Genomic DNA, 56,312 nt, shown 5'->3' on the forward strand with positions numbered 1-56,312 from the left:
GTGCTGAAGCGCCTGACATGGATAGAGCTGCGCTCGGCGCTCATTCTGGCGGCGATGACAGCGATCGTGTTGCCGCTTCTGCCCAATCGCGCGCTCGATCCCTGGGGCGGCCTCAATCCATGGGAAATCTGGTTCTTCACCGTCCTCACGGCTGCTATTTCCTATCTTGGTTATGTCGCCACACGGATTTTCGGCACCACCCGCGGGCTGATCGTCAGCGCCGTCAGCGGTGCGGTGCTTTCGTCGACCGCCGTCACGCTTGCCCTTGCCCGCATGGCGAAATCAGGAGGCGATGCCTTTCCGCTGGCGGGGGCGGCTTCACTGGCGGCCATGGTCTCCATTGCGCGCGTATGCCTTGTCGTGAGCATCGTGGAGCCCCGCGTATTGGGCTCCATGGGCCCGGCGGCACTGGCCGCCGCAATCGGCTTCGGAGCCTGCGGCGCATTTCTGCTCAGCAGACCGCAAGGCGAAACGGGCGTCGAGATGCCGGCGCGAAGCCCCTTCGATCTCAGCGCGCTCCTCTTGTTTGCATTCCTGTTCGCGGTCGTGGCGACAGCCAATGCCGCTTTGGCGGGACAGGCCGGCGCCCGCGGCCTCATTGCGACCGCCGCCATTTCCGGCTCGTTCGACGTAGATGTCGCCGTGCTCAGCACATTGCGCCTGGTCGGCGCTTCCGCGACCGCGATCACCGCCGGCCAAGCCGTCCTTGCCGCCGTCGCCACCAACGCGCTTGTGCGGTTCGCACTGGCATTTGCCCTGTCTCCTCCCCGCTTCTGGCTCGCACTTTTCGGCGCGACGGCAGTTGCCCTCGCTATGGGCGCATCGATCTTCTTCTTTGTTCCTTCGTTCTGATGCAGGCCTTCCCATGCCGGGGACCCGGATCAGTTTCACCGCGCCTCTTTCACCAAGCCCTGAAGCGCTGCACGGGTTTCTTCCGGAATAGGGCACGGCCGGCGCGACTTCGCGTCCACATAGACGTGAACGAAAAAGCCTTCCGCCGCCGCAATATCCCCATCGTCGGCAAACAGGCCGATTTCATAACGCACCGACGACGCGCCGAGCCTTGAGACCTTGAGCCCGGACGTTATGACCTGAGGATAAGCCAATTCCGCGTGGTAGCGGCAACCGGTCTCCACCGCGAGGCCGATGGACGCGCTGTTCTTCACGTCGAGCAACCCGTTCCTGATCAGCCACTCGTTCACGGCACTGTCGAACAGAAGATAGTGCACGACATTGTTCAGATGGCCGTAGACATCATTGTCGTTCCAGCGCGTGGTGTGCTGGCGGAAATGCACGTAGTCGGCGCGAGTTCCGGGCGGCGCGCGCATTCACCAGGCTTCCGAATAGATGGCCAGAGCGTCGGCCTCGGTCACGGGACGGGGATTGTTCACCAGCAGACGCTGCTGCTTCATGGCCTCGGCCGCCATACGCGGCAAGGCTTCAGCAGGTATCTCGACGTCACGAAGGCGCGGCGGCATCTGCAACTTCCCGATCAGGCCCTGCAACGCCACAACGAAGGCCTCGGCGCGGCTTTCGTCCGGCACATCGGCCAGATGCGGAAAGGCATCGGCCGCGATCTCGGCATAAATGGGGGCCGCTGCCGGAAGGTTGAAGCGCAACACCGCGGTCAGCACCAAGGCATTCGAAAGTCCATGCGGAATATGGAAGATGCCCCCGACGGGATAGGCAAGCGCATGGACCGCAGCAACCGGCGAATTGGCAAAGGCCTGCCCGGCCAGCATGGAGCCAAGCAGCATCGCCTCGCGCGCCGCGACATTGCCGCCATCCGAAACCGCCGTCTCGATATTCGCGCCGAGCAGCCGAAGCGCCTCACGGGCCAGCATGCGCGAGAGCGGGTTGTTGTTGGCATTCGCCGAGGCATAAGCCTCAATGGCGTGCACCATGGCATCGACACCCGTCGCCGCCGTGATCGAAGGTGGCAGGCCGAGCGTCAGCTCGGCATCCAGAAGGGCGATGTCGGGAAGGATCACCGGGGAAGACACACCGCGTTTCTCCTCGCCACCGACCGTCAGAATGGCAACAGGCGTTACCTCCGATCCGGTACCGGCGGTGGTGGGTACCAGAACCAGCGGCAAACGCGGCCCGCGTGCATTGTTCACGCCCCAGGCATCATCCAGGGGCTGGTCGGACCCCAGAAGGAGCGCCGCCACTTTCGCTACATCCAGCGAAGACCCTCCACCGAAACCGAGCACCCCGGTCGCACCTGAGGCTCGGCCCAGTTCAACCGCCGCCATCAAAGTGGCGACGGAAGGATCCGCCTCGACCGCATCGAAAACGGCAACCTCGTGCCCGGCCTCCGCGAGTGCGGCGATTGCCGGTTCGGCCAGGCCCAGCCTTCGAAGACCGGGGTCGGTGACCAACAACACCCTCTCCCCCAGAAGGTTGCCTGCGTGCCGGTCGATCTCCCTTGCTGCGCCTGAACGGAAGAGGATGGATTTGGTCGTATTGAAAACGAAGGGGTTCATGTTTCCTCCCATGGCCTGCTCTGGAACGCCGGCAATTCCCCCGCATCTTACCCAATAGCTGCCGGGGAGAAACAAGACGTTTGGCGGGCGCGCATGGCTGCCTAAGCCGCCCCGCCCGCCTTTGCCCGCCTGCGGCGCGCCACTTCATAGGCAACCGCGCCCAGAATGGTGATTGAAATCATGATGAGGGCAAGCGCATTGACAGCCGGCGTCAGCCCGGTGCGCACCTTGGTGGCGATGAAGACGGTGAGCGGTGTGTCGAAGCCGCGCACGAACAGGGTGGTGTTGTAATTCTCGATCGACTGAAGAACGGTGAGAAACGCGGCCGCGATCAGCGCGGGCTTGAGGAAAGGCAGCAGGATGCGCCGGAACACCATGAACTTCGAGGCGCCGAGACCGAGTGCCGCCTCTTCCTGCGTGCGATCGAAACGCTGCAGACGTGCGGCAACCATGAGCATCACGTAGCAGATGATGAAACTCGCCTGGGCAACGACAATGAGAAACACACCGCCCCCAACCCCCAACTGCCGCCACAGGACGAGCGTGGCGATGCCGATGACCACACCCGGCGTGAGCAGCGGCGAGACCATGACGGCATAGAGGAAGCCCCGCGCACGCGCATGCAGGCTGGTGAGTATCAGCGCCGCGGCGGTCCCGACCGGCAGCGCGATGAGCACGACAAAGAAGGCGACAACGGCGGAAGTCCAGAGAGACTGCCACATGGCACCATCCGACCACAGTTCGGAGAACCATCGCAGCGTCGTGCCCTGCCACGGCGTCACCGTTGGGAACCGGCTCGTGTTGAAGGTTGCGGCCCCCATGATTGCAAGCGGCGCGAAAAGATAGACGAAGAACGCGATCAGGTAGAACCCGAAGAGGGCGCGCGAGATGCGGTCGGCAGCACTCATTTCGCCACATCCGTCAGGTTCACGCGCGCCAGTTTCAACGTCACCAGCACCACGGCCAGACAGAGCACCAGAAGCACCAGCGCATAAGCGGCGCCGCGGTTCCAGTCGCCGCCTTCGAAGAACCAGTTATAGATGATCTGGGTGAACCAGCGGCTGCCGGGCGCGCCGAGCAGCGCCGGGGCGACATAGGAGCCCGCTGCCAGCATGAAAGTAAAGACACAACCGGTGGCGATGCCTGCCTTGGCATGCGGCATCACCACGCGCCAGTGAATGCGCCAGGTCGAGGCCCCGAGATCGCGAGCGGCCTCGATCTGGGCTTTTTCCAGGCTTTCGACCGCATTGTAGATGGGAAACAGCATGAACAGGATGTAGGCATAGATCATGCCCGCCAGAACGCCGCCATTGCCATACCAGCGCACCGGCTCATCGATGAGGCCGATGCTCAATAAGAGTGCGTTGAGCGGCCCGCGGAACGCAAGCAGGATGTACCATGCGAGCGTGCGCAGAACCTCGTTGACCCAGAACGGTATGGTGAGCGCGATGAGTGCGACGGCCGTCTGGCCCGGCGTTGCATGCTGGGCAAGCCAGTAGGCCAGGGGATAACAGACGACGAAGGTCGCAAAGGCCACGAAAGCGCTTGCCCATATCGTCTTGAAGAAGATTGACCGGTGCACGGCCTCGTTGGCCAGATAGAGCACATTGTCCAGCGAGTAGACATCGTTCGGCCCGCCGATCTGAGCCGGGGGCAGGTTCGGCCGCAACGCGTAATCGATCATCATCACGTTGGGCGCGAGCACCATGCCCGCGATCCACAGCAGCACCAGCGCCAGGAAGATCGTGGCAAGACCGCCCCCGAACCTTCGGTAAAGCTCAGCCATCGGCGAGCACCACCGCATGACGCCGGTCGAAAGCAAAGGAAGCGCGTGCACCGATGGACGGCGCATCGGAGAGCTTCGTGCTCGATATCGACGCCACCAGTTCGGACCCGTCGTCGAGCCGTCCATGGGCAAGGGCGAAAGCCCCCTCGAAATCGATGCGCTCCACCGTGGCGTCGAGCCTGTTGTCGCCACCCTTGGCGGAAACGACCAGCGCTTCCGGCCGCACATAGAGCCGGGCCGCCTGCCCCGCCGCAACTCCGGGCCCCGCCTTGCCATGCATGGCGCCGAGACTGGTTTCGACGGTTGCGATGCCGGATGCGAGGCTCGTCACCTTTCCCGCAAGCGCATTGGTTTCACCGACAAAGCTCGCCACGAATGACGTGGCCGGATTGTCGTAAAGCTCTCGAGGCGCCCCGACCTGTTGCAGAACACCGGCGCTCATCACCGCGATGCGGTCGGACATTGCAAGCGCTTCCGACTGGTCATGGGTGATGTAGATGAAAGTGACGCCGGTGCGCTTCTGCAGGGCGCGCAGCTCCGCGCGCATATGCTGACGCAGTTTCAGATCGAGCGCGGAAAGCGGCTCGTCGAGCAAGAGCACCTGCGGCTCCACCGCAAGCGCGCGGGCTATCGCCACGCGCTGCCGCTGCCCGCCGGAAAGTTCGCCGGGCATTCGTTCGCCGAACCCCTCCAGCGCGATCAGTTTCAGCAGCTCATCCGCCCGTTTGCGGCGCTCGGCTTTTGAAACCCCACGTGCCTCCAGGCCGAAGGCGATGTTCTCCCACACCGTCATCAGCGGAAACAGCGCCAGCGATTGAAAGATCATGGCCGTCGGTCGCTGGTCGGGTCCAAGACCCGCCATATCGCGTCCGCCGATGACAATCTGTCCCTCGGAGGGTGTCAGGAAGCCTGCAATCATCCGCAGGATTGTGGTCTTGCCGCAACCGGATGGGCCAAGGATCGAGAAGAACTCGCCGCCTTCCACGGTGAACGAAACGTCGCCCACGGCGCGCGTCTGGCCGAAGGTCATGCCGACCTGATGCAGTTCGACGGAATGAGACATATGCCCTCTCGGAGGTGAGGAAGGGGCAACAGGCCGCCCCTTCCGGGAAGTGATCAGGCCGAGAGGAACCGATCCTGATATTCATTGCGCTTGGTGACGTACCAGCTTTCCTGGATCGGCCACCACCAAAGCTTGTCGAGCGCATCGCCCGGATAGGCGGCCGCGAAAAAGGCCTTCGCCTCGTCGGAAAGGAGATCCGACGCCCCCACCGCGGTCGAATTGATCGAGGTGGCGTTGGAATACATGGCGCCGGCTTCCGGCGTCAGGAACCAGTTGATGAACGCATAGGCCTGGTCGATGTTCTCCGCGCCCTTGGGTATGGAAACGCCTTCCATCCAGGCCAGCGCGCCTTCCTTCGGTGCGATGAAACCGATGGGCAGACCTTCCTTGGAAAGGGCAGCGCCAGTCGAATCCCAGGTCTGGCCGATGGCCGCGCCATTCACGCGGAAAGCGCCCTGCGCTTCATTCTCGTTCGACCAGAACTGAATGATGTTGCCCTTGCGCGCAATGGCCTCGGCGAGGATGACGTCGAAGATTTCGACCTGTGCTTCCGGGCTGCCGAACGCATCGAGCAGCGGACGGGGTAGCTTGCCTTCGGCTTCCAGCCACAGGCCGAGACCGACAAGGCTCGAGTGACCGCGCACGGTCGCCTTGCCCGCCATCTCCTTCTTCCAGATATCGCCATAGGAAGCGGTGCCATATTCGAGCGGCGCCTGCTGCTTGTCGAAGGCAATCGCCTCGGTGCCCCAGTCGGTCGGCACCTGATAGCGCTTTCCGTCAACCACAGCGCCGTATTTGGCAGAATTCGCCCAGGCGCTCGGCAAGCATTTCGCTACCTCGATCTTGGCTTCGTCGAGCGGCTGGACCAGACCGAATTCGACGTAATTGGGCACACGGTCAACCGTCGGCCAGATGATGTCGAAACCGGCGCCATTGTTGGCGCGGAGCTGGTTCAGCAATTCGTCATTGGTGCCGTAGGGCGTGTATTTCGCCTTGATGCCGGTCGCCTTTTCGAACGCAGCCAGCATCTCATCATTGATATAGCCGGCCCATGCAAAGATATTGACCGTGCCGGAGGAGCCCTGCGCAAAACTTGTGCGGGACACAAAGGGGGCAGCGAGCGAAAGCCCGGCCACACTTGCCGCGCCCTTGAGAAGCGCGCGTCGCTGGAACGTCATGAAGGATCTCCCTGTCAGATTGCGTATTGCCCGCGTTTATTTTCGCTATGATACAGTTCGATGACGATCCCGCAATTATATTGATGAACGATGCCTGGTCCGCAAGGAATGTGATTCGCCGGCTAATATACAGGCCGAGATGTTCTGGCGGGCGTCTTGCAGGGGGCGGGAATTCCGGTTTTGCAAAGGCGTTTACTCCGCCATACGGGCTTCAGGGCAAACCCGTATGGCGGGGAAATTTCCCTGGGATTGTTATTGCGTGATTTCGGGCTCTACCAGCTTGGCCAGTTTGCGCAGCGATTCCTGCCAGCCGAGATAGCATGCCTCCAACGGGATGATATCCGGCACGTTTTCCTGGACCACCGTCATCTCGGTGCCGACGGAGACCGCCTTAAGGGTGACCGTCACCTTCATCTCGCCCGGAAGGTTGGGGTCGTCGAACACATCGCTGTAGATGAGCAGTTCGCCGGGAACGAGCTTCAGATAGGTGCCGCCGAAGGAATGGCTCTGCCCGGTGGTGAAGTTCCGGAAAGACATTCTGTGCTTGCCGCCCTCCCTTGCCTCGAGCTCGTGGACCGTACAGGTGAACCCGAAAGGCGGAATCCAGCTTGCAATCGCATCGGGCTCCAGGAAGGCGCGGTAGACCTTTTCAGGCTTCGTGGCGAAAACCCGGTGCAGTTTGACCGTGTTCGGCATGATCGTCTCCATTCATTGTTTGTCGCGGTGCGATATCGCCGCGGATCGCGGTTATTCCGCCACGGCGGCTTCCAGCGCCGCTATGTCGATCTTCCTCATGGTCATCATCGCTTCCATTGCACGCTTGGCCTTGGCGCGATCCGAGCTCGTCGTCAGTTCCATCAGACGCCTTGGCGTGATCTGCCAGGAGAACCCCCACCGGTCCCTGCACCAGCCGCATGCATTCTCGGTGCCGCCGTTTTCGACGATGGCGCTCCAGTAGCGGTCGGTTTCTTCCTGATCTTCGGTAAGCACCATGAAGCTGACGGCTTCATTCGCCTTGAAATTGGGGCCACCGTTCAACCCTATGAAAGGCCGGCCCAGCACGGTGAACTCGACAGTCAGTTCGGTGTCTTTCGTGCCACCGGGAAAATCGGTCGGCGCCGCATTCACCCGGCTCACCCGGCTGTCGGGAAAGGTGGCGGCATAGAAGGCGGCAGCCTTGCTCGCCTCGCCATGATCGAACCACAGGCAGTTTACGATCTCAGTCATGTCTCGTCTCCTCGGTCTTCGATGTGTGTCCGGGTCTTCACAGCGACCCGGCTTTCACAGCTGATACCTCTAGGACGAAGCTGACGCACATTTGCCGACAGGCCAATCGCAAAGGTCGGAATTTTTTTGAAAGCCGGTCGTTCCTCCAGCTTTCACGCCTACGATTTTCGCTGTCGAATGCTTGCCTGAGAATGACTGACACCGCGAACCGCGGGCTATATGTGCCTGCCGGTTGCGGCCTGAAGCCGGGACCACACCAGCCACGCAATGGCCAGATCCGCAGTTGCGTGTCCCTGAAAAACGAAGAGTGCCCTTTGGGCTTCCGATACCCGACCCGGATGAACACCTCCGGCCAATTCCGACAGGTCGCAGTCTATCCTCATCCCCGGCTTCATCTCGATACCGTGATGAAGCCGGCTATCGGTCGCCATGCAATCGAAAACCTTGAAGCCACCCGGATGCCAGGAACGACCGATATCCACCGCCGCGACGAAGACGCCGGGCGCCAGATTCGACGCGTCCAGAAAGGGCTCGAAACCCGCGTTCATGGGAACCGTGGTGACGACGATATCGCTCTCGCTCAGAAGCCGCGCGGGGTCGGAACAGACCTTGCCTTCCAGCCCAAACGTGCCAGCAAGGTCGGCCAGTCGGCGGGCGGATTGCTCCGATCTGCTGTTGCAAAGCACCACCGCCAGACCTGGAAAGAGATCGTGCATTGCTTCGAGATGCATGCGGGCCTGAAGCCCGCAACCGACGAAGCCGATCGTCCTGCTGTTTTCCCGGGCGAGAAAACGTGCTGCCAATGCGGACATTGCCGCCGTGCGCAATCCCGTCATCGCATTCGCGTCCATGACGGCAAGCGGTGCGCCCGAATTGAAATCGTTCAGCACGGCCAGCGCGTGGATGCCGGGAGATGGGTCCCCCGCCCCGCGAGGCGCGACGCCGAGCCACTTTACGACCGCCAGATCAAGCTCCTCACAGGCCGCGCACATGGCCTGGAACTTGTGCCCCGGTGCAATGTCGAGAGACGTTTTCGGCTTAACCCGAACATGTCCCGCGTGCTGCAACCGATAAGCATGCGAGAGGGCATCCCGCGCCTCACCCGGCGTCAGGCCAAGCCGGCGAAGCTCTTCCTCGCCGATAAAGAGTGGCTGCGCGCCGATCACCGGAAGCGTTCCGCTTCATAGGGATTCGGGTCGATGGCAGGATGCCCGCCACCACAAAGATCGGCAATGAGCCTGCCCGTCATCGGCGCCATGGTGATGCCGCTATGGCCGTGTCCGAAACCATAGATGATATCGGGAGACAGGCGCGATGGACCGATGCAGGGAATGCCGTCAGGCGTCGAGGGACGATTGCCCATCCATCGATCGATGACACCTTCCTCCAGTCGATCCGCCATGGCGGGAAATGCCCGTTCGAGATGCTTCAGGAGGATGTCGGCGCGCCGCCAGTCAGGTTCGGCACCAAGGCTGGCCAGCTCCACCTGCCCTGCGATCCTGAGGCCTGCCTGCGTCCGCGTGAAAACCATCTTCCCATCCATCATCATGACGGGATGGCGCGGGCCGCCTTCGATATCCGGCACCACCACATGGTAGCCCCGCTCCGCTTCGAGCGGCACCCTGTCACCGCATTGCAGTGCAAGATCACGCGCATTTATGCCCGCCGTCAGGATGGCCCTGCCGCAATCGATGTCGCCCTGATCGGTTTTCACGGCGCGCAGCCGGTTCCCCTCGAACCGGAAGCCCGTCGCCCGCCCCCGTTGCAGAACCGCGCCTCGCCGGGCCGCGCCTTCGACCAGACCGGCAATAAAGGCCCCGGGATCGGAAAGATTTGCACCCGCACGAATGTAGACACCGAACCGGTGATGCGCTCCCAGCCCCGGCTCGAAGGCGTGCAGCGCCTCGCCTTCCAGCTCCTGCCACTCGATGCCGTAGCGCCGGCGCAGCCCCCAGGCGAGGCCGTCGGCCTCGTAGGTTGCTCTGTCGGGGTAAAGGAAAAGATGCCCGTCATGCCTGAAAAAGGAAGCGAGGCCGTTTGCCTCCGCGACCGCCTCGTAGCGCTGCAATGCCCCCTGCGTCAGCGCGTGGCGGAAACCGGCCGTCCGTTCGATCTTTCCGACACTTGACCCCGCCAGAAGGAACCGGGCGAGCCATGGCGTCAACGCGGGAAGATGAGACCAGCGAATGGCGAACGGACCAAGGGGGTCCATGAGATAGCCCGGAACCTGCCGCCACAGGCCCGGGACGGAAACCGGAAGCAGCGAGCTTTCCATGATCCACGCGCCATTGCCATAGCTGGCGCCCTGCCGCCCGCCCGGCTCTTCGGCATCCAGAATGATGACGTCATGACCATCCTCGAGCAGTTCCCATGCCGCAAACGCGCCGATGATGCCGGCACCGATGACAACCACCTTCCGTGCATCGCCCATGGCACCCCTCCAGTTCAGGCCGGCTGCCGGCTCAACGCATCGCGCAGAAGCGCGAGATCCCGATAGGCCTCCTCCAACCGGCCGATCTCGAAGCCGCCGGCATGGGCGAAGCCAACCCGTTCGAACGCCGCTTTCAGCCGGCCCGTGAAATGCGCATGCTGACCGTCCAGCACCAGACCGTTTTTCGCCTCGAAGGCGTGGTTCCACGAAATGGCTTCTTCCCGGGCGAGACCTTCGGGGAGATCCAGATGCAGCTTTCCCGCTTCGAGCCGCACCGGATATCCGCCGGGCAGGCCGCCCGGTCCCGGCACATGCCCTGCCCAGGGCCGGCCCGCCGCGTAGGCGCAGATCAAAGTCACACCCGAGGCCCCGGAGACCTCGATCGCCGGTTCGGCGGTCAGCTTGATCGAGGCAAATGCCTCGAACACATCCGCAACCTCCCGGCCGTCCAGAAACACGCGCGGTGGCGTGGCCCCCGCCCTGCGCTCGCGCGGCAAGCGCCATGCGGCAAGGTTCTGATAATGGGCAAGCACGCGCAGGCGCTCCGGGGCGTCAGCCCCCCGGGCGCCCGCAAAAACATTGGAAAGGATTGCCACATTGCCTGTGCCGCAAAGCACGTCATGCCCAAGCGCCTGGATCATGGCATTCACCACGTCTGGAAAGCAGCAATTGATCAGGGCACTCCTGGGGGAGTGTTCGCTGATCGCCTTGCCGACCCGGCTCGTCAGCAACGCCTGAAAAATGGCCGTTGCGCTCAAGCCGCCTTCGGCCACCAGCGCCGTCCAGGCATTTCCGGTATCGGAAATGACCGAGGAGGTCTGTACGGACGCGGCCTGAACGACGATCTTCGGCCGGGTCTGAAGGATCATGCGCTCCGCTGCCCCCTCCTCGAGCAGGTCCACCTCCATGGTCGAAAAGGTGGCGGGGCGCGAAAACATCGAGGCGCGCGCGTTGCCGGCCGTCCTCAGCCAATCCAACCGGTCACGGTTGCGACCGGCGATCACGACATTGACCGGCTCCGGCGCTGTCGAGGCGATGTCAAGCGCGATGCGGCCTGCGAAGGCGCCGGTTCCCGAAATCAGGACATCGGTCTTGAATGTGCCGCTCATCATGCGCGCTCCCTTTCCGCCATCCGGTCCCAGCAATCATCGGTGGAACCCGGCAGCCTGTGCTTCATGATCCGTTGGCTGGGGGTGCGGTCGAACGCCTTCACGAAGGCGATGTAGCGCGGCACCTGGAAGCCCGCCAGCCGTTGGCCCAGCCACGCGCCAAGCGCATCTGCGTCCGCTACCGCGCCCGGCTTAAGCTGCACGAACAGCTTGATGTCCTGCTCGCCCACATCGGTGGCCACGCCGATCATGGCACTGTCTTCCACATCGGGATGCTGTGCCGCCACATGCTCCACCTCCCAGGACGATACGTTTTCACCGCGGCAACGCACGCTGTCGGATTTCCGGCCGTGAAAAAACAGATTGCCGCCGGCATCCCACGAACCGACGTCGCCGGTACGAAAGCCCTCTGGGCGAAGCGCTTTCGCGGTCGCCTCGGGATTGCGGAAATAGCCGGGGAAGATGGCGCCGGGAACGGACGTCGTGATGACGATTTCCCCGCGTCCGTCGAGTATTTCCTGGCCGCTATCGTCAAGCAGGCGCACGTTGAACCATGGCATGGGCTTTCCGACAGAACCGACAAGGCCGGTATCGTTATAGGTCGTCAGGCTCGACGCCTCGGTCATGCCGTAGCACTCCCTGATATGAATGCCGAACCGCTCCTCGAAGGCCCGCCAGACTTCCCTGGCGCATCCCCCTCCCCACGCGATCCGGACATTATGGCCTCTGTCGAGCGGCGATGGCGGCTGCTTGAGCAGGATCTGGATGACACCGCCGAGATGATGAATATGCGTGGAACCGGCTGCGCTGACATCCTGCCAGAAACGGCTTGCGCTGAAGCGGCTTCCCAGAGTGAGGGTAACCTCGCGCACCAGGGGCAGGAGCAGGGTCTGCGCGCCACCGATATGATAGAAGGGCTCCCAGACATAATAGTCGTCGCCGGGGCGTGGCGCCGAACACAAGGCAACCGCTTCGGCGGCAAGACGCAGCATGCGATGGGTCACGATCACGCCCTTCGCCGGACCTGTCGTTCCCGAGGTGTACATGATGGCCGCCGCGTCATCGGGCAAGGGTAGGGCCTCGTCGAATGCGACGGTGCCAGCGGGCAGGTCGCGCTCGCGGTTTGTGATGACCGGGACGCCGCTTGCCGCCCGGCAGCCGGCGATCAATTCGGCGAACTCCTCATCGGCGACGATCAGGGCAGGATCGCTATGGCCGATGATATATTCCAGCCCCTCTCCCTTGAGAGCCGCATTGACCGGAACCCACACATTACCGGCACGGGTGATTGCATAGATCATGGCCATCGCGAATGGGCTGTTGCGCATGACCACTGCGATGCGGTCGCCGCGCTTGACGCCCTTTTCGCGGATCGCCACCGCCAGCAGGGCAGAGGCGCGTTCCAGATCGCCGAATGAGACCGCGGCACCCTCGTGCCGGGCGAATATTCTTTCCGGACTGTCGGCCGCATGCCGGCAAAGCAGGTCGATGAAACCTTCTGACATTTGCATTCTCTTACCTTGGGTATCTCAAATGACGTCTTCCCCGCTACCCGGCAGCAACCGTCCGCGCCTCAGCGGCGCAGACGGTCGGCAACGAGCAGGATCGCGGTGACGATGACAAGCACCACCACCGAAACGGCAGCCAGGGTCGGATTGAGTTGCAGGATCATGTCGTCCCACATCTGCTTTGGAAGCGTGGATTTCAGCCCGCCGCTCACGAAGATGGCGATTGTCAGTTCGTCAAAGGACGTGACGAAGGCGAACAGGAATGCCGAAATCACCCCACCGCGGATCAAGGGCACGGTGATCAGGCGCAGAACCTGAAACCGGCCGGCGCCAAGCGAGGCGGCGGCCTGATCGAGACGCCAGTCATACCCCTTGAGCACAGCGGCAATCGCAACGAAGGTGAAAGGTATGGAAAGGACCGTGTGCCCGATCACCAGGCCCAGATTGGTCGCCACCAGCCCCATCTGCGCGAACAGATAGAACAGACCGACCGCGATCACGATGCGTGGCACGATCATCGGCGCCAGCATGAAGGCGAACACGACACCGCCGAAACGCGAACGCGAGCGGGCGATGGCGAGAGCGGCAAACCCGCCGATCACCGTGGCGGCTATGGCTGTTGCGAAGGCGACACCGAAAGAACGAACCGTCGCGGAAATCCAGATCGGCGAATTGAAATAGAGGCTGAACCAGCGTGTGCTGTAGCCCGGTGGCGGAAACTCCAGAAAATCTGAGCTGGTGAAGGCGATCGGGATCACCATCAGCGTCGGCACCACAAGGAAAAACACGATCAGCGCGACATAGGCCGGCAGGAGCCTTCCGCGGCTTTTGCCAGCAAAGCGGTTGGTCACCGCCGATGTCGCCCATGCGAGCTTTTCCAGAATGGCAAAGCCGAAACGGCGGGTCCAGGCGGACGAGGTCTTGTCGGTCGTGCTGTTCCCCGCCGAAAGCGATGCCAGGCCGAAAAGATGATTGTAAATCCAGCAGGCGATGAGGGCCGACACAAGCAGCATGGTCGCAAGGACCCCGGCAAAAGCCCAGTTCACCAGTTCCTGCACCTGAATGATGATCAGCTGCGCCAACATGGTCTGTTGCCGCCCGCCCAGGAAGGCGGGGACGATGAAAAAGCCGAGCGACGTGATGAATGTGAGGAGACCACCTGCCGCCATTCCGGGAATGGACAGCGGAAAATAGACCATCCAGAAGCGATGCGCGCCATTGGCGCCGAGCGTGCCGGCTGCTTGCGACAGGCGCGTATCGATGCCGCTCATCACGGGCATCATCGTGAGAACCGCCAGCGGCATCATCGCATGCACCATGCCGACGATTACGCCGAACTCATTGTACATAAGCGGCAACGGACCATCGATGATCCCCGCACCGCCCAGAAGACGGTTCAGCACGCCCTGGTTGCCGAGCAAAAGCATCCACGCGAAAGCCTTCACCAGATAACTCGTCCAGAACGGCACCAGTACCAGCAGAAGCATCTGATTGCGCCGGTTCTCCCTGAGCTGGGAGAGCCAATAGGCAAGCGGATAGCCGAGAAGCAACGAGAAGAAGGCGGTCAAACCCGCGATCCGGAACGTGATGATTAGGATACGCCAGTACACCTCCGTGTGGAGGAGGCGCGAATAGTGCTCCGCAGTCAGATTGCCGGTGTCCCCCTGAACGCTCAGGAAAAGAAGCCGGCCCACGGGAATGAGGAAGAAGACGATCAGGAACGCTATCGCGGGCGCGGCGAGCCACAATGCGTTGGCGCGCAGACGGAGGTTTCGTGGCGAGGCGGAAAGGCTGGCGGCAGTCATGAAACAACCACCGCAACATCGATGGGCCAGTGATAGGTGAGGGAATCGCCGAGCGCCGGTAGCGTTGCTGCCGGATCATGGCGCACCGACAGGGTTTCACCGTCTTGCAAAGTCAGTACCAGACGCGTGTCAGAGCCGACATAAATGATTTCCGTGACCGTTCCGGTGATGTCGTTCTCGCCAGCTCCCGCCGGGCCGGGACGCAATTGCTCGGGCCGCAGAACGAGCCCGGCCTTGCCATTGACAAGCGGTCCGCAATTCTCCTGCCGCGCCTCGAAGCTGCCATTGGAATTGGCCACCACGATACGGCCGTCGCCGGCATCGGAAACCTTGCCGACGAACAGGTTCGAAAGCCCGATGAAACGGGCGGAGAAAATGCTCTTCGGACGCGAATAGATTTCGCGCGGCGTGCCGATCTGCTCGACGCGTGCATGGTTCATCAGGCAGATGCGATCTGAAAGGACCAGCGCTTCCTCCTGATCGTGAGTCACATAGATGACGGTGGTGCCGAATTCCCGATGCAGCCGCTTGATCTCGAATTGCATATGCTCGCGAAGGTTCTTGTCGAGGGCGCCCAGCGGCTCATCCATGAGAACGACCTGCGGGCGATAGACGAAGCAACGGGCCAGCGCGACGCGTTGCTGCTGACCGCCGGAAAGTTCACGCGGGAAGCGATCCCCGTATTGTTCAAGCTGCACCTTCGCCAAGGTCTCGCGGACGCGTTCGCGGACCTCGCTCGCCGGCGTTCCACGCATCTTCAACGGAAAGGCTATGTTCTCCCCGACTGTCATGTGGGGAAAGAGAGCGTAGTGCTGGAACACCAGTCCCATGTCGCGCCGATGTACGGGCGTTGCCGTCTCGTCGCGGCCGTCCACATGCAGGGTTCCCGTGGTCGGTTCGGTCAAACCCGAAATCATCTGCAACAGCGTCGTCTTGCCTGACCCCGAGGGTCCAAGCAGCGTCACGAATTCCCCCGCATCCACCGTAAGGTCGGTCGGCTCCAGCGCGACAACCTCACCATAGCGCTTGCCAAGTCCGCTGATCTTCAGCTTCGGCTGCACATTTGTCGTGTCCACATTCACCATCGTTCATCCTGAATAGGTCAAGGCGCACGCCCGGGCTCGGGCGTGCCCATGCGCGACCGGCGCAATGCTTGCCGGCCGCTCACCAGAAGCAGATGCTAGATCAGAAGCCAGGCGTTGAAACGCTCGGTCACATCCGCACGGTTCTCGCTCCACCAGTCCTCGCTCGCCAGCCGCATCTGCGAGATGTTCGCGGGCGCGGTCGGCAGAACCTTGGCGCGTTCCGCATCGATGCTGTCATAGGCTTTCTGGTTCGTGGGCCCATATGCGAGCTCGCTCGTATAGAGCGCCTGCTGTTCAGGCCGCGTGCAGAACTTGACGAATTCGCGCGCGGCGTCGGCCTTCGGATTCCCCTTGGGAATGCCCCAGCCCTCAACCGAATAGAGCCCCTGGTTCCAGACCAGTTCGGCCGGCGCTCCGCCATCAATGGCCGCCTGAAGGCGCGCGTTCCAACCGGAAATCAAGTCCACTTCGCCGCTTTGGAGCAGCTGCGTCGATTGCGCGCCACCTGTCCACCACACGTCGACATGCGGCTTGATCTTGTCGAGGCTGGCAAAAGCCCGATCCAGATCGAGGGGGTACAACTCTTCAAGCGGCACACCGTCGGCCAGAAGTGCCTGCTCCAGCGTGTCGATGGGGTTCTTGCGCAGGGAACGGCGCCCCGGGAAAGATTCGACATTCCAGAAATCCGTCCAGGACTTCGGCCCATTGTCCTTCAGCTTGTCCGTGCGGTAGGCAAAAATCGTCGAATAGACGTCCGTGCCCACGAAATTGGAGAACAGCGCTTCCTTCATCATGCCCGGAGCATCCGCAGCCTCCACGCCGGTCGGCTCCAGCAGATCCTGTTTTTCCAGGATCATCCGTGCCGAGAGCGTGAGGGTGCACACATCCCAGATGAAGGTTCCCGTCTCGACGATCGATTTGAACTGCGCCGTCGGCTCGGCCTCGCGGGCCACATTGGCAATCGTCATGCCGGTTTCCTTTTCGAAAGGCGCATAGAACGCCTTGCGGAAAGCCGGGCTGAACGGACCGCCCGGGTCGGCCACCGTAAGAGTGGTCGACCCGTAGGCCGGGCGCAGGATCGCCGGTGCGGCCAGTGCCGCGCCTGCTCCCAGAAGCACGGTACGGCGGGTCAAAGAGATGTTGTTATACTTGTTCATTTCGTTCCCCTTTTTTCTCCAGTTAAGCAGGTTTTTGCGCTTCAGGCCCTGCGTTTTGCGAGAAACGCCTCCATCATGCGGGCGGGCTCTCCCGTGGCATAGGCTTCGCGCTGGATGCGAATGCCCGCACTCAACGCATCCTGCAGGCCCGCTTCCGTCATCTCGCGGAACCGCTGACGATCAAGCCGCATCGCCACGGGCGGTTTCGATGCCAGTTCCAAGGCAAGCTTCGTGGCTTCTTCGGCCACCTTGTCCTGCGGAACCAGCCGGTTGATGAGACCGATCCGCTCGGCTTCGTCCGCATTCATCAGGCGGCCGGTCAGCGTCAGGTCGATCGTACGCGCCATGCCCAGCATTTCCCGCATGATCCACGGGCCGGTCGTGCTGGGAATTCCGGAGTTGATCTCCGGCTGCCCCATGCGCACGCCGGCGTGCCCTATCCGCAGATCGCAAAGCAGGGCGACCTGGAACGCCGAACCCGCCGCGACACCGTTCAATGCCGCAATGATCGGCTTTGAAAGCGTGCGGAAGCGGACATAGAGCTTCTCCCATTCGCCGATCCAGACCTCCGCGCGATCCGCATCAAACGTCTTCGTCTCGTTCAGGTCCTGCCCGGCGCCAAACGCACGGTCTCCCGCTCCGGTCAGGATGACCGCACGGACCGCGTCATTGTCTTCGGCTTCCGTCAACGCATCGATCAGCTCTTCCCGCATGGCCGCGTTCCAGGCGTTCAGAACCTGCGGACGATTCAGCGTGATTTTGAAGACGGGACCCTCGACCTCGGTGAGGATGAATTCGCGCATTCGCTGCTCCCAACTATTTCTATGCAATAATTATTATTGTATTTTGAATGGAATGTTTTCATTCTGTCAAGCTCGCTTCCCGTTTTTTGCCGAATGGGCTAGAGGGCCTATTCGGCATCCGCACCGCGTCCGGTCGAAATTCGACGTCTGGCAAGAGGACCCACCCTGGTGACAAGCAGAGAAAAACCATCGAAGACCGACCCGCTGATGGTGCGTTCCGTCGAGAAGGCCTTCCGCGTTCTCTCCGCATTCAACGCGGAGCGTTCCACCATGAACCTGTCGCAGATCGCGGCAGAGACCGACCTGGACATGAGCGCGGCGCAACGCTTCACACACACGCTCGTGAAACTGGGATATCTGAACAAGAACCCGACAACGCGGCAGTTCGAGCTCAGCGTGAGAACGCTTGATCTCGGCTATCACTTCACGCGCGCCAACCGGCTGATGGAAAGAGCGCTGCCTTATCTGCAGCACCTGAGCAAGGAAACCGAGGAAACGGTGAACTTGACGATACCGGACGGCACTGAGGTGGTTTTCGTCTCACGCTTCCTCAGCCGGCACGTGCTCAACACCGATGTCATCGTGGGGACCAGGCTTCCTGCCTACTGCACGGCACCCGGGCTTGCCATCCTCTCACGACTGCCCGCCGGGGAAGCAGCAGCCATCATCGAGGCTTCGGACCTGCGCCCCTTTACGCCACACACGGTCTGGGACAAGACGCAGATCGAGGCACGAATCGTAGAGGCCGGCCAATCCGGCTTTGCCGTCGCATGCGAGGAAATCTATCATGGCGACGGCTCCGTTGCCGCAGCCATCCTCGATACGGTCGGCCACCCGATTGCCGCGATCAACATAGCGACATCGCTGGCGCGCTACACCCGCTCCGAACTCGTCGAGCGTTTCGCCCCGCTCGTCGTTGCCGCCGCCAGGTCCATCTCGAAGCTGTGAACGCGCTCTATTGACAATCCGTCGATTGCATTCAATCATTTTCATAACGATAATAATTATTGCAATACGATAGATATGTCTTCCAGCGACCGAGCTGCGGCCAGTGACGTTCAAAGTGACGCTCAATTCGTAGCGGTGGGGCGCCGCAAGGGTGCAGCCATACGGTTTCGCATCGACGGACACGCCATATCGGCCCATTCGGGAGAAAGCGTTCTGTCTGCCGCGCTCCAGAGCCGTCACATATTGCGCCGTTCGGAATTCACTGGGGAGCCGCGTGCCGGCTTCTGCCTGATGAGCGCCTGTCAGGATTGCTGGATGTGGAGCGCCGAAGGGAAACGCCTGAGAGCGTGTTCGACACCGATCACTTCCGGTCTCGATCTCTACACCTCGCCGCCGACGCACCTGAAAGGAGGCAAGCCTTGCGCCAAATCCTGATCATAGGCGCGGGGCCGGCCGGGATGAGCGCCGCCATGGCATTGGCGGAAGCCGGCATTCGACCAATCGTGATCGATGAGAACACTCTGGCTGGCGGGCAGGGATTTCGGCAAACCAACCCCGACATCGATCTCGATGCCGATGCGATCTACGGACGCGAATACGGCAGATACCGAGATCTTCATTCCAGGTTTCGCAGCTGCCTCGACAAGATCGACCATCGTTCTTCAACGCTCGTCTGGGCCATTCACGACCGAAAGGCGCACACGTTCAACGACAAAGGCTTCTCCGAAATCGCCTTTGACGGGCTTATCCTTGCTCCCGGCGCCACCGACAGGTTGATGCCCCTCCCCGGCTGGACACTTCCCGGCGTCTTCTCGCTTGGCGCCGCTCAGGTCGCGCTCAAGGACCAGGGCTGCTTTATCGGTCGCCGGATCGTGTTTGCCGGCAGTTCGCCTCTGCTCCTTCTGGCCGCCCTGCAATACCACAAACTTGGCGCACGGCAGCTTTGTGTGCTCGATACCACCCCTTTGCATCACAAGCTCCGCGCCGCGCCGGGGCTTCTCAATTCCGGCCGGACTTTCCTGCAGGGCCTGTCCTATCTGTGGGCTTTGAAGAAACGCGGCGTGCCCATCCACAATGGTGTCGAGCTACGGGAAATCGAAGGGCAGGACCGGGTGACGGCAATCCGCTTTTGCGATGCGTCGGGCACCGAACACCGTCTGACCTGCGATGCCGTTGCGCTCGGATATGGGCTGCGCGCCGAAACGCAGCTGGCCGAACTTGCCGGTGCCGATTTCCGGTTCGACCACCGCCTTCGGCAGTGGCTGCCAAGGGTCGACGAAAACGGTCGCGCCGGTGACTGCCTGTATATCGCCGGCGACGGCGCTGCGACCGGTGGCGCGTACGCCGCCATCGCCAGCGGCACCCTTGCCGCCACGGCATTGCTGGGCGAACTCGGCATGTCGCAGGCGGGCAAGAACGGAGCGCACCTTCAAACTCAGGTCGGCAAACTGCGCAGGTTCCAGCATCATCTAGCAACGGCTTTCCGCTGGCCCCATGAAACCGCACAGACCCTGCCCGGCCATACAATCGTCTGCCGTTGCGAGAACGTAACAGCGGACGACATCCGCACAGCGGCCACACAGGCGTTTGGTCCCGTCGAACTCAACCGCATGAAAGCCATAACGCGCTGCGGCATGGGCCGTTGCCAGGGGCGCTTCTGCAGCGCGGCGCTTGCGGAAATCACCGCCGCGGCCTGCGGCAAGCCAATCGACGCCGTGGGCCGGTTGCGCGCTCAGGCGCCGGTGAAGCCGGTGCCGATATCCACCACGGAAACCGCTCTCCGATGACGCAGGAAACAGAGACGATCATCATTGGCGGCGGTCTGATCGGTGCGTTCACCGCTTATTTCCTTGCCCGTGAGGGGCACCCGGTCACAGTACTTGAGAAGGGTTTCGTGGGGGCACAATCCAGCGGCGCAAATTTCGGCAATCTGCGCCTTCAAGGCCGCGATCCGCGCCAATATCCACTCTCCCTCAGGGCGCAGGCCATCTGGGAGGCATTCGAGACGATCGCCGGGGAGAGCTTCGAATATGATCGCACCGGTCATCTCTACATCGCCCGGAACGAAAAGGAACTCGCCAAGCTCGAGCACCACGCCGAGATTGCACGGCAACACGGCCTCGACATCGAGATGCTGGCAACGGCAGCCTTGACACAACGCTTTCCCTATCTGGCCACCGACACGCTCGCCGCCACCTTCTGCGGCCGCGACGCGACCGCCAATCCGCGGCTCGCCACGCCGGTCGTCATGCGCGCGGCGCTTCGGCTCGGCGCAAGGATCGTCGAGCATTGCGAAGCGCTTTCAACCGTGTACACCGGCTCGCGCTTCGAGGTGGAAACCGCGCAAGGACGGTTCATGTCGAAGACTCTGGTCAACGCGGCGGGTGCCTGGGGCGGTGCTATCGCAGCGCATTTCGGCGAGCCGGTGCCCGTGTTTTCCGCAGGACCGCCACAATTCGTGACCGAGCCATTTCCGCATGTGATCCGGCCTTCCATGCAGATGGTGAACGGCAGCGTGATCTTCCGCCAGATACCGAGGGGCAATGTCATTGTTGCAGGCTATCCGCGCACGGCCAGCGAGGCGGATGGCAATCGCACATTCGTTCCCCCCGGCAAAACGCTCGCCGGAATGGAAGCGCTCGGTGCCATCGTTCCTCTCCTGCGGGATGCGCATGTCATCCGCGTCTGGTCGGGCGTCGAGGGTTATCTGCCCGACATGCGCCCGGTCATCGGGCCAAGCCGGACCCAAGACGGGCTCTTTCACGCCTTTGCCTGCTGCGGCCACGGATTTCAAATCGCTCCGGGAATAGGCGCCGTGCTTGGCGAACTGATCCGCACGGGACAAACGAATACGCCGATTGACGCCTACGATATCGCGCGCTTCAGGGACCAGGTGCCCGACAGCGAGAAATTCATCCAGGAATTCGACAATCGGGCAATCATCCCTGCCGCCAGATAAATGAGCATGGCTATCCTGGCGGCTTCAGGCCTTGGCGATCCTGGTGCGAAATCGCTCCGTGCCCCGCTCTATATGATCCAGCAGATCAGCGGCGGCCCAGTGCCGCTCCAGCGGATCGTAATCCACCACCCGGGAATGAGCGCTCGCGAAGGTTCCAAGCCGCAAATGCCAGAGCTTGGCGAGCTTGGGATACCCCATTCCTTCCGCCATGCCGGAAAGAGCCAGAAAGACCGCGAGATCCCGCATCAGCTCCGTGTCCTCGTCCCTGTGATCGTACATCCAGGCATAGAGGTCGGGATGGAAATTGCCGAACACGCCGCCGAACCCGCGCGAGCCCGCACGCATGGCGGCAAGCGCAATCGCCGCATTGGCGTTGACGATGGCAAAGGGCGTGCCGGCCGTCATCGCGGCCCTGCGGGCTACCGTCGGCAGATCGCAACTGACATCCTTCAAGACGGCGAAGCGGCCAGTGTCCATGCACAGTTTCAGCTCATCGTCGCTGAGCAGGCGGCGATAAGGTGCGGGGCATTCATAGAGCCCGAGCGGCAAATCGGCGGGCAGAGCCTTCATGATCGCTTCGAGCGCATGCCGGAACGCCTCGGAACCTGCATTTTTCGGGTCCAGCCTGTTGGTCACCAGAACCAGCGCATCGACGCCGGTTTCGGCCATGGCCTTCAATTCGACCAGCTGATCCTCCAGCGCCTCTGAGATGTGCCCTGAAGCAATGACGGGCAACCGCCCCCGCGCGAACTCCAGCGTATGGCGCGCCAGGAGAACGCGCTCTTCAAGGCTCAGCCTCTGCATTTCGCTCGACTGGCACGCGGCGAACAATGTCTGCGCGCCGCCTTCGACATACCAGTCCGTCAGTCGCGCAAGCCCATCCTCGTCGATGCGGTCCGCCGGTGTGAATGGCGTGAGCATCACCGGCACGAGACCGTCAATCCTGATCTTCATTTCGCGTCCATCTGCAGGTTTCATTTGCCACGCTATATGATACGAGATGAAATTGGAATAGGATTCCAAAAACGGAGGAGAAGCATTTTGAGCGTGACCCGGTGGGAGGATGACGCGTCGGTCTGGACCGGCCCGTCCTATGTGGATCAGGCAATCGCCTATCATCCCGATGTCAGTTCGGCCCCGGTCGCAGGCCGCATCATCACCTGTGTCGACGTGGTTGACTGGGATGGCGACGGCGGTCGCGATCTGCTCCTGTCCAGTTGGGACACCTGCTATGAGGGCCGCGTCTTTGTCTATCCACAGATCGGGACGAAACCGGATGGCACGCCGATCCTGGGCGGCGAACAGATTGTCGAGGGCGTGCGTGGCTATGTCACCGCCGTACGCGATGGCGACCGCTTCCATCTCCTCTCCGTGTCGCGGATGCGCCGGCAGATCTATCTGTTTCCCAATACCGGCACCGCGCGCGAGCCGCGCTTTGGTAATCCGGTGGTTCTCGATCTCGAGGCGGACTGGGTCAAGGGCAACGAATATTTCCACATGGCCCGCTTTCACGATATCGACGGCGACGGCGTTCCCGAACTCGTCGTGGGCACCGATTCATGGGACGATTACTGGCCGAACGGCCTGGAATGGAACGATGTCGGCTATCGCGCCTACGATGCGGCGGGCCGCTGGCTGGGCGGGCCGCTGCGCGGTTTCCTATATGCCTTCAAGAACACGGGAACGCTGAGCGCACCGGTGCTCGGGCGCGGCAGACCGGTCCTCGGGGGAGAGACCCCGCTTGAGGTCTACGGGCAATGCGCGCCGGCCTTCGGAGATTTCACCGGCGATGGGCGCGACGCAGTGATATGCGGCGAATTCTGGAACATCCTGCACTTCGCGCGCCAGACCGGGCCCAGCGCCTTTGAGCAGCCGAAGCTGGTGGCCGATACCGCCGGCGCTCCGGTGCTTCTCGATCAGTGCATCCATCTGCCCTGCGCCGTCGACTGGGACGGCGACGGGCGGCTCGACATTCTGGTCGGCGCCGAGGACGGCTATGTGACATTCCTCCGCAACATAGGCACCGGCCCCGATGGGCGACCGGCCTTCGAAAAGATCGGGCGCGTGGAAGGCGTTGAGCCCTCGATACATGCCGGCGTCCTGCCCTCGCCCGCCGCCCACGACTTTTCCGGCAACGGCCTGCCCGACCTCGTGGTCGGCAACAGCACCGGCGAGCTTCTATTCTACGAGAATCTCGGCCCGCGCGAAGCACCGGGACTTGCACGGGAAGTCATGATCGAGGCGGGCGGAAAACCGGTGCGCATCGCCGCCGGCCTGACGGGCTCGATCCAGGGGCCGTCGGAAAAGATGTTCGGCTATTCCTGCCCCACGATTGCCGACTGGGATGGCGACGGTCTGCCCGATCTTCTCGTCAGCGACGTCAACGGCCACCACAATTTCTACCGCAATGACGGAGGAAGGGTGCCACCGCGTTTCGAAGCGCCGCGCCCGCTGACCTGGCAGGGCAAGCCGCTGAAGACGGTCTGGCGGGTGCGCCCGGCCGTGATCGACTGGCTCGGCGACGGCCAGCTTCATTATCTCGCGCTGGATGAAGATGGCGTGTTGTCGGATTTCCGCCGTGCGTCCGACACCGAACTTGCCGATAAACGGCATCTGCGGTGGGAAGACGGCACCCAAATGCGCTTCACGCAGGATGTCGGCGGCGGTCGCGGACGCGTGAAACTGTGCGCCGTGGACTGGACCGGCGATGGCCGGATCGATCTCGTTATCGGTACGCATGCGCGCGCCTCCGTGCCGCCCGGTCCCGCCGGCCAGCCGCGCAACACGACCGGTCAAGCAGGCATATTCCTGCTCAAGAACATCGGCTCCAACGCTGAGCCGGCTTTCGCCTTCCCGAAGGCGTTCAGGTTTCGCGGCGAAACGATCCAGATGGCGATGCATGTCGCCTCCCCCGAAGCCGTCGATTGGGACGGCAGCGGCAAGCTCGGCCTGCTGGTCGGCGTGGAAGACGGCAGTCTGGTGTGGCTGAAGCGGGATGACCTCTCATGGTAGCCCCGGCCCTGGCAGTCAACGGATCGACGAAGATCATGGGCGTGATCGGGGACCCGATCGCACAGGTGATGACCCCGACGACGATCAATCCGATCTTCGCGGCCCGGGGGGCCAACATCGTGTGCGTGCCGCTGCACATAGACGCCCGCGAGCTCGACACGGCCTGGGCGGGCCTCAAGGCGCTCAGAAATCTGATCGGTTTCGGCATCACCCTGCCGCACAAACAGGCGGCACTGGCGCTTTGCGACAGTCTCGACCCGCTCGCTAAACGGGTCGGGGCGGTCAATCTCGTACGGCGGGAAGCCGACGGCACCTTCAGGGGTTACCAGTTCGACGGCAAGGGCTTCGTGCGCGGTTTGAAGGCACAAGGCCACACGCTTTCCGGCAGCCATTGTCTCATGGTCGGTGCAGGCGGCGCGGCGATAGCGATAGCCTTCGCCCTTGCCGAGGAAGGGGCCGCTTCGCTGACCATTGCCAACCGCACCCGCACAAAAGCCGAGGAACTGGCAGACGCCGTGAACCGCGCGATGGGCCGATCCTTCGCGCGGGCCGGAGACCCGCGGCCCACGCCCGGAGAGATCATCATCAACGCAACTTCGCTCGGCCTTTCCGCAAGCGATCCCCTGCCCATCGACGCGAGCCTTGTGGACGAAACGATGCTGGTCGCGGAGGTAATCGCCAAGCCTGAAGTGACGCCGCTGCTTCAAGCCGCGCACGCCCGCGGCGCACGCGTCCATTCGGGCATTCACATGATCCGCGGGCAGGTCGACCTCATTGCCGCTCACATAGCCGAAGTACAGACGGACAGCTGAAATCAGAGCGGCGTTCCGGCCTCGCACCCGGCCGCAAAGCCCGCGATCAGCGCGATCTGCGCCTCGAGCATGTCGCGGCCATCGCTTGTTGCAGCCCCCCGCTGGCGGGCGAGCTTCAGAAGTTCCGTATCCCGCGCCAGCGCTGCGATGTCGGCCACCAGCATATGCGGTCCGACCCCATCGAGATCGACCGGGAAAGCATCCGTGGATTTCAATCCGATCGGCGTCGCGTTGATCAGCACGTCGATACCCGCGAGACCACCGGAAGCACGCTGCGCGACCGGTTCTTCCAGCACACGATTGACCATGCCGATGGTAAATTCGACTGCGCTCTCATCGACATCGATCACCGACAGCCGGCCTATCCGTTCGCCGGCCAAAGCGTGGGCGATGGCGCGTCCCGCGCCGCCGGCACCGACAAGCAGCACCGATGCTCCCGCAAGGCGGCCCCGGTTGCCGGCCAGCCCACGCACGAAGCCCAGCCCATCGAAAAGCGCGCCATGCATGGAGCCGTCGCCCCGGCGCTGGATGGAGTTCACCGCACCGACAGCGGCGGCGGCAGGGGTCAGCTCATCGCACAGGCGAGCGGCCGCGATCTTGTGCGGCACCGTCACGCCGATGCCCGCCACATTGTCCATCGCCGCGAAAACACGCCAGGCGGCCTCGAAATTCTCGCGGGTCACATGGAAAGGGACGGCATAGAGATCGACGCCCTTTGCCGCGAACATCGGATTGATGAGGGTGGGTGTCTGGACCTGGGCCACAGGATCGCCGAACACCGCATAGATGCGCGAGGCGCCGCCCAGATTTGGAATGGTGTCGCTCATGATCTCGTCATCCTCCCCAAAAGATGCTCCGGCATCGCGCGAGAGCCGTATCGAGGACAAGGTCGGGGTCTTCCGCCCACCATCGATCCGAGAATATCTCGATCTCGACAGGACCGTCGTAGCCGGCAGCCCGGACCTGACGCCACATTCCGGCCAGGTCGATGATGCCATCCCCCATCATGCCGCGATCGCGCAGGACATGCTTCGTCGGCACCAGCCAGTCGCTGACATGGAAACCCAGTATCCTGCCGGCGGCACCGGCGCGGGAGAGCTCCGTCTCCAGGCGCTCATCCCACCATATGTGATAGGCATCGGCCACGATGCCGATCCCCTCGCCCAGCTGTTCGCAGATGGCATTGGCGTGACTGAGGCTCAGGATTACCGCGCGGTCGCCGGCGACCATGGGATGCAGCGGCTCCAGCGCCAGCGTCATCCCCACAGAGCGCGCATGATCGAGAAGCGCGCCGATCGCATCCTCGGTCTGCGCCCGTGCGCCGGCGAGATCACGGCTTCCCTCAGCGAGACCGCCGGAGAAAACCAGAACGTGGTCCGCCGCGAGTTCGGCGGCCATGTCCACGGCGCGCCGCGCACGGTCGAGACATTCCGCCCGACCGGCGGCCCCCGCCGCCAGAAGCGGCCCTGCCCGGTTGAAACCGAACGTGGAGATGCCCGTGCGGGAGAGCATCCTGCGGGCCTCTTCAAGCCCGGCCTTGTCGACCTCCTCGCCCCACAGGGACGCTCGCGACAAGCCACGCGCGGCGCATCCTTCAAGGAAAGGTTCAAGCCCCCATCTCTCGCGAACGGTCGCTTCATTGAAGATGAATTCGGGCGATTGCAGCGCTTCGACCATGATGCTGCGCTAGAATTTGTAGACGCCGAGCTTCTCGAAAATCCGATAGATTCTTTCGGCGTATTTCGAGAACTCGGGATACTCGCCCAGATGCGCCGGGCGCGGGCGCGGCAGATCGATGATGATTTCTTCTACAATCGTGCCAGGGCTCTTCGACATCACCAGAACGCGATCCGACAGACCCACGGCCTCCTCGATGGAGTGGGTGATGAACAGCACCGTTTTGCGTGTCTCCAACCAGAGCATTTCCAGATCATGTCGAATTTGCGTGCGCGTGATCGCGTCGAGCGCGCCGAAAGGCTCGTCCATCAAGAGCATCGAGGGATCGTGAACCAGAGCGCGCGCAATCGACACGCGCTGGCGCATACCGCCGGAGAGCTGCCACGGATACCGGTTTTCCGCGCCAGAGAGACCGAGCCGTGCGAAGAGAGCGTCAGCACGCTCCCTGAGCGTGGCCCTGTCGAGCCCCCGGATCTCCTGCTGCAGCATGACATTGTTGATGGCAGTGCGAAAATCCAGAAGCAGGTGGTCCTGGAAAACAATGCCTATCTCTGAAATGGGGGCGGTGAGCGGTTTCCCGTCAATCTCCACCGTGCCGGCGCTCGACGGCTCCAGCCCCGTCACCAGAAGCATGGTCGTGCTCTTGCCGCATCCTGACGGGCCGATGATGGAGACGAACTCCCCCGGCTTGATATCCAGATCGATGGGCCCCAGCGCGTGAAAGGCATTTTCTCCGCTGCCGAAAACCTTCGTCAGCCCGCGCGCGTTGATAGAGGCGCCCGCAGCGCTCGCGCCACCGACCGGATGCACCAGACCGGAAGAAGTTCGGGCTTTCATGTCTGCCATGGTCATGTCCATCATTGTCGCTTTGTCCGGGTTCAGTGTCTGGACCACGGCATCAGCCATTGCCCGATAATGCTCATCGCACCGTTGAACATCAGCGCCACGATCGCCGCGGCCACCAGCCCGGAGAACATCAGCGTCATGTCCATGAATGCCGAGGCACGCACGATCATGAAGCCCAGCCCTTTGTTGGAGGCGATGAACTCGGCGATGATGACGCCCTCGACCGCCTTCACCACGCCGATCTTCATGCCCGAGAAGATATGCGGCATGGCGGCCGGCAGCCTGACCTTCCAGAAGGTCTGCCACGGGTTCGCTCCCATGGACCGCGAAATATAGAAGAGCCTGCGGTCGACCAGCCGGAAACCCGACATGGAATCGACCAGAACCGGAAAGAAACTCATCAGGAAAACGATCAGCGCGGCAACCAGCGGGCCGATGCCGAACCAGATGATCAGGATGGGTCCGATCACCGTCTTGGGCATGATGTTGAGAAACACGATAACGGGATAAAGTCCCCGCTCCAGCGCTCCGACCGAAACGATTGCCAAGGCCAGCGGGATTGCCACCAGCACGCCAAGGGTGAAGCCCTCCACGATTGTAAGGGAAGTCCAGAATGCGTGGCCGGCGATCAATGCCCTGTCCGTATAAAGCCGCACCAGGAAATCCGATGGCTTGGGCGCAAGCCATACGGGCACTTCGAAGTAACGAAGGGCGGCTTCCCACAATCCCAGCAGCAACAGCACCGCCACCGTCCCAATCAGGACGGAAGAAAAATACGAGCCACCGAACGCCGCCATGAGACGGGCACGCGTGCCGGATTGTGCTGGCACCATGGCAGAAGCTGTTTGCGACATGCCTACGAAACTTTCCGCGTGAGATTGATGTCCGGGCGTCTTGCACGCCCGGACAGGATCCTGCGACCAACCAGCCTCAGGGGCAGGTAACCGGCGTTTCCGGCAAATAGTCGAGCGTATAGTAATCCGTCACCGGCTTGGTGCCGGGAAGGTTCATCGCCGAGGTCATGACGCTGTACATCTTTTCCCAGGTCTCGGCGTCCGTCACGCCGATAGCGTCACCCGAACCGCCGGGGCAGACCGATGCGAAGCTGAACTTTGCCGACTGAAGGAGGTTCTCCTTCGAATGCGCCGTCTCCGGGAATATCTCGAGCAGAGCATCAACTGCCGCTTCGGGGTCCTTCATCGCTTCCTGCCAGCCCAGCGCCGTCGCTTCGACAAAACGCTTGTAGACATCCGGATTGGCCTGGAGCTTGTCCTCACGCGCCACCAGGGCGAGGCTCGCGATGGGAACGCCGTTGTTGTAGAAGTACATATTGCCGGCCTCGATACCCTGGGCAGCGAGCGGCACCACGATGTTCTCAGGCGTCTGCGACACCGCATCGACCTGCTTGGACGTCAGAAGGCCGATAAAAGCACTTTCCGCCGCCGAAACGATCTCCACCTGGGACTCCTCGATGCCGTTGGCACGCAGGAAAACCGGAATGAGCGGCAGCATGGCCGACCCCGGAGACACCGCCAGCTTCTTGCCGATGAGATCCTTCGGTTCCTTGATGCCGGAATCGGCCAGATACTGGATGCCGAACTGGCCAGACTTCCAGATTGTCGCGATGATCCTGATTGGCGCGCCCTGCGCGGCGACATTGAGCGTCGCGCCCGTGTCGGCATAGCCGAGCTCGGTCTGCCCAGTCGCCACAAGCTGCGCGGCCACGGCAGATCCGCGCCCCTCGGTCAGGGTGACATCGAGATCATGGTCCTTGTAGATGCCCTTGGCCTGAGCCACCGCGAATCCGAGATGCGCGGAATCGGCCGTCCAGTTCATCTGCATCTGGAGCTTGTCCTGCGCCAGCGCGGGAACGCCTCCTGCAAGCAATGCGAACATTGCCCCCGCCGCCACATGCCTCAATTTGAACTGCATTCCTTCCTCCCTTTGTTTTTTCGTGATGCTTGTTCCTCGATCACGAACCGGTCAGCGCCGCCGCCAGGGCAGCAATGTCCTTTCAGCCAGTTCCATCCCCCAACTGAGCAAAACGCCGATCATCGAGCCCACCACGAGCACCGCGAAGATCAGCGACGTGTCGGAATCGTCCATTCCCCGAAGAACCAGATAGCCAAGTCCGTTCTGCGAATTCATCCACTCCACGACGATCACCACCGTGACCGCGATGACGACCGTGATCTTGAAACCGGAAAAGATGCTTGGCGCGGCGGACGGCAGCTCGAAGAGGCGGAATGTCTGCCACCACGAGGCCCCCACCGAGCGGCTCAGATAATACTGCCGGGGGTCGATGGATTTGAAACCGGTGACGCTGTCGACCAGGATCGGAAAGAAAGTGATCAGCGCGGTGAGCAGGATTTTCGGAAAATCCGCGAAGCCGAACCAGACCAGCATCAGCGGCGCAAGCGTGATCTTCGGCAGACCCTGGATGAAGACGACGAGCGGATAGAGCACCTGCTCGGCGAGCCGGAATTTCGCGATCAGATAACCAAGCACGACGCCGGGAATGGCGCCCGCGACGAAGCCGTAGATGATCAGTCGCGTCGTCACCAGCGCATGGTAGCCCAGCCTCTGATAATCCTCGACAATGCGCGACAGGAATTGCGACGGTGCCGGCAACACGTAGATCGGCACATGGAGTGCCCTGACCAGCACCTCCCAGATCAGCAGCAGGCCGGCGAACCAGAGGATCGGTTCCAAAAAACGCTGCAAGATCGGAATGCGCCGCATCGCCCGTTACCTCAAACTTCCGCAGGTGCCTGCGGACGCGGTGCCGTCACAGCAGGCTGATATCCGCGCTGGCGACTTCGCAAAGACCAGATTTCGGCAACCTCCACGGCAGCCTTCTTGAGAGCGGTCGCAAGCTCCTCGTAGCGTTCGGGCGTGATCCGCACCAGGGGACCGGCAACGCTCATCGTGCCGGCGACAGGCGCATCCGGCCCAACCCCATTGAAGAAGGGCACCGCCACGGCACCCGTCCCAGCCTCTGCCTCCTCGATGGAGGTGCCATATCCACGCTCACGCGTTTCGACGAGCCGCGCGCGAAATTCGTCGACATTGGTCGCGCTATTGGGTCCCAGAGGCCGGCGCGCGCCGAAACCGCGGGCGCAGACAATGCGCAACGCCTCGGATTCCGGAAGCGTGGAGAGCCAGGCCTTTCCGTTGGCCGTGGCATGCAGAACGATCTCCTGCCCCATCTCGGGATCGTAGCGCAGGCCCGTGACGGCCCCCTGCGCACGGGCGACCCAGACGAGATCCTCGCCCTCGACAATGGCCAGCCGGCAATATTCACGCGTTTCGCGTGCCAGCTTGTCCAGAACCGACTGGACCACATCGGGCACCGCACGGACATCGAGATTGCGGAAGGCAAGCGTGCTCATGCGAAGCGAGAGTGCATAGCGCTGGGTTCCGCTGTGCTGCAGTACCCATCCACGCGAGACGAGCGTCGTCAACGTGCGGTGAACCGCACTTGCCGGCATGCCCAGCCGGTTGGCGAGATCCGTCAATTCGATCGGTTCGCGCTCGCCGGCAAGCGCCTCCAATATCGTCAGACAGCGGTCTATTGCGGCAACGGTCAACCATTCCTCCCTGGTCAGAACAGAATATACAACAGCTAATTCCAAATTGGAATAGGATTCCAATTTTGATGAAATCATATGAAAGGCGAGCCTATCACATCAACGCCCGGTCAGGCGCTTACAGGATCGGTCGATGAGAATGAAGGCGCGTGCCATAATGCCAATGCGGCGAAGGTTCCGGCAGGTTTCCGATCCGGATCGAACGGTTGCTTCCGTGTCACCGTTTTCGGCCTCGCTGCCAGGACGCGCGGGGTGCATGAGGAGCGCACGGACCAAGCATGAGATTCAGCCATTGCAAATAATAGACCGAATAGTCTATTATTTTCCCGAGCAGCAGCATCCTTGTTCTCGTTTCCCCGAAAGGCATCCAATGTTCCAGGCAATCCTGATTGAAAAGAGCGAAACGGGGCAGATGGCCCGCCTCACAGAAGTGGACGAGAAGGACTTGCCGGAGGGTGATGTGACGGTTCGCGTTGGGTGGTCCACTCTCAACTACAAGGATGCCCTTGCCATCACCGGCAAAGGACCGGTCGTCCGCCGGTTCCCCATGATACCGGGTATTGACCTTGCTGGCGTAGTCGAAGCTTCGGACAATCCGGATTGGAAACCGGGCGACAAGGTCGTCCTGAACGGTTGGGGTGTCGGCGAAACCCATTGGGGCGGGCTCGCGAAGAAAGCCCGTCTGCGCGGCGACTGGCTCGTCCCGCTGGAACCCGCCTTCACCACGCGCCAGGCAATGGCGATCGGCACAGCCGGCTATACGGCAATGCTCTGCGTCATGGCTCTGGAACGCCACGGCGTGTCACCGGGCGAAGGTCCGGTTCTTGTCACGGGCGCTGCTGGCGGTGTCGGAAGTGTCGCGGTCGCGCTTCTATCGAAACTCGGCCACGAGGTCGTAGCGGTCACGGGCCGCGAGGAAGAAACCGATTATCTGAAGCGGCTGGGCGCTTCAGATGTTCTTCCACGTTCCGAATTCACCGAGCCGGGCCGCCCGCTCGCGAAGGAACGATGGGCCGGCGCGGTGGATGTGGCCGGCGGGCAGGTGCTGGCAAATGTCTGCGCGTCGATGCGCTATCGCGGCACGGTCGCCGCGTGCGGACTTGCTGCCGGGATGTCGTTTCCGGCCACGGTCGCCCCTTTCATCCTGCGCGGCGTCACGCTGGTCGGCATCGACAGTGTCATGTGCCCGCAGCCGGAACGCCGTGAGGCATGGCGGCGGCTGGCTGTGGACCTCGACACCGCCTTGCTTGAAGGTCTCTGCCAGACCGTAGAGCTTGCCGAATGCATTCCTGCGGCAGACCGCTTGCTGGCAGGTCAGGTGCGCGGTCGCGTCGTGGTTCCGCTCGAGGGCGGCGAATAAGCAGACCTGCCCTTTTGCCGGCTTCACCGTCCCGTCATCCTTCCCAGGGAGTTTTCCATGTCAGCGAATGATCTGCCCATCAGCCGCTTCCCCGTTCCCAGCCTTGCCGATATGCCTGCGGATATTCGCGAGCGCATCGAGGCCGTACAGGAGAAGTCCGGCTTCATTCCCAACGTGTTTCTGGTCCTGGCGCACCGCCCGGATGAGTTTCGCGCATTCTTTGCCTATCATGACGCACTGATGGATAAGCCCGGCAATCTGACGAAGGCCGAGCGTGAAATGATCGTCGTAGCGACCTCCAACATGAACCAGTGCCAGTATTGCGTCGTCGCGCATGGCGCTATCCTGCGCATTCGCGCCAAGAACCCGCTGATCGCGGACCAGGTCGCCGTCAACTATCGCAAGGCGGACATCACGGAGCGGCAAAAGGCAATGCTCGACTTCGCGGTAAGGGTGAGCCAGTCTGCACAGCTCGTCGGCGATGCCGATCTGGAGACCCTGGCAAAACACGGCTTCAATGAGGAAGACGCCTGGGATATTGCCGCGATAGCAGCGTTCTTCGGCCTCTCGAACCGGCTGGCGAACGTCACCAGCATGCGCCCCAATCCGGAATTCTATGCCTTGGGGCGCGCATGAAACCGCAAGCGAGGCCATGAACGACGCCGCTGAAGACAATGTGAACCGCGCCACCTCGCAGGAGCCATTTGCGCCTCGCCGCCGGGGACGGCCGCCGCGCGCCGAAGCCCGTCTTGCCGATGCGCGCGAGCGGCTGTTGCGCGAAGGCGTCGCGATGTTGACCGAGCGGGGTTTCAGCGCCGTGGGTCTTGACGAGATCTTGTCCGCTGTCGGTGTTCCAAAAGGCTCATTCTATCACTATTTCGGTAGCAAGGCGGAGTTCGGCCTGGCATTGATCGACGCCTACGCCGCCTTCTTTGCCAACAAGCTCGACCGCTGGTTCCTGGACGAAACCCTTTCTCCGCTGGCCCGCCTTGGAGCCTTTGTCGAGGACGCGCGGGCGGGCATGGCGCGCTACGGCTACCGGCGGGGTTGCTTGGTCGGGAATCTCGGGCAGGAAATCAGCGCGCTGCCGGACAATTTCCGCGAGCGCCTCAACAGCGTCTTCGTCGATTGGGAAGCAAGGACCGCGCTCTGCCTGGAAGCTGCAAAGGAAGCCGGAGAAATCGACCCCGAAGCCGATTGCGCTCGCCTTGCCACTTTTTTCTGGATCGGCTGGGAAGGCGCCGTGCTTCGCGCAAAGCTCGAGCACAGCCCAGCTCCTCTTGAGCGCTTCGCAAGCGGTTTCTTTGCCCTGATCAAGCGCCCGTGAGGCGAGGAAACGTCTTCGGCGAACATGCGGCTGTTCTCACCCAGCCGCCCGGTCAGCCTGAAGAAGGTTCACGACCAGCTCCGAAATCCTCCGGCCGCGCTGCATAAAAGCGCTCGGGCGCGGCCCACCGGTCGGGCAGATGCGCCTCGCCCCAGCGCGCGAGTTCCTGAAGAGCGGGAAGCAGTGCGGCACCTCTTTCGGTCAGCGCATAGACGCCCCGGTTGGACCCGTGACGCGGATGCACCCGCACGATGAGACCAGCCGCTTCAAGACGACGCAGGCGCTCCGCAAGAATATTGGTCGATATCTTTTCCGGAGCAGCAAGAAAATCCGAATAGCTGGTCGCGCCAACCACCATCGCCCGCAGCAGCAGCAAGGACCATTTATCGCCGACAATGTCGAGCGTAGAGGCAATGGGGCATCCGGAACGATAATGTGTCATGGCCGCATTATGGATTCTTACTTGCATTTTGCAAGTAAGAACGGATAGATTGATGGCACACGGTGGAGGAAAAGCGATGTTGCCTGTCACGTCCCTGGTTGCCGCCGGAGCGGCAATCGCGCTGATCGCATTGAGCATCTCCGTCAGTCTTCAGCGCATGAAGGCAGGCGTGGGACTGGGCTTTGGCGACAATGCAGCTCTCATGCGCCGAATTCGTGCCCAGGGAAACTTCATCGAATATGTGCCGCTTGCGCTCATCCTGCTTGGCCTGGCGGAATATCGCGATGCATCGACAGCCCTGCTGTGGTCGATAGCCGGGCTTCTGGCGGCAGGCCGTATCCTCCATTTCATCGGCATCATGAGCGGCAAAACAGCCATCCGGGCGCCAGGCATGCTGGGAACCTATGGTGCCCTCCTTCTGGGGGCAGGTACGCTGCTCTTCATGTCTTAGCTCAAGACCGCGCCCCGACCTCCAAGACAGGCGCCCTGTCTTGGAGGAAGATAATCACCCGTAGTTCCAGATCACATCGCGGCGAATGTGTGCAGGGCCGACACATCGTTCGGATTGATCAGGTCCTTGCTGACCCAGCCTTTCAGATCGTATTCCGACATGCAGCGGCGCGCCATGTCCTGCAGGATCTCCAGTTCGCCCGTCGCCTGCGCGGTCAGAAGCGTCTCGATCCGCAGATTGTCCTGATTGCCCGCGTAATTGCGCTCGTAAAGCTCGTGCCGTCCGCCGAATTCGGAGCCTATTGCATCCCACAGAAGCTTCAGCAGCTTCACGCGGTCGATGGCCGCGTAACCGTTCGAGCCGCGCACGAAACGGTCGAGATAGGGCCGGATTGCCGGGCTCTCGAAATCCGCAGCCGAAGACGGCAGATAGATCAGACCGGACGCGACATTCTGCTCGATCAGTTCCTTGATGCGCGGATAGGCGAGAGGCGCCAGAACCCGGTATGCGAGGCCATAATTCACGTTCGGCAGATTGTATCCGTCCGTCCCCTGCCAGGGTATCGGCGATTTGACCATCGCGTCCGCCAGCCCATGGAAGGTGTTGCGCCAGGCCAGCGCCTCGCCGACCGCCGCCTGAACCCCGCGGAAGGAAGCCGATCCGGTTGCATCGACCGCCATGGAAAACAGTCCGGCGATGAAGTCGAGCTTCACCGCGAAGCGCGACACACCGTGAAGCGTGAAGCGCGGCACGAAACCGGAGGCCGGGAAAAAGGCATTCACCTTCTCAGCATCGCCATAGATGAAGATGTTTTCCCAAGGCACCAGCACCTTGTCGAAGACGAGAATGGAATCATTCTCGTCGAGCCGGCTGGAAAGCGGATAGTCGAAGGGGCTGCCCATCACGGCCGCCTGAGCCTCGTAGGACTGGCGGGCGATGAGTTTCACGCCCTCGGCCCCCATGGGCACCGTGAAAATCAGGGCAAACTTCTTATCCTTGATGGGAATGCCGTAATGGGCGATGAAATTGTAATGGGTGAGCGCCGAGCCGGTGGCCACGACCTTGGCACCCGAGACGATCACCCCCGCATCCGTTTCGCGCTCCACATGCATGAACACATCCGCCACTTCCTCTATCGGGCGATCGCGATCGATCGGCGGATTGACGATGGCATGGTTCCAGTAGTCGAGTCGCTGCTGCGTCCGGTCGTACCAGCTGCGGGCATTTCCGGCATATTCACCGTAGAAGGCAGAATTGGCCCCGAGCGTGCCGAGAAAGCTTGCCTTGTAATCGGGTGAACGTCCCATCCAGCCGAATGCGGGCTGCTGCAGATCCATGATCGCCTGCTTGGACTTCACCAGATCCTCGGACGTGCGCGAACCGAGGAAGAAGGGGTGGGTGAGCTTGCTCGAGCCGTTGTCGCAGGGAACGCCGATCTCAGCCGCATTCTGGTGAAAGCGGTCATACCATCGCGCAACCATCCGCGCCGAATTGCGAAAGGCCGGATGCGTGGTCACATCCTTGACCCGCTCGCCATAGATGTAGATTTCGCGGCCATCACGAATGCTCTCGAGAAAGGCATCGCCGGTATAGGCGTCCGTAATCGCGTCAGCGTTGACGTTGATCTGATCCAAGGTTTCCTCCCATGCTTGATCGAAGGGAACTGTCTCACCGCCATGCTTCTTTCATAAGGTATCGTGCCTTACCTGCACCGGCATTGCCGCGAACAGGCTTCTTCACCAAGCTGACGGTATTCGGTCAATGAGCCGCGAGCGTCGGGAAGGAGGAGTCCGGATGCGAATACAGTCTTCGCACACCCAGAATGCCGGGAGTGCGTCCACCGGCGCATGCATCGCCATAGGCGCCTTCGATGGCGTTCATCTCGGCCACCAGGCCCTCATCGAGACGATGCTGCGCCGCGCCAGATCGCGTGGCGTGGCCGCTCTGGTTCAGACCTTCGATCCATTGCCCAAGGTCGTCTTTGGACGCGAACGCCCCATCGGCACACTGGCGGAACGCAAAGCCCGTCTTTATGCCCTTGGCGTTGACCGGGTGCATGTGGCGCATTTCACACCCGACTACGCCGCCAGATCGCCGGAAGCCTTTCTCGACGATCTGGAAGCGCTTGACGTCAGCGAGATCTTTGTTGGCGAGGACTTCCGCTTCGGACGAGGCCGGGCCGGCGATCTCGAACTGCTGGCCACGCGCTTCAAGGTGACGACCGCCGACTGCGTGACCTGTTCGGACGGCGAGCGCATCTCATCGACCCGCATACGCCATCTGCGCGCCAGCGGCAGGGCCGGTGCCGCCCGTGCCCTGCTCGGACTTTTGCCGGGGGCCATCGCCCTTGCCCGCGATACGGCTTCCGCTCCCATATCTCCCCTCACCCCGGAGACGTTGTCATGACCACAATGGCCCCGACGCTCGACGCGCGTGCATTCCGCAACGCCTGCGGCGGCTTCAGCACCGGCGTAACCATCATCTCCACACGCTCCGGCGAGAACGATCATGCGATGACGGCCAACGCGTTCATGTCGGTTTCGCTCGATCCGCCGCTCATTGCCATTTCCCTGGCCAACACGGCCCGCATGCTCCCAAGACTGCGCGCTGCCGGAGGCTTTGCTGTCAGCGTGCTGCGGGCCGGAATGGAGGACATCGCCTGGCATTTCGCCGGCAGGACGAGAGCCGGCGGCCCGCCGCCCTTCACCGAACTCGCGGGCCTGCCGACCATTCGCGACGCCGCTTCCACCTTCGTCGCCGACGTGCACAGCGAAGTGACGGCGGGCGATCATGTAATCGTCATCGGCCATGTCCACACCATGCATTGCGACCCGCAGGCCCGGCCGCTTCTGTTCCATAGCGGCCGTTTCGCAAATCTGCCCGAAACGGCCTAGAGCCAGAGGCAAACGATGAGCGCCGGGGACGCCACAATCAGCGCACAACCCTTCGAGATGCGACGCCTGCGCTATTTTCTGGCGGTCGCTCGTGAGCTGCATTTCGGGCGCGCCGCCGACCGTCTGGGCATTGCCCAGCCGCCCTTATCCCGCATGATCGCCCAACTCGAACGCGATCTCGACGTGCAGCTTTTCGACAGAAGCCGCAGCCAGATCGCGCTGACGCAGGCAGGCGAGCTCCTGAAAACGCGCGCGAGCTATATCGCGGAAGAACTGGAGCGCGCGGTGCGCGACGCCCGACTGGTCGGCAAGGGCAGCTCCGGCGTGCTGCGCGTTTCCTTTGTCGGTTCGGCCACGCATGGCCCCTTTCCCTCGCTCATCAAGCGCTTTCGCAGCACCTATCCGGAAGTCGATCTGCGCCTGAGCGCGATGAACAATGCCGAGTCCCATGAACAGCTGATCACCCGCGCCATCGATGTGGCCCTGGTGCGGCCGCGCCTGGACGACGCCACATTGCGGCAATTGCTTTTCGTCGAGGAACCGCTGGTAGCCGCAGTGCACGAAAGCATCGCGAAGGACCTGGGCGGCTCCATCCGCCTGGCCGCATTGAAGGACCACCCCTTCGTGCTGTTTCCGCGCAAGCCGCGCCCCTGTTTCGCCGACATGGTGCTGGAACTTTGCGCCACCGCGGACTTTCAGCCGCCGGACATTCTCTGGGCACCCGACTATCAGACAGCGATCAGCCTTGTCGCCGTTGGCGAAGGCATCTCCATCGTGCCAGCCTGTTGCGAAGCAGCGCACCGACCCGGCATCAGCTTCTGCCACCTCGCCGACGAGGGCGCGCGCACACAACTCTCGATCTGTGCCCGCACGGACAACCAAAGCCCGCAGGTGTTCAAGTTTCTGGACTTCGCGCGAGGTTTCGCACGCAGCATCGCCAATGGCCAGCCACCGGTATGATGCAGTGCGGTATCGCGTCAGACCTGCCGGGTATTAGACAACCGGCTGCCGTCCGTCGACAATCCGGCCATCAGCGCATTTGAAAAACGGACGTGCAGTGACCACCACCATCGACCATATCGAGAGCATCATCATCGACGTACCGACCGTGCGCGGTCACGTCCTTTCGATGACGACCATGATGACCCAATCCGTGGTGCTGGTGCATATCCGGTTTTCGGACGGCTCGGAGGGCTGGGGAGAAGGCGCCTCCATCGGCGGCCTCTCCTACGGCCCCGAGAGCGTCGAGAGCATCAAGCTCGCCATCGACACCTATATCGCACCTATTCTGCTTGGAAAGAATGGCGACCGTATCGCGGATGCTTCCGAGCTGATGTCGCGCGCGATCAAGGGCAACCACGCCGCGCGCTCCGCGGTGGAAACCGCGCTCTGGGACGGGCTTGCCCGTCGTCTTGGCGTCTCTGTCGCCCAGCTCTTCGGCGGGCGCATCCACGACCGATTGCCGGTTGCCTGGACACTTGCCTCCGGCAACAGCGAGACCGATATCGCCGAGGCAGAGCGCATGATTGCCGAGCGCCGGCACCGCGACTTCAAGCTCAAGATCGGCAAGCGCAAGGTGAAGGACGACCTCGCCCATGTCGCGGCAATCGCCCGCGCGGTCGGTGATCGCGGCACATTGCGGGTCGACGTGAACCAGGCCTGGAACCTGACAGAAGCCCGCTACGGCGTGAGAGGATTGCAGGAGATCGGCTGCGTGCTCGTGGAACAGCCTGTGCCCCGCGATCAGCTCAGCAATCTTCGCGCCCTGTCCTACGCCTATGAAATCGCCATCATGGCCGACGAGGTGCTGCAGGGTCCGGCCGACGCCATGCGCGTGGCAGCCGACCGCAGCGCCGACGTGTTTGCCGTCAAGGTCTGCCAGTCGGGCGGGCTTGCGCCAGCGGCGCAAGTGATCGCCATCGCCCGCGCTGCAGGAATAGAGCTTTACGCAGGCACCATGCTGGAAACCGGGCTGGGCACCGCCGCAGCCACACAGCTCTTTGCCACCGTTCCGGAATTGCAGTGGGGCACGGAGCTTTTCGGCCCGTTGCTGCTGACGGAGGAAATCCTGCTCGATCCGCTGGATTATGCCGATTTCTCCGTCGCCGTGCCGAAGGGCCCCGGCATAGGAGCCGAGCCCGATCCCGACAAGCTCAACTTCTACCGTCGCGACCGCCCCGGAATGCTTAAGGCGGTCAGCGCCACCTGAAACAGGTGCGGTTGCCTTTCGCGTAACTTCTTCAAACGACCTTGCGGGCAACCTTCTGCGCCAGCGTCACGAAATTGTGCACGTGGACGCCCTGCTCGTCGATGCGATGGTTGACCGAGATACCGGTATGCGCCTGCATGCCGCCGATCTTGAGATAGCGCACGCCATTGCGCTGTGCGGTGCCGACCGAGGCGGGCACCAGCGCCACCCCTTCCCCAACGGCGACCAGCGCTATCGCAGTCTGGAAGTCCATGGTGAAGATTCGTCTTGAGGTGTCGGCTCCCACACTTTCGCAGGCGGCGATGACGACATCGGCGAAGGATGGCCGGGGATATTCTGGATAAAGGATAAGGGTCAGCGGCCCGAGATCGGGCAGCGAGACTGCATCATGCGAGGCGACGAGCGTATCCGGAACAGCGAGAACCAGCTCTTCCTCCACGAGTTTTCTGGTGACGATCTCACTGTCGTTGAGAGACGGCCGCGCAATGGCGATGTCGATATCGCGGCGGATGAGGGCGCGTTGCAACTGGGCATTGTTCATCGGCGCCAGCGACAGATTGACCTCCGGATAGGACATGCGGAACGATTTGAGGATGGTTGGCAAGATGCCGTATGTCGCCGAGCCGACAAAGCCGATGCGCAGCCGCCCCTCCGCGCCCTGACCGATGCGGCGGATTTCCAGCTTGATGTCATTCAGCTCGGCCAGAAGCGCCGAACCGCGCTCGTAAAACCGCTCTCCGGCCTGGGTCAGCGAAATGGCATTGCGTCCGCGATTGATCAACTGGGCGCCGAGATCGCTTTCGATCTGTTGTATCTGGCGCGACAAGGGCGGCTGCGCCATGCCCAGCCGTTCGGCAGCGCGCCCGAAATGCAGCTCCTCCGCCAGGGCGATGAAATATTCCAGCTGCTTCAGATTCATTGCCCCTCCCGCAATCTCGCCGTCGCTCACCAATGCGTAGCGCAAGCGCATCGGGGATTGCCAATGCAAAATGCCGCGCCCCGGAAAAGGACGCGGCATGGAGCGCGTTTTCGGATGAAGGGCCTATTCGGCCGCGATCCTCTGCTCGTTTACCTGCGGCTTGAGCGTGAAGTCGAAGCGGACATAAAGATCGGTATCGTCTTCCGCCCGGCCCGGCAGGAATTTCGCGACGAGGCTGTTCTTCACCGCAAAGACCGCGTCTTCATCCAGCCAGGCGCTGTCGGCATCGAATACCTGGCTGACCAGCGTGCGGTAGCCGGGCTTTGCAAGTATGAAATGAAGATGCCCCGGGCGGTTCGGGTGATGTCCCATATAGCGGATCAACTGGCCCGCAGTCTCGTTGTCCGGAATCGGATAGGGAACCGGGCGCACCGCACGTAAGGCGAAATGACCACTCTCGTCGGTCTCGAAACGGCCACGGAGATTGTACTCCGGCTGATCGGGATCGTGGTTTTCGTAAAGGCCGTTCGGGGCATCCTCCCAGATGTCGAGCGTGACACCTTCCAGCGGCTTTCCGTCCGTGTCGGTGATATAACCCTCCACCAGAATGCTCTCTTCGCCCTCGAAATGCTTTTGCACCGTGGATGCACCCTTGGGCAGCACCGGTGGATTTTCGCGATAGAATGGTCCGAGAACGGTGGATTCGCTTTCCTCGCCTTCAATCGGGTTGCTGAGCATGTCGACCAGCACCTCGACGCCGAGAATATCGCCGAGCAGAATGAACTCCTGGCGCTTGTCGTCGCAGACCTTGCCGGCCCGGGCCAGAAAATCGCATGCCTGGAGAAACTCGTGATGCTGCAGTTTCACCTCACGGCAGAAGCCGTGAAGGTGCTGGAGCAGGGACGTCATGATTTCGCGTTGGCGCGGCGAAACATCGCCATGCCTTCCAAGCGATTGAATTACTGCATCTGTTACATTGTCGATGGTTACGTTGCGCATGTCTTTCCTCCCGGTGAGCGACAGGGGAGCCCTGCCTGCTCCCCGAACCGATCCCACTATCCACGCCCGCAGCGCCGGGCCAATGCGCCGTCCGGTATCGTTCGATACCCCTTTGCCCTCCGGTATCAGCGCGCACTTCAGCGAACATCACCCATGGGCCGCTCGTGCCGAAACAGCATATCACGGCCGCCTCCGATCAGGGGACCGGAGACCGCACGGAGAAAGCCTTGTCGGCGCTGCCTGTGGCAGCGCCCGACTTTATGAAGCGGCCCTGGACAGCACTGTCACTGACCCGGAAATCAGAAGAACTCTATGAGTTTTGCGTGATCGTGAAGCGGTTCGGGATCGCCCGCATAGACGACGCCTCCCGTTTTAAGAACCATCACCCGATCGGCTATGGGGAGAGAGTATTTGATGTTCTGCTCGACAATGACGATGGACGCATCGAAACGCGCCTTGATTTCGGCAATGGATTCCATCACCCGGCCCACCAGATTGGGAGCAAGGCCGATGGAAGGCTCGTCGAGGATCAGGACGCTCGGCCCATGCATGAGCGCCATCCCAATGGCGAGCATCTGCTTCTGGCCGCCCGAGAAGGTGCCCGCCACCTGACCTGCCCGGTCCTTCAGGATAGGGAACATGTCGTACACGTCTTCCAGATGCTTCCGCGCGCGCTCGGAGGACGGCTCGACGAATGCTCCGAGTTCGAGATTGTCGCGAACGGTCAGGCTCGGGAAGATGCCGTGCCCCTGCGGCACGAAAGCGATACCTTCGGCCACGTTGATCGCCGGGTTGCGCCCCGTGATGTCGCGCGTCGCATAATGCACGGTCCCCGCCATTGGCGCATTGAGGCCGAAGATCGCCCGCATCAACGTCGTCTTGCCGGCTCCGTTGTGGCCCAGCACCAACAGGGTCTCGCCCTTGGTCAGGGACAAATCGATGCCGTGGATCGCCTGCTTCTTGCCATAACCCGCAACCAGCCCGCGGGTTTCGAGGATCGGCTGTGTCATTTGAAATACCTTTCGGCAAGCTCTGGATCGGACATCAGTTCGGCCGGGCTTCCCACCGCCATTGTGCGCCCTTCATCAAGGAAAAACACCTCGTCACAGATGCCCGTTATGACATCGAGATTGTGCTCGATGATGCAGATTGCCTTGCCGCGCTCCGCCAGCCGCCGCAAGACGGGGAGGATTTCGCGCAACGTCGTCTGGTCGAGACCAGACATCGGCTCGTCGAACAGAAGAACTTCGGCGCCGGTGGCCAAAAGGCGCGCAACGACGAGAAGCTTTTCTTCCGCGTAGGAGAGATCAGCGGCGGTCTCATGCGCCTTGCCATCGAGTTCCACGAAACGGAGTATCTGCATGGCGAGCGCCGTATTTTCCCGCTCCTGGGCACGCACGGTCAGCGGCTTGAGAAACAGGTTCGAAATCCGGTGCCCCGCCTGGTTCGGCAATGCGACCACCACATTCTCGATCACCGTCATGTTCGTAAAGAGCCGCAGGTCCTGAAATGACCGGGCGACACCCGACGCCACGAGATGGTGCGGCTTCTTTCCGAGAATGCTTTTGCCGCGCAGGTCTATCTGCCCGTCGGTTGGCTTCAGAAAGCCGGTCAGAAGGTTGAACGCCGTCGTCTTGCCCGCGCCATTGGGGCCGATAAGCCCGGTGATCCTGTGGCTGCGCAATGCAATGGAGAAATCCGAAATCGCCGTGATGCCACCGAAACGCTTGCATAGATTGCGCCCCTCGAGAACGGTCTCGGAAGTGGCTCCGGTCTCACCGTCGAGCAGCTTTGCGGTATCGGCCTCATCCCTCTCCGCATCGGTCTGGACAAACATGGCTTTCTTGCCGCGCAGCTCGGGCAGCAGGCCCTGGGGCCGGAACACCAGAACCGCCATCAGCACACAGCCATAGATGATCAGCCGCATCTTGTCGGCAATATCGACGGGCATGGGGAGGAACTTGAGCAGCTCCGGCAGCACCACAAGAATTGCCGCTCCCAGAACCGCGCCGCGAAGGTTCCCCGTCCCCCCCAGAATGACCATGGCGAGGATGTAGATGGTTTCGTTGATGGAGAAACTGTCCGCGCCGACATAAGAGAAATAGCGCGCGAAGAGCGAACCGGCCACGGCGGCAAGCCCTGCCGAGATCGCGAAGACGGACACTTTCATATAGAGAATGTCGAGGCCGACCGACTGGGCTGCGGATTCATTCTCGCGCATGGCGCGCAGCGCTCGTCCGAAGGGTGAGCGGGTGAGACGCCAAGCAACCCAATAGCAGGCCGCAAGACCAAGCATGGCGGCAATGAGGAACCGCGCCGGCGTGTCCAGCGCGAAGCTCCCGAAGGAATAGGTCGGAACGCCGCTGATGCCGTCCGTTCCGCCGGTGAGCGACTTCCAGTTCACGATGACCTGCAGGACGATGACCTGCAACGCCAGCGAAACGATGACGAGATAATGCCCGCTGACACGCAGGGCAGGCACCGCGATGACGATGCTCAAGAGCGCCGCAAACAGGATTGAAGCGATGAGCGGGACGGGAAAGGGCAGCCCGAGCGTCGTGGTCAGGATCGCCGTCGTATAGGCGCCGATGGCATAGAGCGCGGCATGCGAAAGCGCGAACAGGCCTGCGAAGCCGACGAGCAGGTTGAAGGAAGTGGCGAGGATCGCGTAAAGGCAGAAGAGCACCGCGACGTGATAGATATATTCCATGATTGCCGGGCCCTTCGCTACTTGCGCGCCATGCTGAACAGGCCTTGCGGGCGCAGCATGATCATCAGGAACAGGACGACGAAGGAAATCGAGCCCTGCCACTCGGTGGGGATCTGCCAGAGGCCGAGGCTTTCCACGAGACCGACCAGATAACCGCCGGCGATCGCCCCGCGCAGAGACCCGACCCCACCGACAATCACCGCGACAAAGCCCATGAACACAGCTGCAAACCCCATATGCGTGCTCGCGCCGTCCTTCAGGAGAACCATCACGGCCGGCACCGCCGATATGGCTGAACCCAACGCAAAGACGATGATGGACACCTTCAGCGTGTCGATGCCGATCACGCGGGCCATTTCCGGATCGTCGGTCATGGCGAGAATGGCGCGGCCATAGCGCGTGCGGCGCAGAAAAGCCCCCAGCGCCACGGCGATGACGACAAAACTCACAACCTGCCAGACATGGATCGATGTGAAGAAGACGGGGCCTAGAAAATGCACGGAACTGTCGACATCAAGAGTCCGCACACCCGTTCCGAACAGGACGCCCACGAGATTTTCCAGGACGATTGTCAGGCCGAGCGAGGCAATCAGCGGAATGAGTGGCGGCGCCCCGTTGCGCTCCAGCGCACGATAAAGGGTCAGATACGAGCCCGTTCCCAGGAGAGCCGCGACAAGAACCGCACCCGCAATGCCCACGATGAGCGGAAGCCCCATGCTTCCCGATATGAGCCAGGCCGTATAGGCGGCAAAGGTGACGATCGGCCCATAGGCGAAATGCACGATACGTGTTGTCGAGAAGATCAGCCCGAAGCCGAGCCCCAGGAGGGCGTAGTGGCTGCCGTTGATCAACCCGTTGGCAAGCAGTTGCAGGAACAGGTCCATTTGGCTCTCTATCGATGAACAGGAAACATCTGGCCCCGGCGCCGGGTGGTCCAGCGCCAGGAACGACCGGCCAGTGCCCGATCAGTTGAGCGTGACATATTCGACGAACTTGCCTTCGCCGTTCTCGACCTTGAAAATCGCCACGCGCTTCTTGGCAACGCCATTGTCCTGATAGGTCATGGAGCCGCCATAAACGCTGTCGAAGGTCGGGTTCTCGCGGATCGCCTCCGCCAGTTTGCGCCCATCCCAGTAATCGCCACCCTTGGCGCGGGCCCGGCGGATCGCCTCCGCGAGCACATAGACGTTCTCGTAGTAATTCGCCGCATAGAACTCGGCCTTCTCGCCGAAGCGCGCCTCATAGGCATCCGCGAAACGCTTCGACCAGGGATAGTCGTCGGAGGGGATGAAATAGTCCGAGGCGTATTCGTAGCCCTCGGCATATTTGCCGGCGATCTCTTTCACGTCGCCGGTGTATTCGATGCCGATCAGGGGCACATCCACGCCGAATTCGCGCAGCTTGCGAATGCCAAGCCCGCTCTCCGGGCTGAACAGCCAGAGGCCTACCCAGTCAGGCCGGGAAGCGCGAATCTTGGCCACCTGGGTATCGATATTCGACGCGCCGAGTTCAACGAACTCCGTGGCGACAACCTTGTGCCCCTCCTTCTCCCAGTAGGGAGCGGCAGCGGCCACGACACTGTCGCCGGCATCGTTCTTCCACACGAGTTGCGCCATGTCGCCAAGGCCTTCCTTCTTCGCGCGCTGGACAGCCGCCAGACCGAGGTCGGAAGCAAGCGAGCGATTGTGAAACATCATGTTGGTTGCGCCCACCAGCGCCGCGCTCGTACCGCCGCCGTTGAGCAGCAGAATGCCCTTCTCATCGGCGATAGGGGCGATTGCCAGCGTTGGCGGAGAAAAGGACGTCAACACCGCCTTCACGTCGTAGATGTTGATCAGGCGGTTCATCGCGGAAACGCCTTCCTTGGCGATACCGCTCTTGTGATCCTCGATGATGACCTCGAGGGGGATGCCCTCAATGCCGCCCGCCTCGTTGATTTCATCCACGGCAAGCTGGATGGCGCGGCTCATGACCTTGCCATACCAATCCGCCTTGCCACTCATGGCGAGTATGGCGCCAGCGCGATACTTGTCCGGGTCCTTCGGCGCATTCTGCGCCGCCGCGCTTCCCCCAAAGGCAACGGCCGTCGCCGCAATAGCGGCTGCTATCAGCTTTCTCATAATGGCTCCTCCCAAAATGTTCGACTAGCGAACATATGTCCATTTAACAAACCGGACGCAACTTTGCAACCCTGCACCGGGCGTATAGGACGATCCGGCGTCGCCGTTGAGAGCCGGTCGGAAGCGAAAGGCAGATCGGAGAGCAGGCCGGGACAGGCGGGAGAAGCCCGCCTGCCCCTACCAGTTCATGGTTCTGGACAGCTTTTCGGCGGCAAGCCGCAGTTCGGGGAGGAAATTTTGCTCCAGGTCCTCCACGGAATGACGGGCCGTGGAGGTCGAATTGTTGAGGGCAGCCACCACGCGTCCGTTTTCGCCGATGATCGGAACCGCGATGGAACGAATGCCGATTTCCAGTTCCTCGTCGATTACGGAATAGCCGCGCTCGCGCACGCGCCCGATCTCGGCCACGAAGGCTTTGCGGTCGGTGATGGTGTGCGGCGTGAGAGGGCGGAGCGGGTACTTGTCGAGCCAGCGCTCGAGCTTGACGTCGGACAGCCCGCCAAGAAGAACCCTGCCGATGGACGAGCAGAACGCCGGCAGCCTCGTGCCGTTGACGATGCGCGAGGAATAGATGCGCCGCACCTCCACCCGCTCGATATAGACGATCTCTTCCTCATCGAGGATGCCGACGGACGCCGATTCGTCGACACGCTGGGTGAGCTCCTGCAGGATGGCCGCGGAAGCGTCACCAAGCCCGAGAGGCGTCATGAAACCATTGGCCAGCCCCAGGATCTTGGGCGTCAGCCAGAAGTGCTTCCCGTCGGAATCGAGATAATGCAACTCCTTCAGCGTCAGCAGAAGGCGCCTGGCCGTTCCCCGCGTCAGGCCGGTCAGTTTGCCGGCATCGGTAAGCGTCAACCGACCGCGCTGACGCACCGAAACTGGGTCGGAATAACATTCCAATATGCTCAGGCCGCGCGCCACGGCCTCGACGAAATCCGAGCTCTGCCGGATTGTCTCCTCGCCTTCCTCGTTGCCATCCGGGCCGGTCATCGCGCCTTCCACATCTTGAGCCCGGCGTGGTCGCAAGGCCATGCATTCTTCTTGTCCCGCTTCCCTGGGTGGGGAAAGCGCCAACCTATCGGGCAGGTTCCTCGCCAGCAAGTGCCACCCCAGCAGGTGCCCCAGCAAGTGCCACGGAGCACCGTCGTTATCAACCCGCTTGACAGCACCGTCTCATGCCTCATATTTTGGACAAATGTTCGCTGAACGGACATTAACACTGAATTTGCAGCGATGAAAGGGCCGCGTCGGGCGGTCGGGAGCGATATATGATCGACAAGCTGGCGGCCTCGGTCGCCGAAGCCCTGACGGGCCTGGAGGACGGAGCGACATTGCTGCTAGGAGGGTTTGGCGCCGTCGGGCAGGCCACGCATCTGATCGAGGGCGTGATCGAGACCGGCGCCCGCGACCTCACCGTCGTCGCCAACAATGCCGGCTATGGACAGGTCGGCCTTGCCCGCCTGCTGAAGGAAGGGCGTGTGCGCAAGCTCATCTGCTCCTACCCGCGTATCGCCGGCTCGACCATTTTCGAGGAACTCTACAGCGCTGGAGGCCTGGAGCTCGAACTCGTGCCGCAGGGCACACTGGCCGAGCGCATGCGCGCCGCAGGCGCCGGTGTCCCGGCCTTCTTCACTCCCACGGGCGCAGACACGTCCCTTGCGCGCGGCCGTGAAATCCGCCGCTTCGGAAACCGCGATTGCGTTCTTGAGGAAGCGCTTTACGGCGACGTGGCCCTGATCGAGGCCTGGGAGGCCGACCGCTGGGGGAACCTGACATATCGGGCCGCCGGGCGGAACTTCAACCCGGTCTGCGCCATGGCCGCACGCCTGACCATCGCCCAGACCCAGCACCTGCGCAGGGACGAACCGCTCGACCCCGAAACGATCGTCACGCCAGGCATCTTCGTCGACCGCGTCGTGCACCTCGCCTATGGCGACCCGATCACCTGAGGACAAGCAATGGCCACCGCAACAACCGAATGGGTTCCGCTCAGCCGGCACCAGATCGCCGCGCGCATCGCGCAGGACATTCCCGAGGGCTGGTATGTAAATCTCGGAATCGGGGTCCCGACCCTCGTCGCTGATAACGTGCCCAAGGAAAGGGAGGTCGTTTTCCACTCCGAAAACGGCATTCTCGGCATCGGGCCGGCCCCGGAAAAGGCGGATCTCGATCCCTGGCTCATCAATGCGGGAAAGGAATATGTGACGCTTCTTCCGGGTGGCTCCTTTTTTCATCACGCCGACAGTTTCGCGATGATCCGCGGGCGTCATCTCGACCTGTGCGTGCTCGGCGCCTACGAGGTTTCGTCGCGCGGCGACCTGGCCAACTGGGCGCGCTCCGACGATGACACGGCCCCCGCCGTCGGCGGGGCAATGGATCTCGCCGTCGGTGCGCAGCGTGTCTGGGTGGCGATGCAACATGTCACCAAATCTGGCGAGCCACGCATCGTGGAAACCTGCCGCTATCCCCTTACCGCCCGCGCCTCCGTTACCCGCATCTACACCGATCTTGCGGTTCTCGACGTGACACCCGATGGACTGCAGGTGCGCGAAATGGTGGCGGGACTTTCACTGGAAGCGCTACAGGAAAAGACTGCCGCACCATTGCGATTGGCGGCGGACCGCTGAACCACGCAAATCGCGGCAAGGGAGGACACCATGAGTGATTTTGAACAGCGCCTGCGCAGGATCGAGGACCGGCAGGCCATTGCCGAACTGCGCGCGCACTATTGCCATGTTCTCGATGACAGGAACTGGGAGCAGCTTGCGCAGCTCTTCACCGAGGATGGAGAATTCCAGGGGCTGGCCCATGTCATCGGCCGCGACGCGATCCTGCGCTTCTTCCGCGACACCGTGAGCGGAATAGCCGAAGGCTTCTGGCATTTCTGCACCAACGCTACTGTTTCTCTCGATGGAGACCGCGCCACGGGCCGTATCTCCATGCAATATCTGTCGGTGAAGAAGGGCGTGTCCTATGTCTCCGCGGGCCACTATGACGACGAGCTGACCCGTGAGGGGGGCATCTGGCGCTTTCGCAAACGCAAGATCACCTTCTACTATTTCGCGCCCTTGTCCGAGGGTTTTACCGGTCGTCCGACATACATCACCCCGGAAGGAAAGCCTCTTGACCCGGCGCTGCTGGCGGCGGAGGTGACCCGATGATCCTCAGCCGCACGATAGGCGATGCCCGCATCACCAGCGTGATCGAATATGCCGCGCCGACGCACGATCCCGCCTTTCTGTTCCCGGACCTGCCGCAACATGAACTGGATGCGCTCGCAGACGCGTTGACGCCTCATCATTACGTGCCTGCAATGAACCGGCTCATCATATCGATCCGCCTTTGGGTCCTGCAGATCGATGACAAGGTGATCGTGGTCGACACCGGCGTCGGCAATGCGAAACCACGAGCCGCCGCGCGCATGGACCGCCTCAACAACCGCGTCCCGGAATGGCTGGAAGCCGCCGGGGCCGGGTTCGATCGGGTGACCCATGTACTGCAGACGCATCTGCATATGGACCATACCGGCTGGAACACGGTGCCCGGCAAGGATGGCAACTGGCTTCCAGCCTTCCCCAATGCGCGCTACCTGATGCCCGCGCGCGACTTCGCGCATTATGAAAACGCGCTGCGCCAGGGCCCGGACGCGGTGATGGACAGCAGTTGGACCGACAGCGTCCTGCCGATCGCGGATGCGGGACTGCTCGATCTCGTTACCGAAACGACGGGCCCCGCCGCCGGCTGCCTGGACGTCGTGCCCTTGCCCGGCCACACGCCGGGCATGGTGGGCTATCGCCTTGAAACCGGCGGCGAGGAAATCCTCTTTTGCGGCGACGTCTTTCATTCTCCGCTGCAAATCCTCCGGCCGGAGATCAACACGGCCTATTGCGCCCTGCCCGACATTGCCCGCCAGACGCGTGCCCGCGTACTCGATGAAGCGGCAGAGCGCGGAACGCTGCTGTGCCCGATGCATTTCGGCGCGCCGCATTGCGGATACATCCGCCGCGAAGGCCAGTCATATCGCTTCGAAGGGTCCGAATGGCCCGCACTGACCCTTCCGCCAATCCGTTGATGGAGCACTCGATGCCCGATTTCATGAACGACGCGATCGACCATGGCGAAATCCGCGATGCGGTGCGCAAACTCTGCAGCCGTTTCGACGGGGAATATTGGCGCGCGCTCGACAGGGAAATGGCCTATCCCACCGAATTCGTCGCCGAACTGACGCACTCCGGCTTTCTGGGCGTGCTGATCCCCGAGGAATATGGCGGCTCGGGCCTCGGCCTTTCGGCAGCAGCGGCGATCATGGAGGAAATCCAGCGCTCCGGCTGCAATGGCGGAGCCTGCCACGCCCAGATGTATGTCATGGGCACCATCCTGCGCCATGGTTCGGAAGAACAGAAAAGTCACTGGCTGCCGCAGGTCGCCGAAGGCAAGATCCGTCTTCAGGCCTTCGGGGTCACCGAACCGACGTCCGGCACCGACACGGCGGCGCTGCGCACGGTCGCGCGCCGCGATGGCGACCATTGGGTGATCGACGGCCAGAAAATCTGGACGAGCCGCGCGGAACATTCGGACCTGATGGTTCTGCTTGCGCGAACCACGCCTATAGAACAATGCGCCAAGCGTACGGACGGGCTGTCGGTCTTTCTGGTCGACATGCGGGCAGCACTGGGCAACGGGCTCAGCATCCGCCCCATCCGCACCATGATGAACCATGCCACCACCGAGGTCTTCTTCGACAAGCTGCGGGTTCCGGCGGGCAATCTGGTCGGCGAGGAAGGAAAAGGCTTCCGCTACATCCTTTCCGGCATGAACGCCGAGCGCATTCTCATCGCTTCGGAATGCGTCGGCGATGCGAAATGGCTCATCGAGAAGGCGCGCAACTATGCCTGCGAGCGAACGGTTTTCGGCCGCGCCATCGGCGCCAACCAGGGCATCCAGTTTCCCATCGCCCGCGCCTACGCGAACATGCGGGCGGCCGAACTGATGGTGCGGGAAGCGCTGCGCCGCTACGAGGCCGGTGAGAACCCCGGCGCGGAGGCCAACATGGCAAAGATGCTCGCCGCCGACGCCTCCAACGAGGCGGCCAATGTCTGCATCCAGACCCATGGTGGTTTTGGCTTCGCGGAGGAATACGACGTCGAGCGCAAATTCCGCGAAACCCGGCTCTACCAGGTCGCCCCGATCTCCACGAACCTCATCCTTTCCTTTCTCGCGGAGCATGTACTTGCCATGCCCCGCTCCTATTGAAGGGAACCGCTGCCATGAAACGTGCAGCCATCGTCGCTCCATTGCGCAGTCCCGTCGGTGCTTTCGGCGGCGCACTGCGGCCTGTTGCAGCCGAGGTTCTGGGCGCCACGGTCGCCAGGGCGGTTGTCGCAAAGGCTGGTCTCGATCCTGAGCGCATAGACGATGTCGTCTTTGCCCAGTCCTATGCCAATTCGGAAGCGCCCTGCATCGGACGCTGGATCGCGCTGGAAGCCGATTTCCCGATTGAAGTGCCGGGCATGCAGCTCGATCGTCGCTGCGGCGGCGGTCTCCAGGCGCTCGTCACCGCCGCCATGATGGTGCAGACCGGCGCCGCCGACGTGGTGCTGGCCGGCGGCGTGGAATCGATGAGCAATATCGAGTTCTACACGACCCAGATGCGCTGGGGCGCCCGCGCGGGCAACACCCAGCTCTATGACCGGCTGGACCGTGGACGCGAGCGCTCGCAGCCCGAAAGACGCTTCGGACGCATCTCCGGGATGATCGAGACGGCCGAAACACTTGCCCGCGAGAACAACATCAGCCGCGGGGACGCCGATGCTTACGCCGCCCGCAGTCAGCAGCGAGCGGCGACAGCCTGGGCAAACGGCCTGTTCGCCGACGAGGTGGTCCCCATCAGCGTGCCGCAACGAAGAGGCGAGCCTGTGCTGGTCGAGCGGGACGAGGGCGTACGCCCCGAAACGACGACGGAAACGCTTGCCCGTCTGCGCAGCGTGGTTCCCGGCGGCACCGTGACCGCAGGCAATGCCGCCCAGCAGAACGATGCCGCCGCCGCCTGCCTGGTAGTGGCCGAAGACAGGCTGGAAGAGCTCGGGCTCACACCGATGGCCTATCTGCGCGGCTGGGCCGTAGCAGGCTGTGACCCGGCGCGCATGGGGCTCGGCCCGGTGCCGGCCGTCGCCAGGCTTTTCGCCCGCACGGGACTTGGCTTCGACGACATGGACCTGGTGGAACTGAACGAAGCCTTTGCGGCTCAGGTCCTGTCCGTTCTGAAGGGCTGGAACTGGAACGATCCCGACCGTCTCAATCCCAACGGTTCGGGCATTTCGCTGGGGCATCCGGTTGGTGCGACCGGCGTCAGGATCGCTGTGAGCCTCCTCCACGAACTGCAGCGCCGGCAAGGGCGCTACGGGCTCGAAACCATGTGCATCGGCGGCGGACAGGGCATGGCGGCCATCTTCGAAAGGGCCACATGAGATGAAACGCGCCGGCAGGGAAATTCCCCTCGACCAGCTTCGCATGGCAGATTTCGTGCGCCGTGGCGATATGGTCGTCTGGCCGCAGGCCGGTGCGGAGCCATTGGCTCTTACCGGGATTCTCATGCGCGAACGGGCAGAAATCGGCGGCTTTCGCGCTGGAATCGGCCTCAGCCTGTCGGAAACCCCCGCACCCGCCCACGCGGATTTCGTGGAATTCGTCTCCTATTGTGGAAGCGGCACGAACACCACGCTGGCCCGCGCCGGCCTGCTGGAAATCCTGCCTGTCCCCTACAGCCGTTTTGCGGAAGCGCTTTGCCCGGTCGACGTGCTTCTGCTGCATATCGCCCCCTGCGATGCAGACGGACATTACACACTCGGGCTCGCCGAGGAATATATCGCCCCGCTCATCGCATCTGCGCGCACAATCATCGCACAGGTCAATGACCGGCTACCCCGCATGGCCGGCGGACAGGTGCTTTCGCGGGAAGACATCGATATCCTCGTCGCCTCCTCGCATGCGCCGCTCTGCCTTCCCCCGGCGCGCGCCGGAACCGTGGAAACCCGCATTGCCGGACATGTCGCGGCGTTGGTTGAGGATCGCTCGGTGCTACAGGCTGGACTCGGCAAACTGCCTGAAACGATCCTCGCCGCCCTTGCCGACCGCCGCGATCTCGGCGTTCATTCGGGCGCGCTCGGCGACTGGCTCATGACGCTTACGCAGGCAGGCGCTCTGACCAATGCAGCGAAGGTCCGCGACACCGGCGTCAGCATCGGCGGGCTTTTGATGGGAGGTGAGGCTCTCTACCGCTTCGCGCATGAGAACAAGGCCATTCGTCTTGCTCCAACGAGCTACACCCACGACCCGCAAATTCTGGCTGCTCACGACCGCTTTGTCGCCGTGAACTCGGCCCTGGAAGTGGACCTCACGGGGCAGATCAATGCCGAGACCGCCGGCGGCATCTATGTCGGTGCAGTCGGCGGGGCGAGCGAATTTCTGAGCGGCGCTCATCGCTCGCGCGGCGGCTTGCCCATCGTCGCACTGCCCGCAACTGTCGCGAAGACGGGAGCACCCCGCATCGTCGGCACTCTGTCCGGTCCGGTCAGCACACCGCGCAGCGAAGCCGGCATCATTGTAACCGAACATGGTGTGGCCGATCTTAGAGGCCGCTCCCTGAAGGAGCGTCGCAGGCTGATGCTGGATATCGCCGCCCCCGAACATCGCGCTGCGCTCGACCGCGCGGCCTGAAACTTTCTGCAGTCAGGTGAAGTCGCCTGACATCCGCATAGAAGAGAGGTCGCCTGACCATGAATTTCGAAACGATCCTCGTCGAAAACCCCGAGCAGCATGTGGTGCTCGTCACCTTGAACCGACCTGAGGCACGCAACGCATTCAACACGCGCATGGCGGAAGAGCTCGTGGCGCTTTTCGAAGGCTTCCGGCTCGACCCCGTGGAGCCGCGCTGCATCGTTCTGACAGGGGCCGGCGACCGCGCCTTCTGCGCGGGCGGAGACCTCAAGGAACGCCGTGGCATGAGCGACGATCAGTGGCGCCGGCAGCATCTCGTGTTCGAACGCATGGCGCGGGCGGTGATCTTCTGTCCCGTCCCCGTCATCGCCGCCGTCAATGGCGCTGCCTTCGGCGGTGGCTGCGAACTCGCGGGCGCCTGCGATTTCATCTACGCCTCGCAGACGGCACGTTTCGCCCTGACCGAAGTCACGCTCGGCATCATCCCCGGCGCCGGCGGCACGCAGACGCTGCCGAGGGCCGTGGGAACGCGCCGCGCCAAGGAGGTCATTTTCACCGGTGAACCCTTCGATGCTCAGGCAGCACTCGAATGGGGCTTTGCCAATCGGGTCTGCGCGCCAGACACTCTGTTGCCCGAGGCTATCGCGACGGCAACGCGGATCGCCGCCAACGCGCCGATTTCCATCCGGCAGGCAAAGCAGGCCATAGCGCGGGGCTGCGAAATGAGCCTCGCCGACGGGCTGGCCTTCGAGATCGAGGCCTATAACCGCACGGTTCCTTCCGCCGACAGGCAGGAGGGCATCGAAGCCTTCAACGAAAAGCGCAAACCCCGCTTCAAAGGGGTCTGATTCAGCCGGGAGAATTGAGATGGCGGAAAAGGCATCGGTTCGCGAAGTGGGCCTGCGCGACGGTCTACAGCTTGCGAAGGACTTTCTGGACACACAGATAAAGCTGGAATGGGCGCGCGCAGAGGCGGCGGCAGGCGTTCGGGAAATCGAGGTGACCTCCTTCGTCCCGCCTCATGTCATCGCGCAGTTTTCCGACGCGGGAACGGTCGCCTCGACAGCGCTCACCATTCCCGGTCTGCTGGCTTCCGCGCTCATTCCAAACCTGCGCGGCGCGCAGACGGGTTTCGATCTGGGCGTTGCAAAGCTGAACTTCGTCTGCTCGGCCAGCGAAGCGCACAATCAGGCCAATGTCCGGCGCAGCACGGATGAGTCCCTGGCCGATTTCGACCGCATCATGGACGAGCGCAAGGCGCGCGGGCTTGACGGGAAGACGGCAATCGCCGGCGGCATAGCAACGAGCTTCGGCTGCACCATACAGGGAGCCGTGCCGGAAGAGCGGGTTCTCGCCATCGCCTCGGCCTATGCGGAAGCCGGCGCCGACGAGATCATGGTTGCCGACACGGTCGGCTATGCGAACCCGAACCAGGTCCGGCGCATTCTGGCCGCCGTCGTGCGCGAGGTCGCCCCCCTGCCGGTCGCCGCCCATTTCCACGACACACGCGGGCTGGGCCTTGCCAATGTCGTCGCCGCGCTCGATGCCGGGGTCAGATTGTTCGACAGTTCTCTTGCGGGGCTGGGCGGATGCCCGTTCGCACCCGGGGCGAGCGGCAACATCAACACAGAGGATTGTGTCTATCTGCTGGAATCGATGGGGTTCGATACCGGCGTTGAT

At 62.4% G+C, this 56,312-nt stretch carries 57 protein-coding genes (2 of these 57 running past the window's edge); 24 read left to right on the forward strand and 33 right to left on the reverse strand.

The window, feature by feature from the left end:
• Window positions 1-852 carry the 3' portion of an MgtC/SapB family protein gene (locus NA8A_RS07360; RefSeq protein WP_009756280.1) on the forward strand. Its footprint begins 402 nt before the window's first position, so only the last 852 of its 1,254 coding nucleotides appear in the window; the start codon falls outside the window, past its left edge; its stop codon occupies window positions 850-852.
• A gap of 35 nt (window positions 853-887) precedes the next feature.
• Here NA8A_RS07360 and NA8A_RS07365 read toward each other — a convergent pair whose 3' ends face one another.
• The 16 genes from NA8A_RS07365 to NA8A_RS07440 form a co-directional block, all read right to left on the reverse strand.
• The gene (locus NA8A_RS07365; protein ID WP_009756281.1) at window positions 888-1,328 is read right to left on the reverse strand and encodes an acyl-CoA thioesterase; all 441 of its coding nucleotides are present in this window, start codon (window positions 1,326-1,328) and stop codon (window positions 888-890) included.
• Window positions 1,329-2,486, reverse strand: a complete 1,158-nt coding sequence (locus tag NA8A_RS07370; protein WP_009756282.1) for an iron-containing alcohol dehydrogenase — start codon at window positions 2,484-2,486, stop codon at window positions 1,329-1,331.
• Between the two features lie 101 nt (window positions 2,487-2,587).
• Window positions 2,588-3,394 carry an ABC transporter permease gene (locus tag NA8A_RS07375; protein ID WP_009756283.1) on the reverse strand — a complete coding sequence of 269 codons (807 nt, stop codon included), beginning with the start codon at window positions 3,392-3,394 and terminating at the stop codon, window positions 2,588-2,590.
• The gene (locus NA8A_RS07380; RefSeq protein ID WP_009756284.1) at window positions 3,391-4,272 is read right to left on the reverse strand and encodes an ABC transporter permease; all 882 of its coding nucleotides are present in this window, start codon (window positions 4,270-4,272) and stop codon (window positions 3,391-3,393) included. Before NA8A_RS07380 ends, NA8A_RS07375 begins: the two co-directional genes overlap by 4 nt.
• The gene (locus NA8A_RS07385; RefSeq protein WP_009756285.1) at window positions 4,265-5,335 is read right to left on the reverse strand and encodes an ABC transporter ATP-binding protein; all 1,071 of its coding nucleotides are present in this window, start codon (window positions 5,333-5,335) and stop codon (window positions 4,265-4,267) included. The genes NA8A_RS07380 and NA8A_RS07385 overlap by 8 nt, the downstream gene beginning before the upstream one ends.
• 53 nt (window positions 5,336-5,388) lie before the next feature.
• A complete protein-coding gene (locus NA8A_RS07390; protein WP_009756286.1) occupies window positions 5,389-6,513 on the reverse strand; it encodes an extracellular solute-binding protein in 1,125 nt (374 codons plus the stop codon).
• A gap of 252 nt (window positions 6,514-6,765) precedes the next feature.
• Window positions 6,766-7,209, reverse strand: coding sequence for an SRPBCC family protein (locus NA8A_RS07395; protein WP_009756287.1), 444 nt, complete (start codon window positions 7,207-7,209; stop codon window positions 6,766-6,768).
• Window positions 7,210-7,260: 51 nt separating this feature from the next.
• Entirely contained in the window at window positions 7,261-7,740 is a 480-nt protein-coding gene (locus NA8A_RS07400; protein WP_009756288.1) for a VOC family protein, read from the reverse strand.
• A gap of 215 nt (window positions 7,741-7,955) precedes the next feature.
• The gene (locus NA8A_RS07405; protein ID WP_009756289.1) at window positions 7,956-8,906 is read right to left on the reverse strand and encodes an ornithine cyclodeaminase family protein; all 951 of its coding nucleotides are present in this window, start codon (window positions 8,904-8,906) and stop codon (window positions 7,956-7,958) included.
• Window positions 8,903-10,171, reverse strand: coding sequence for an NAD(P)/FAD-dependent oxidoreductase (locus tag NA8A_RS07410; RefSeq protein ID WP_009756290.1), 1,269 nt, complete (start codon window positions 10,169-10,171; stop codon window positions 8,903-8,905). The genes NA8A_RS07405 and NA8A_RS07410 overlap by 4 nt, the downstream gene beginning before the upstream one ends.
• Before the next feature lie 14 nt (window positions 10,172-10,185).
• Complete coding sequence (locus NA8A_RS07415) at window positions 10,186-11,283, reverse strand: hypothetical protein (protein WP_009756291.1); 1,098 nt, start codon at window positions 11,281-11,283, stop codon at window positions 10,186-10,188.
• Window positions 11,280-12,785 carry an AMP-binding protein gene (locus tag NA8A_RS07420; protein ID WP_009756292.1) on the reverse strand — a complete coding sequence of 502 codons (1,506 nt, stop codon included), beginning with the start codon at window positions 12,783-12,785 and terminating at the stop codon, window positions 11,280-11,282. The genes NA8A_RS07415 and NA8A_RS07420 overlap by 4 nt, the downstream gene beginning before the upstream one ends.
• A gap of 68 nt (window positions 12,786-12,853) precedes the next feature.
• The gene (locus NA8A_RS07425) at window positions 12,854-14,593 is read right to left on the reverse strand and encodes an ABC transporter permease subunit (RefSeq protein WP_009756293.1); all 1,740 of its coding nucleotides are present in this window, start codon (window positions 14,591-14,593) and stop codon (window positions 12,854-12,856) included.
• Window positions 14,590-15,678, reverse strand: coding sequence for an ABC transporter ATP-binding protein (locus NA8A_RS07430; protein ID WP_009756294.1), 1,089 nt, complete (start codon window positions 15,676-15,678; stop codon window positions 14,590-14,592). Before NA8A_RS07430 ends, NA8A_RS07425 begins: the two co-directional genes overlap by 4 nt.
• Before the next feature lie 95 nt (window positions 15,679-15,773).
• Window positions 15,774-16,835: a polyamine ABC transporter substrate-binding protein gene (locus NA8A_RS07435; RefSeq protein WP_009756295.1), complete on the reverse strand. Its 1,062-nt coding sequence runs from the start codon at window positions 16,833-16,835 to the stop codon at window positions 15,774-15,776.
• A 41-nt stretch (window positions 16,836-16,876) separates the two neighbouring features.
• Window positions 16,877-17,638 (reverse strand): enoyl-CoA hydratase/isomerase family protein, encoded by a 762-nt coding sequence (locus NA8A_RS07440; RefSeq protein ID WP_009756296.1) that lies wholly within the window; start codon window positions 17,636-17,638, stop codon window positions 16,877-16,879.
• A 168-nt stretch (window positions 17,639-17,806) separates the two neighbouring features.
• Here NA8A_RS07440 and NA8A_RS07445 point away from each other — a divergent pair, with 168 nt between their 5' ends.
• The 4 genes from NA8A_RS07445 to NA8A_RS07455 all read left to right on the forward strand — a co-directional run bounded on the left by NA8A_RS07445 (window position 17,807) and on the right by NA8A_RS07455 (window position 21,545).
• Window positions 17,807-18,586 carry an IclR family transcriptional regulator gene (locus tag NA8A_RS07445; protein WP_240532753.1) on the forward strand — a complete coding sequence of 260 codons (780 nt, stop codon included), beginning with the start codon at window positions 17,807-17,809 and terminating at the stop codon, window positions 18,584-18,586.
• A gap of 75 nt (window positions 18,587-18,661) precedes the next feature.
• Window positions 18,662-19,021, forward strand: coding sequence for a (2Fe-2S)-binding protein (locus NA8A_RS24625; RefSeq protein WP_074896725.1), 360 nt, complete (start codon window positions 18,662-18,664; stop codon window positions 19,019-19,021).
• Window positions 19,006-20,373 (forward strand): FAD/NAD(P)-dependent oxidoreductase, encoded by a 1,368-nt coding sequence (locus tag NA8A_RS07450; protein ID WP_009756299.1) that lies wholly within the window; start codon window positions 19,006-19,008, stop codon window positions 20,371-20,373. The genes NA8A_RS24625 and NA8A_RS07450 overlap by 16 nt, the downstream gene beginning before the upstream one ends.
• The gene (locus NA8A_RS07455; protein WP_009756300.1) at window positions 20,370-21,545 is read left to right on the forward strand and encodes an NAD(P)/FAD-dependent oxidoreductase; all 1,176 of its coding nucleotides are present in this window, start codon (window positions 20,370-20,372) and stop codon (window positions 21,543-21,545) included. Before NA8A_RS07450 ends, NA8A_RS07455 begins: the two co-directional genes overlap by 4 nt.
• Before the next feature lie 24 nt (window positions 21,546-21,569).
• Here NA8A_RS07455 and NA8A_RS07460 read toward each other — a convergent pair whose 3' ends face one another.
• Window positions 21,570-22,499 (reverse strand): dihydrodipicolinate synthase family protein, encoded by a 930-nt coding sequence (locus NA8A_RS07460; RefSeq protein ID WP_009756301.1) that lies wholly within the window; start codon window positions 22,497-22,499, stop codon window positions 21,570-21,572.
• A gap of 93 nt (window positions 22,500-22,592) precedes the next feature.
• Here NA8A_RS07460 and NA8A_RS07465 point away from each other — a divergent pair, with 93 nt between their 5' ends.
• Together NA8A_RS07465 and NA8A_RS07470 are read left to right on the forward strand one after the other, a co-directional pair.
• Window positions 22,593-24,557 carry an FG-GAP repeat domain-containing protein gene (locus tag NA8A_RS07465; RefSeq protein WP_240532757.1) on the forward strand — a complete coding sequence of 655 codons (1,965 nt, stop codon included), beginning with the start codon at window positions 22,593-22,595 and terminating at the stop codon, window positions 24,555-24,557.
• Window positions 24,551-25,369, forward strand: coding sequence for a shikimate dehydrogenase family protein (locus tag NA8A_RS07470; protein ID WP_009756303.1), 819 nt, complete (start codon window positions 24,551-24,553; stop codon window positions 25,367-25,369). The genes NA8A_RS07465 and NA8A_RS07470 overlap by 7 nt, the downstream gene beginning before the upstream one ends.
• A gap of 2 nt (window positions 25,370-25,371) precedes the next feature.
• Here NA8A_RS07470 and NA8A_RS07475 read toward each other — a convergent pair whose 3' ends face one another.
• The 7 genes from NA8A_RS07475 to NA8A_RS07505 all read right to left on the reverse strand — a co-directional run bounded on the left by NA8A_RS07475 (window position 25,372) and on the right by NA8A_RS07505 (window position 31,482).
• Window positions 25,372-26,196 carry a shikimate dehydrogenase family protein gene (locus tag NA8A_RS07475; RefSeq protein WP_009756304.1) on the reverse strand — a complete coding sequence of 275 codons (825 nt, stop codon included), beginning with the start codon at window positions 26,194-26,196 and terminating at the stop codon, window positions 25,372-25,374.
• Window positions 26,197-26,203: 7 nt separating this feature from the next.
• Window positions 26,204-27,046, reverse strand: a complete 843-nt coding sequence (locus NA8A_RS07480) for a sugar phosphate isomerase/epimerase family protein (RefSeq protein WP_009756305.1) — start codon at window positions 27,044-27,046, stop codon at window positions 26,204-26,206.
• A 9-nt stretch (window positions 27,047-27,055) separates the two neighbouring features.
• On the reverse strand, window positions 27,056-27,892 hold the full coding sequence (locus NA8A_RS07485; RefSeq protein WP_240532754.1) for an ABC transporter ATP-binding protein: 837 nt from the start codon (window positions 27,890-27,892) through the stop codon (window positions 27,056-27,058).
• 32 nt (window positions 27,893-27,924) lie between these two features.
• Entirely contained in the window at window positions 27,925-28,746 is an 822-nt protein-coding gene (locus tag NA8A_RS07490; protein ID WP_009756307.1) for an ABC transporter permease, read from the reverse strand.
• 76 nt (window positions 28,747-28,822) lie between these two features.
• Entirely contained in the window at window positions 28,823-29,824 is a 1,002-nt protein-coding gene (locus NA8A_RS07495) for an ABC transporter substrate-binding protein (protein ID WP_009756308.1), read from the reverse strand.
• Window positions 29,825-29,875: 51 nt separating this feature from the next.
• Window positions 29,876-30,634 carry an ABC transporter permease gene (locus NA8A_RS07500; protein WP_009756309.1) on the reverse strand — a complete coding sequence of 253 codons (759 nt, stop codon included), beginning with the start codon at window positions 30,632-30,634 and terminating at the stop codon, window positions 29,876-29,878.
• Window positions 30,635-30,645: 11 nt separating this feature from the next.
• A complete protein-coding gene (locus tag NA8A_RS07505) occupies window positions 30,646-31,482 on the reverse strand; it encodes an IclR family transcriptional regulator (protein ID WP_040672093.1) in 837 nt (278 codons plus the stop codon).
• A 370-nt stretch (window positions 31,483-31,852) separates the two neighbouring features.
• Between NA8A_RS07505 and acuI the strand changes: the two genes are divergently transcribed.
• Genes acuI through acuR form a run of 3 tightly spaced genes read left to right on the forward strand, consistent with a single transcriptional unit; the run spans window position 31,853 to window position 34,169 of the window.
• Window positions 31,853-32,842 carry an acrylyl-CoA reductase (NADPH) gene (gene acuI, locus NA8A_RS07515; RefSeq protein WP_009756312.1) on the forward strand — a complete coding sequence of 330 codons (990 nt, stop codon included), beginning with the start codon at window positions 31,853-31,855 and terminating at the stop codon, window positions 32,840-32,842.
• A gap of 57 nt (window positions 32,843-32,899) precedes the next feature.
• Complete coding sequence (locus NA8A_RS07520; protein ID WP_009756313.1) at window positions 32,900-33,478, forward strand: peroxidase-related enzyme; 579 nt, start codon at window positions 32,900-32,902, stop codon at window positions 33,476-33,478.
• A 16-nt stretch (window positions 33,479-33,494) separates the two neighbouring features.
• The gene (gene acuR, locus NA8A_RS07525; RefSeq protein ID WP_051017974.1) at window positions 33,495-34,169 is read left to right on the forward strand and encodes an acrylate utilization transcriptional regulator AcuR; all 675 of its coding nucleotides are present in this window, start codon (window positions 33,495-33,497) and stop codon (window positions 34,167-34,169) included.
• A 52-nt stretch (window positions 34,170-34,221) separates the two neighbouring features.
• Here acuR and NA8A_RS07530 read toward each other — a convergent pair whose 3' ends face one another.
• On the reverse strand, window positions 34,222-34,611 hold the full coding sequence (locus NA8A_RS07530) for a winged helix-turn-helix transcriptional regulator (protein ID WP_009756315.1): 390 nt from the start codon (window positions 34,609-34,611) through the stop codon (window positions 34,222-34,224).
• 76 nt (window positions 34,612-34,687) lie between these two features.
• Between NA8A_RS07530 and NA8A_RS07535 the strand changes: the two genes are divergently transcribed.
• Window positions 34,688-35,062, forward strand: coding sequence for an MAPEG family protein (locus NA8A_RS07535; protein WP_009756316.1), 375 nt, complete (start codon window positions 34,688-34,690; stop codon window positions 35,060-35,062).
• A gap of 71 nt (window positions 35,063-35,133) precedes the next feature.
• Here the strand turns inward: NA8A_RS07535 and NA8A_RS07540 are convergent, their stop codons facing one another.
• Window positions 35,134-36,696, reverse strand: a complete 1,563-nt coding sequence (locus NA8A_RS07540) for a 4-hydroxyphenylacetate 3-hydroxylase N-terminal domain-containing protein (protein ID WP_009756317.1) — start codon at window positions 36,694-36,696, stop codon at window positions 35,134-35,136.
• 160 nt (window positions 36,697-36,856) lie between these two features.
• On the opposite strand from NA8A_RS07540, the gene NA8A_RS07545 reads away from it, so the two are divergent.
• The 4 genes from NA8A_RS07545 to NA8A_RS07560 all read left to right on the forward strand — a co-directional run bounded on the left by NA8A_RS07545 (window position 36,857) and on the right by NA8A_RS07560 (window position 40,165).
• Entirely contained in the window at window positions 36,857-37,468 is a 612-nt protein-coding gene (locus NA8A_RS07545; RefSeq protein WP_009756318.1) for an FAD synthetase family protein, read from the forward strand.
• On the forward strand, window positions 37,465-37,956 hold the full coding sequence (locus NA8A_RS07550) for a flavin reductase family protein (RefSeq protein WP_009756319.1): 492 nt from the start codon (window positions 37,465-37,467) through the stop codon (window positions 37,954-37,956). Before NA8A_RS07545 ends, NA8A_RS07550 begins: the two co-directional genes overlap by 4 nt.
• A 15-nt stretch (window positions 37,957-37,971) precedes the next feature.
• A complete protein-coding gene (locus NA8A_RS07555) occupies window positions 37,972-38,916 on the forward strand; it encodes a LysR family transcriptional regulator (RefSeq protein WP_009756320.1) in 945 nt (314 codons plus the stop codon).
• Between the two features lie 97 nt (window positions 38,917-39,013).
• Window positions 39,014-40,165 (forward strand): muconate/chloromuconate family cycloisomerase, encoded by a 1,152-nt coding sequence (locus tag NA8A_RS07560; protein WP_009756321.1) that lies wholly within the window; start codon window positions 39,014-39,016, stop codon window positions 40,163-40,165.
• A gap of 31 nt (window positions 40,166-40,196) precedes the next feature.
• Here the strand turns inward: NA8A_RS07560 and NA8A_RS07565 are convergent, their stop codons facing one another.
• From NA8A_RS07565 to NA8A_RS07595, 7 genes are all read right to left on the reverse strand, one after another.
• Window positions 40,197-41,084, reverse strand: coding sequence for a LysR family transcriptional regulator (locus NA8A_RS07565; protein WP_040672100.1), 888 nt, complete (start codon window positions 41,082-41,084; stop codon window positions 40,197-40,199).
• A 123-nt stretch (window positions 41,085-41,207) separates the two neighbouring features.
• On the reverse strand, window positions 41,208-42,083 hold the full coding sequence (locus NA8A_RS07570) for a dioxygenase family protein (RefSeq protein WP_009756323.1): 876 nt from the start codon (window positions 42,081-42,083) through the stop codon (window positions 41,208-41,210).
• 299 nt (window positions 42,084-42,382) lie between these two features.
• Window positions 42,383-43,093, reverse strand: a complete 711-nt coding sequence (locus NA8A_RS07575) for an ABC transporter ATP-binding protein (RefSeq protein WP_009756324.1) — start codon at window positions 43,091-43,093, stop codon at window positions 42,383-42,385.
• Window positions 43,090-44,793, reverse strand: a complete 1,704-nt coding sequence (locus NA8A_RS07580) for a branched-chain amino acid ABC transporter ATP-binding protein/permease (protein WP_009756325.1) — start codon at window positions 44,791-44,793, stop codon at window positions 43,090-43,092. Before NA8A_RS07580 ends, NA8A_RS07575 begins: the two co-directional genes overlap by 4 nt.
• A 17-nt stretch (window positions 44,794-44,810) precedes the next feature.
• Window positions 44,811-45,677, reverse strand: coding sequence for a branched-chain amino acid ABC transporter permease (locus tag NA8A_RS07585; RefSeq protein ID WP_009756326.1), 867 nt, complete (start codon window positions 45,675-45,677; stop codon window positions 44,811-44,813).
• Between the two features lie 81 nt (window positions 45,678-45,758).
• Window positions 45,759-46,913: an ABC transporter substrate-binding protein gene (locus NA8A_RS07590; protein WP_009756327.1), complete on the reverse strand. Its 1,155-nt coding sequence runs from the start codon at window positions 46,911-46,913 to the stop codon at window positions 45,759-45,761.
• A 177-nt stretch (window positions 46,914-47,090) separates the two neighbouring features.
• On the reverse strand, window positions 47,091-47,906 hold the full coding sequence (locus NA8A_RS07595) for an IclR family transcriptional regulator domain-containing protein (RefSeq protein WP_009756328.1): 816 nt from the start codon (window positions 47,904-47,906) through the stop codon (window positions 47,091-47,093).
• Window positions 47,907-48,184: 278 nt separating this feature from the next.
• Between NA8A_RS07595 and NA8A_RS07600 the strand changes: the two genes are divergently transcribed.
• The 9 genes in view from NA8A_RS07600 to NA8A_RS07640 are tightly spaced (at most 59 nt apart) and all read left to right on the forward strand, a layout consistent with a single transcriptional unit that may run on beyond the window.
• Complete coding sequence (locus tag NA8A_RS07600) at window positions 48,185-48,865, forward strand: 3-oxoacid CoA-transferase subunit A (RefSeq protein WP_009756329.1); 681 nt, start codon at window positions 48,185-48,187, stop codon at window positions 48,863-48,865.
• A 9-nt stretch (window positions 48,866-48,874) separates the two neighbouring features.
• Window positions 48,875-49,543: a 3-oxoacid CoA-transferase subunit B gene (locus tag NA8A_RS07605; RefSeq protein ID WP_009756330.1), complete on the forward strand. Its 669-nt coding sequence runs from the start codon at window positions 48,875-48,877 to the stop codon at window positions 49,541-49,543.
• A 30-nt stretch (window positions 49,544-49,573) separates the two neighbouring features.
• Window positions 49,574-50,077, forward strand: coding sequence for a nuclear transport factor 2 family protein (locus NA8A_RS07610; RefSeq protein ID WP_009756331.1), 504 nt, complete (start codon window positions 49,574-49,576; stop codon window positions 50,075-50,077).
• Complete coding sequence (locus tag NA8A_RS07615; protein WP_009756332.1) at window positions 50,074-50,988, forward strand: MBL fold metallo-hydrolase; 915 nt, start codon at window positions 50,074-50,076, stop codon at window positions 50,986-50,988. The genes NA8A_RS07610 and NA8A_RS07615 overlap by 4 nt, the downstream gene beginning before the upstream one ends.
• Before the next feature lie 23 nt (window positions 50,989-51,011).
• Entirely contained in the window at window positions 51,012-52,169 is a 1,158-nt protein-coding gene (locus NA8A_RS07620; RefSeq protein ID WP_009756333.1) for an acyl-CoA dehydrogenase family protein, read from the forward strand.
• A 14-nt stretch (window positions 52,170-52,183) separates the two neighbouring features.
• The gene (locus NA8A_RS07625; RefSeq protein ID WP_009756334.1) at window positions 52,184-53,383 is read left to right on the forward strand and encodes an acetyl-CoA C-acetyltransferase; all 1,200 of its coding nucleotides are present in this window, start codon (window positions 52,184-52,186) and stop codon (window positions 53,381-53,383) included.
• Window position 53,384: 1 nt separating this feature from the next.
• Window positions 53,385-54,632, forward strand: a complete 1,248-nt coding sequence (locus NA8A_RS07630) for an acetyl-CoA hydrolase/transferase family protein (protein WP_009756335.1) — start codon at window positions 53,385-53,387, stop codon at window positions 54,630-54,632.
• A gap of 59 nt (window positions 54,633-54,691) precedes the next feature.
• Entirely contained in the window at window positions 54,692-55,480 is a 789-nt protein-coding gene (locus NA8A_RS07635; protein WP_009756336.1) for an enoyl-CoA hydratase-related protein, read from the forward strand.
• Between the two features lie 19 nt (window positions 55,481-55,499).
• Window positions 55,500-56,312 carry the 5' portion of a hydroxymethylglutaryl-CoA lyase gene (locus tag NA8A_RS07640; protein WP_009756337.1) on the forward strand. 120 nt of this gene lie beyond the right edge of the window, so the window shows 813 of its 933 coding nt (coding positions 1-813); the start codon lies at window positions 55,500-55,502; the stop codon falls past the right edge of the window.

This window comes from Nitratireductor indicus C115 (genome assembly GCF_000300515.1).
Taxonomy (GTDB): domain Bacteria; phylum Pseudomonadota; class Alphaproteobacteria; order Rhizobiales; family Rhizobiaceae; genus Nitratireductor; species Nitratireductor indicus.

Bases quoted from the DNA above. Each gene is read 5' to 3' on its own strand.
- NA8A_RS07520 (WP_009756313.1), top strand. From the start codon at position 32,900: ATGTCAGCGAATGATCTGCCCATCAGCCGCTTCCCCGTTCCCAGCCTT.
- NA8A_RS07620 (WP_009756333.1), top strand. From the start codon at position 51,012: ATGAACGACGCGATCGACCATGGCGAAATCCGCGATGCGGTGCGCAAA.
- NA8A_RS07495 (WP_009756308.1), bottom strand. From the start codon at position 29,824: ATGCAGTTCAAATTGAGGCATGTGGCGGCGGGGGCAATGTTCGCATTG.
- acuR (WP_051017974.1), top strand. From the start codon at position 33,495: ATGAACGACGCCGCTGAAGACAATGTGAACCGCGCCACCTCGCAGGAG.
- NA8A_RS07470 (WP_009756303.1), top strand. From the start codon at position 24,551: ATGGTAGCCCCGGCCCTGGCAGTCAACGGATCGACGAAGATCATGGGC.
- NA8A_RS07575 (WP_009756324.1), bottom strand. From the start codon at position 43,093: ATGACACAGCCGATCCTCGAAACCCGCGGGCTGGTTGCGGGTTATGGC.
- NA8A_RS07395 (WP_009756287.1), bottom strand. From the start codon at position 7,209: ATGCCGAACACGGTCAAACTGCACCGGGTTTTCGCCACGAAGCCTGAA.
- NA8A_RS07565 (WP_040672100.1), bottom strand. From the start codon at position 41,084: ATGAATCTGAAGCAGCTGGAATATTTCATCGCCCTGGCGGAGGAGCTG.
- NA8A_RS07555 (WP_009756320.1), top strand. From the start codon at position 37,972: ATGAGCGCCGGGGACGCCACAATCAGCGCACAACCCTTCGAGATGCGA.
- NA8A_RS07415 (WP_009756291.1), bottom strand. From the start codon at position 11,283: ATGATGAGCGGCACATTCAAGACCGATGTCCTGATTTCGGGAACCGGC.
- NA8A_RS07410 (WP_009756290.1), bottom strand. From the start codon at position 10,171: ATGGGCGATGCACGGAAGGTGGTTGTCATCGGTGCCGGCATCATCGGC.
- NA8A_RS07550 (WP_009756319.1), top strand. From the start codon at position 37,465: ATGACCACAATGGCCCCGACGCTCGACGCGCGTGCATTCCGCAACGCC.
- NA8A_RS07385 (WP_009756285.1), bottom strand. From the start codon at position 5,335: ATGTCTCATTCCGTCGAACTGCATCAGGTCGGCATGACCTTCGGCCAG.
- NA8A_RS07600 (WP_009756329.1), top strand. From the start codon at position 48,185: ATGATCGACAAGCTGGCGGCCTCGGTCGCCGAAGCCCTGACGGGCCTG.
- NA8A_RS07585 (WP_009756326.1), bottom strand. From the start codon at position 45,677: ATGGACCTGTTCCTGCAACTGCTTGCCAACGGGTTGATCAACGGCAGC.
- NA8A_RS07570 (WP_009756323.1), bottom strand. From the start codon at position 42,083: ATGCGCAACGTAACCATCGACAATGTAACAGATGCAGTAATTCAATCG.
- NA8A_RS07420 (WP_009756292.1), bottom strand. From the start codon at position 12,785: ATGTCAGAAGGTTTCATCGACCTGCTTTGCCGGCATGCGGCCGACAGT.
- NA8A_RS07590 (WP_009756327.1), bottom strand. From the start codon at position 46,913: ATGAGAAAGCTGATAGCAGCCGCTATTGCGGCGACGGCCGTTGCCTTT.
- NA8A_RS24625 (WP_074896725.1), top strand. From the start codon at position 18,662: ATGTCTTCCAGCGACCGAGCTGCGGCCAGTGACGTTCAAAGTGACGCT.
- NA8A_RS07545 (WP_009756318.1), top strand. From the start codon at position 36,857: ATGCGAATACAGTCTTCGCACACCCAGAATGCCGGGAGTGCGTCCACC.
- NA8A_RS07625 (WP_009756334.1), top strand. From the start codon at position 52,184: ATGAAACGTGCAGCCATCGTCGCTCCATTGCGCAGTCCCGTCGGTGCT.
- NA8A_RS07370 (WP_009756282.1), bottom strand. From the start codon at position 2,486: ATGAACCCCTTCGTTTTCAATACGACCAAATCCATCCTCTTCCGTTCA.
- NA8A_RS07425 (WP_009756293.1), bottom strand. From the start codon at position 14,593: ATGACTGCCGCCAGCCTTTCCGCCTCGCCACGAAACCTCCGTCTGCGC.
- NA8A_RS07630 (WP_009756335.1), top strand. From the start codon at position 53,385: ATGAAACGCGCCGGCAGGGAAATTCCCCTCGACCAGCTTCGCATGGCA.
- NA8A_RS07615 (WP_009756332.1), top strand. From the start codon at position 50,074: ATGATCCTCAGCCGCACGATAGGCGATGCCCGCATCACCAGCGTGATC.
- NA8A_RS07460 (WP_009756301.1), bottom strand. From the start codon at position 22,499: ATGAAGATCAGGATTGACGGTCTCGTGCCGGTGATGCTCACGCCATTC.
- NA8A_RS07400 (WP_009756288.1), bottom strand. From the start codon at position 7,740: ATGACTGAGATCGTAAACTGCCTGTGGTTCGATCATGGCGAGGCGAGC.
- NA8A_RS07375 (WP_009756283.1), bottom strand. From the start codon at position 3,394: ATGAGTGCTGCCGACCGCATCTCGCGCGCCCTCTTCGGGTTCTACCTG.
- NA8A_RS07430 (WP_009756294.1), bottom strand. From the start codon at position 15,678: ATGGTGAATGTGGACACGACAAATGTGCAGCCGAAGCTGAAGATCAGC.
- NA8A_RS07535 (WP_009756316.1), top strand. From the start codon at position 34,688: ATGTTGCCTGTCACGTCCCTGGTTGCCGCCGGAGCGGCAATCGCGCTG.
- NA8A_RS07365 (WP_009756281.1), bottom strand. From the start codon at position 1,328: ATGCGCGCGCCGCCCGGAACTCGCGCCGACTACGTGCATTTCCGCCAG.
- NA8A_RS07485 (WP_240532754.1), bottom strand. From the start codon at position 27,892: ATGGCAGACATGAAAGCCCGAACTTCTTCCGGTCTGGTGCATCCGGTC.
- NA8A_RS07490 (WP_009756307.1), bottom strand. From the start codon at position 28,746: ATGTCGCAAACAGCTTCTGCCATGGTGCCAGCACAATCCGGCACGCGT.
- NA8A_RS07605 (WP_009756330.1), top strand. From the start codon at position 48,875: ATGGCCACCGCAACAACCGAATGGGTTCCGCTCAGCCGGCACCAGATC.
- NA8A_RS07475 (WP_009756304.1), bottom strand. From the start codon at position 26,196: ATGAGCGACACCATTCCAAATCTGGGCGGCGCCTCGCGCATCTATGCG.
- NA8A_RS07610 (WP_009756331.1), top strand. From the start codon at position 49,574: ATGAGTGATTTTGAACAGCGCCTGCGCAGGATCGAGGACCGGCAGGCC.
- NA8A_RS07440 (WP_009756296.1), bottom strand. From the start codon at position 17,638: ATGCGCGAATTCATCCTCACCGAGGTCGAGGGTCCCGTCTTCAAAATC.
- NA8A_RS07635 (WP_009756336.1), top strand. From the start codon at position 54,692: ATGAATTTCGAAACGATCCTCGTCGAAAACCCCGAGCAGCATGTGGTG.
- NA8A_RS07435 (WP_009756295.1), bottom strand. From the start codon at position 16,835: ATGAACAAGTATAACAACATCTCTTTGACCCGCCGTACCGTGCTTCTG.
- NA8A_RS07595 (WP_009756328.1), bottom strand. From the start codon at position 47,906: ATGACCGGCCCGGATGGCAACGAGGAAGGCGAGGAGACAATCCGGCAG.
- NA8A_RS07580 (WP_009756325.1), bottom strand. From the start codon at position 44,793: ATGGAATATATCTATCACGTCGCGGTGCTCTTCTGCCTTTACGCGATC.
- acuI (WP_009756312.1), top strand. From the start codon at position 31,853: ATGTTCCAGGCAATCCTGATTGAAAAGAGCGAAACGGGGCAGATGGCC.
- NA8A_RS07530 (WP_009756315.1), bottom strand. From the start codon at position 34,611: ATGACACATTATCGTTCCGGATGCCCCATTGCCTCTACGCTCGACATT.
- NA8A_RS07500 (WP_009756309.1), bottom strand. From the start codon at position 30,634: ATGCGGCGCATTCCGATCTTGCAGCGTTTTTTGGAACCGATCCTCTGG.
- NA8A_RS07380 (WP_009756284.1), bottom strand. From the start codon at position 4,272: ATGGCTGAGCTTTACCGAAGGTTCGGGGGCGGTCTTGCCACGATCTTC.
- NA8A_RS07480 (WP_009756305.1), bottom strand. From the start codon at position 27,046: ATGGTCGAAGCGCTGCAATCGCCCGAATTCATCTTCAATGAAGCGACC.
- NA8A_RS07455 (WP_009756300.1), top strand. From the start codon at position 20,370: ATGACGCAGGAAACAGAGACGATCATCATTGGCGGCGGTCTGATCGGT.
- NA8A_RS07390 (WP_009756286.1), bottom strand. From the start codon at position 6,513: ATGACGTTCCAGCGACGCGCGCTTCTCAAGGGCGCGGCAAGTGTGGCC.